General features: G+C 38.4%; 41 protein-coding genes (2 of these 41 only partly in view). 25 read left to right on the top strand and 16 right to left on the bottom strand.

Annotated features, from left to right (window positions below; genetic code table 11):
• Positions 1–19: the start of a DUF3667 domain-containing protein gene (locus CLV62_RS01990; RefSeq protein ID WP_110309099.1), read on the bottom strand. The gene continues 926 nt to the left of window position 1, outside the view; the window shows 19 of its 945 coding nt (coding positions 1–19); it begins with the start codon at positions 17–19; the stop codon falls past the left edge of the window.
• A 258-nt stretch (positions 20–277) separates the two neighbouring features.
• On the opposite strand from CLV62_RS01990, the gene CLV62_RS01985 reads away from it, so the two are divergent.
• The 3 genes from CLV62_RS01985 to CLV62_RS01975 all read left to right on the top strand — a co-directional run bounded on the left by CLV62_RS01985 (position 278) and on the right by CLV62_RS01975 (position 3,883).
• Positions 278–1,726 carry an amino acid permease gene (locus CLV62_RS01985; RefSeq protein WP_110309098.1) on the top strand — a complete coding sequence of 483 codons (1,449 nt, stop codon included), beginning with the start codon at positions 278–280 and terminating at the stop codon, positions 1,724–1,726.
• Between the two features lie 68 nt (positions 1,727–1,794).
• Entirely contained in the window at positions 1,795–2,934 is a 1,140-nt protein-coding gene (locus CLV62_RS01980; protein ID WP_245903960.1) for a DUF418 domain-containing protein, read from the top strand.
• A gap of 175 nt (positions 2,935–3,109) precedes the next feature.
• Entirely contained in the window at positions 3,110–3,883 is a 774-nt protein-coding gene (locus tag CLV62_RS01975) for a Bor family protein (RefSeq protein WP_110309097.1), read from the top strand.
• Between the two features lie 67 nt (positions 3,884–3,950).
• Here the strand turns inward: CLV62_RS01975 and CLV62_RS01970 are convergent, their stop codons facing one another.
• The 4 genes from CLV62_RS01970 to CLV62_RS01955 form a co-directional block, all read right to left on the bottom strand.
• Entirely contained in the window at positions 3,951–4,472 is a 522-nt protein-coding gene (locus CLV62_RS01970; RefSeq protein WP_110309096.1) for a hypothetical protein, read from the bottom strand.
• 127 nt (positions 4,473–4,599) lie between these two features.
• Entirely contained in the window at positions 4,600–5,967 is a 1,368-nt protein-coding gene (gene hemN / locus CLV62_RS01965; protein WP_110309095.1) for an oxygen-independent coproporphyrinogen III oxidase, read from the bottom strand.
• Positions 5,945–7,186: an MFS transporter gene (locus CLV62_RS01960; RefSeq protein WP_110309094.1), complete on the bottom strand. Its 1,242-nt coding sequence runs from the start codon at positions 7,184–7,186 to the stop codon at positions 5,945–5,947. Before CLV62_RS01960 ends, hemN begins: the two co-directional genes overlap by 23 nt.
• A gap of 338 nt (positions 7,187–7,524) precedes the next feature.
• A complete protein-coding gene (locus CLV62_RS01955) occupies positions 7,525–9,630 on the bottom strand; it encodes a TonB-dependent receptor (protein WP_110309093.1) in 2,106 nt (701 codons plus the stop codon).
• Positions 9,631–9,952: 322 nt separating this feature from the next.
• Here CLV62_RS01955 and CLV62_RS01950 point away from each other — a divergent pair, with 322 nt between their 5' ends.
• Positions 9,953–10,369 (top strand): BACON domain-containing protein, encoded by a 417-nt coding sequence (locus CLV62_RS01950; protein ID WP_110309092.1) that lies wholly within the window; start codon positions 9,953–9,955, stop codon positions 10,367–10,369.
• Positions 10,370–10,376: 7 nt separating this feature from the next.
• Here CLV62_RS01950 and CLV62_RS01945 read toward each other — a convergent pair whose 3' ends face one another.
• Positions 10,377–11,654: a hemolysin family protein gene (locus tag CLV62_RS01945; protein WP_110309091.1), complete on the bottom strand. Its 1,278-nt coding sequence runs from the start codon at positions 11,652–11,654 to the stop codon at positions 10,377–10,379.
• 742 nt (positions 11,655–12,396) lie between these two features.
• On the opposite strand from CLV62_RS01945, the gene CLV62_RS01940 reads away from it, so the two are divergent.
• From CLV62_RS01940 to CLV62_RS01885, 11 genes are all read left to right on the top strand, one after another.
• Positions 12,397–13,263 carry a hypothetical protein gene (locus tag CLV62_RS01940; RefSeq protein ID WP_146212677.1) on the top strand — a complete coding sequence of 289 codons (867 nt, stop codon included), beginning with the start codon at positions 12,397–12,399 and terminating at the stop codon, positions 13,261–13,263.
• Between the two features lie 546 nt (positions 13,264–13,809).
• Positions 13,810–14,673, top strand: coding sequence for a hypothetical protein (locus CLV62_RS01935; protein WP_110309089.1), 864 nt, complete (start codon positions 13,810–13,812; stop codon positions 14,671–14,673).
• Between the two features lie 711 nt (positions 14,674–15,384).
• Entirely contained in the window at positions 15,385–16,557 is a 1,173-nt protein-coding gene (locus CLV62_RS01930; RefSeq protein ID WP_110309088.1) for a hypothetical protein, read from the top strand.
• Positions 16,558–17,157: 600 nt separating this feature from the next.
• Complete coding sequence (locus tag CLV62_RS01925; protein WP_110309087.1) at positions 17,158–17,853, top strand: hypothetical protein; 696 nt, start codon at positions 17,158–17,160, stop codon at positions 17,851–17,853.
• Positions 17,854–17,950: 97 nt separating this feature from the next.
• The gene (locus tag CLV62_RS01920) at positions 17,951–18,670 is read left to right on the top strand and encodes a hypothetical protein (RefSeq protein ID WP_110309086.1); all 720 of its coding nucleotides are present in this window, start codon (positions 17,951–17,953) and stop codon (positions 18,668–18,670) included.
• A gap of 20 nt (positions 18,671–18,690) precedes the next feature.
• Positions 18,691–19,377, top strand: a complete 687-nt coding sequence (locus tag CLV62_RS01915; protein WP_146212676.1) for a hypothetical protein — start codon at positions 18,691–18,693, stop codon at positions 19,375–19,377.
• A 117-nt stretch (positions 19,378–19,494) separates the two neighbouring features.
• Entirely contained in the window at positions 19,495–20,190 is a 696-nt protein-coding gene (locus tag CLV62_RS01910; RefSeq protein WP_110309084.1) for a hypothetical protein, read from the top strand.
• A 591-nt stretch (positions 20,191–20,781) separates the two neighbouring features.
• Complete coding sequence (locus tag CLV62_RS01900) at positions 20,782–23,841, top strand: SusC/RagA family TonB-linked outer membrane protein (RefSeq protein WP_110309082.1); 3,060 nt, start codon at positions 20,782–20,784, stop codon at positions 23,839–23,841.
• A gap of 23 nt (positions 23,842–23,864) precedes the next feature.
• Positions 23,865–25,460: a RagB/SusD family nutrient uptake outer membrane protein gene (locus tag CLV62_RS01895; RefSeq protein ID WP_110309081.1), complete on the top strand. Its 1,596-nt coding sequence runs from the start codon at positions 23,865–23,867 to the stop codon at positions 25,458–25,460.
• A gap of 488 nt (positions 25,461–25,948) precedes the next feature.
• The gene (locus tag CLV62_RS01890; protein WP_110309080.1) at positions 25,949–29,113 is read left to right on the top strand and encodes a SusC/RagA family TonB-linked outer membrane protein; all 3,165 of its coding nucleotides are present in this window, start codon (positions 25,949–25,951) and stop codon (positions 29,111–29,113) included.
• A gap of 5 nt (positions 29,114–29,118) precedes the next feature.
• Positions 29,119–30,900, top strand: a complete 1,782-nt coding sequence (locus CLV62_RS01885) for a RagB/SusD family nutrient uptake outer membrane protein (RefSeq protein WP_110309079.1) — start codon at positions 29,119–29,121, stop codon at positions 30,898–30,900.
• Positions 30,901–30,965: 65 nt separating this feature from the next.
• Here CLV62_RS01885 and CLV62_RS01880 read toward each other — a convergent pair whose 3' ends face one another.
• Entirely contained in the window at positions 30,966–31,274 is a 309-nt protein-coding gene (locus tag CLV62_RS01880) for a hypothetical protein (protein ID WP_110309078.1), read from the bottom strand.
• A gap of 415 nt (positions 31,275–31,689) precedes the next feature.
• On the opposite strand from CLV62_RS01880, the gene CLV62_RS01875 reads away from it, so the two are divergent.
• The 9 genes from CLV62_RS01875 to CLV62_RS01835 all read left to right on the top strand — a co-directional run bounded on the left by CLV62_RS01875 (position 31,690) and on the right by CLV62_RS01835 (position 47,846).
• Complete coding sequence (locus tag CLV62_RS01875; RefSeq protein WP_110309260.1) at positions 31,690–33,078, top strand: alpha-L-fucosidase; 1,389 nt, start codon at positions 31,690–31,692, stop codon at positions 33,076–33,078.
• A gap of 449 nt (positions 33,079–33,527) precedes the next feature.
• On the top strand, positions 33,528–34,718 hold the full coding sequence (gene kbl, locus CLV62_RS01870) for a glycine C-acetyltransferase (RefSeq protein ID WP_110309077.1): 1,191 nt from the start codon (positions 33,528–33,530) through the stop codon (positions 34,716–34,718).
• 119 nt (positions 34,719–34,837) lie between these two features.
• Entirely contained in the window at positions 34,838–35,782 is a 945-nt protein-coding gene (locus CLV62_RS01865) for an NAD-dependent epimerase/dehydratase family protein (RefSeq protein ID WP_110309076.1), read from the top strand.
• A 279-nt stretch (positions 35,783–36,061) separates the two neighbouring features.
• Entirely contained in the window at positions 36,062–37,168 is a 1,107-nt protein-coding gene (locus CLV62_RS01860; RefSeq protein WP_110309075.1) for a fibrobacter succinogenes major paralogous domain-containing protein, read from the top strand.
• Positions 37,169–37,243: 75 nt separating this feature from the next.
• The gene (locus CLV62_RS01855) at positions 37,244–41,350 is read left to right on the top strand and encodes a hybrid sensor histidine kinase/response regulator transcription factor (RefSeq protein ID WP_110309074.1); all 4,107 of its coding nucleotides are present in this window, start codon (positions 37,244–37,246) and stop codon (positions 41,348–41,350) included.
• Between the two features lie 170 nt (positions 41,351–41,520).
• Positions 41,521–42,678 (top strand): glycoside hydrolase family 88/105 protein, encoded by a 1,158-nt coding sequence (locus CLV62_RS01850; RefSeq protein ID WP_185144239.1) that lies wholly within the window; start codon positions 41,521–41,523, stop codon positions 42,676–42,678.
• A 60-nt stretch (positions 42,679–42,738) separates the two neighbouring features.
• On the top strand, positions 42,739–44,856 hold the full coding sequence (locus tag CLV62_RS01845; RefSeq protein ID WP_110309072.1) for a glycoside hydrolase family 2 protein: 2,118 nt from the start codon (positions 42,739–42,741) through the stop codon (positions 44,854–44,856).
• 114 nt (positions 44,857–44,970) lie between these two features.
• Positions 44,971–46,413 carry an alpha-L-fucosidase gene (locus tag CLV62_RS01840; RefSeq protein WP_110309071.1) on the top strand — a complete coding sequence of 481 codons (1,443 nt, stop codon included), beginning with the start codon at positions 44,971–44,973 and terminating at the stop codon, positions 46,411–46,413.
• Between the two features lie 53 nt (positions 46,414–46,466).
• The gene (locus CLV62_RS01835; protein WP_110309070.1) at positions 46,467–47,846 is read left to right on the top strand and encodes a Gfo/Idh/MocA family protein; all 1,380 of its coding nucleotides are present in this window, start codon (positions 46,467–46,469) and stop codon (positions 47,844–47,846) included.
• 92 nt (positions 47,847–47,938) lie between these two features.
• On the opposite strand, the gene CLV62_RS01830 is transcribed toward CLV62_RS01835, so the two are convergent.
• From CLV62_RS01830 to CLV62_RS01820, 3 genes are all read right to left on the bottom strand, one after another.
• Entirely contained in the window at positions 47,939–48,907 is a 969-nt protein-coding gene (locus CLV62_RS01830) for an Ig-like domain-containing protein (RefSeq protein WP_110309069.1), read from the bottom strand.
• A 109-nt stretch (positions 48,908–49,016) separates the two neighbouring features.
• On the bottom strand, positions 49,017–49,715 hold the full coding sequence (locus CLV62_RS01825) for a hypothetical protein (protein ID WP_110309068.1): 699 nt from the start codon (positions 49,713–49,715) through the stop codon (positions 49,017–49,019).
• A gap of 266 nt (positions 49,716–49,981) precedes the next feature.
• Positions 49,982–50,566 (bottom strand): C40 family peptidase, encoded by a 585-nt coding sequence (locus CLV62_RS01820; RefSeq protein WP_110309067.1) that lies wholly within the window; start codon positions 50,564–50,566, stop codon positions 49,982–49,984.
• 295 nt (positions 50,567–50,861) lie between these two features.
• Between CLV62_RS01820 and CLV62_RS01815 the strand changes: the two genes are divergently transcribed.
• Complete coding sequence (locus tag CLV62_RS01815; RefSeq protein ID WP_170119994.1) at positions 50,862–52,511, top strand: TPM domain-containing protein; 1,650 nt, start codon at positions 50,862–50,864, stop codon at positions 52,509–52,511.
• A gap of 24 nt (positions 52,512–52,535) precedes the next feature.
• On the opposite strand, the gene CLV62_RS01810 is transcribed toward CLV62_RS01815, so the two are convergent.
• The 6 genes from CLV62_RS01810 to CLV62_RS01780 all read right to left on the bottom strand — a co-directional run.
• Positions 52,536–53,114 carry an NAD(P)H-dependent oxidoreductase gene (locus CLV62_RS01810; RefSeq protein ID WP_110309065.1) on the bottom strand — a complete coding sequence of 193 codons (579 nt, stop codon included), beginning with the start codon at positions 53,112–53,114 and terminating at the stop codon, positions 52,536–52,538.
• Positions 53,111–54,136, bottom strand: coding sequence for a saccharopine dehydrogenase family protein (locus CLV62_RS01805; RefSeq protein WP_110309064.1), 1,026 nt, complete (start codon positions 54,134–54,136; stop codon positions 53,111–53,113). The genes CLV62_RS01810 and CLV62_RS01805 overlap by 4 nt, the downstream gene beginning before the upstream one ends.
• Positions 54,137–54,192: 56 nt before the next feature.
• Positions 54,193–54,753, bottom strand: coding sequence for a Crp/Fnr family transcriptional regulator (locus CLV62_RS01800; protein ID WP_110309063.1), 561 nt, complete (start codon positions 54,751–54,753; stop codon positions 54,193–54,195).
• Positions 54,754–54,832: 79 nt separating this feature from the next.
• On the bottom strand, positions 54,833–56,002 hold the full coding sequence (locus CLV62_RS21975) for a hypothetical protein (protein ID WP_245903958.1): 1,170 nt from the start codon (positions 56,000–56,002) through the stop codon (positions 54,833–54,835).
• Positions 56,003–56,021: 19 nt separating this feature from the next.
• Positions 56,022–56,816 (bottom strand): hypothetical protein, encoded by a 795-nt coding sequence (locus tag CLV62_RS01785; RefSeq protein WP_110309062.1) that lies wholly within the window; start codon positions 56,814–56,816, stop codon positions 56,022–56,024.
• A gap of 128 nt (positions 56,817–56,944) precedes the next feature.
• On the bottom strand, positions 56,945–57,671 hold the 3' portion of the coding sequence (locus CLV62_RS01780) for a DUF2262 domain-containing protein (RefSeq protein ID WP_170119993.1). It continues 173 nt past the right edge of the window; only the last 727 of its 900 coding nucleotides appear in the window; the start codon falls outside the window, past its right edge; its stop codon occupies positions 56,945–56,947.

Raw genomic sequence — 57,671 nt, 5'->3', positions numbered from 1 at the left:
TTATTTTATGTTTACTCATTGGGTCTTGGAGTAGTTAAAGGTATTTAGTGAATATAAAATAGATTCTATATTATATTCGAGATCAAAGATATATAAATGAGATGAATTTAATTCAAAAAAGACCGTTCTACGATCAGAAAGGTTTTATAGGGATGTATTCTTGATATAATAGTATAAAAAGGCTCTGTTATGTTCTTAAGCTTTAATAAAAGGCTATTAACCTCACCTTATTTTCTTACTTTTGCCGATTATCTATTTTTAAATACCACGAGAGCGCATGTTTGAACGTTTATTGAAGAAAAAAGACATTAATGCAATTCTGCGGGAGGCAGAAGGTAAAAACGATGGATTGAGGCGAAATCTATCAGCAGCAAATCTTGTAACATTAGGTATCGGAGCCATTGTTGGTACAGGTATATTTGTTATAACCGGAACGGCTGCCGCCAATTATGCAGGACCTGCTTTAACAATATCTTTCCTTATATCGGCACTTTGTTGTGTGTTGGCAGGCTTGTGCTATGCCGAGTTTGCTGCGATGATACCCGTTGCAGGAAGCGTTTATTCGTATAGTTATAGTACAATGGGCGAATTTTTAGCATGGTTCATCGGTTGGATTCTTATTCTTGAATATTTGTTTGCCTGTTCGAGTGTTGCCGTTGGGTGGTCGGGTTATATGATGAGCCTCTGCGAAGGGTGGGGTATACATGTGCCGTGGCATCTGGCATATGCGACTTTTGATCATACTTCCGAAGGATGGATAATGACGGGCAGCCTTTTTAATTTTCCTGCGGTATTTATAGTTGCCATCATAACCTCTTTGCTGCTTGGTGGAATCAAGCAATCGGCTCTTATTAATAATGTAATTGTAGTAATCAAAGTAGGTGTAATCCTCTTATTCATCGGCTTTGGTCTATCTCATATCGATCTTGGTAACTGGAGTCCTTATATTCCTGAGAATACCGGCGAATTCGGGAGCTTCGGATGGAGTGGTATTCTTCGTGGAGCAGGAGTGGTTTTTTATGCTTATCTCGGCTTTGATGCCTTGTCTACCGCTGCTCAGGAAGCAAAGAATCCTCAAAAAGATATGCCCAAAGGAATACTTATTTCGCTGCTCGTATGTGCAGTTCTGTATATCGGGGTAACGGCTGTTTTAACAGGTATTGTTAATTATAAAGAATTAGACGTTGCGGCTCCTATTGCTTTGGCTATCGACCGTACGGGTGAAAGCTTGGCGTGGTTGAGTCCTTTTGTAAAACTGGGCGCTATTGCGGGATTAAGTTCTGTTATTCTCGTTATGATGTTGGGGCAGTCTCGTATTTATTATGCTATTTCGAAAGACGGGTTATTGCCTAAGTTCTTTTCGAAAGTTAACCTTAAACATGGCACACCTCAAAATGCAACTATATTTGCAAGTATCGTTACGGGATTGTTTGCAGGATTGTTTCCATTAAATGTACTGAGCGAATTGGTATCAATAGGTACTCTTATGGCATTTATGGTGGTGTGTATTTCTATTGTTGTACTGAGAAAAACCCAACCCGATTTGAAACGACCTTTCAGAACACCCTTTGTTCCCTTTGTACCCCTTTTGGGTGCTGCTATTTGTTTGATGCAAATGGTTGCTCTGCCTTTCAGTACATGGGTTAGATTAATAATATGGACTTTGGTAGGTTTTGTAATCTACTTCGGTTACGGAATTAAACATAGCAAGCTGAACAAAAAATAATTTTCATAAACTAAACAATTTTATCTACACTTATTATGAGTTAAAGTATATCGGGTCGTGTTGACGTGGTGGATTCACTGCGTGGCTTTGCCATCTTTGGTATTTTATTGGTGCATTGCCTGGAGCATTATAATTTCTTTGTTTTTCCATCAGTTGATAATAACCTGCTAAAGTTGTCGGATATTCTTTTAGCGAGTTCGGTATCTTTTATTTATTCGGGCAAAGCATACGCCATATTTGCCTTACTATTTGGTTTCAGCTTCTTTATACAAGACGATAATCAGACGAAGAGAGGGAATGATTTTCGCCCCCGCTTCTTATGGCGTTTAGTATTACTTGCCATGTGGGGTTTTATCAACTGCATGTTTTATACGGGCGATGTATTGGTGCTGTTTTCTATCGTCGGCTTATTGCTGGCTGCTACTGCCCGCCTTTCTAATAAAGTAGTATTTTGCATAGCGGTAGTTTTGCTATTGCAACCGATGGAATGGATTGGTATTATTTGTGCGAATATAAATCCAGACTTTACGTTGAGTAAGAAAATGTTCGATATATATTATGAGCAAACTGTACCTGTACTTACCGATGGAAACTTATTGGAAACAATGGTTATGGGTATAAAATCGGGATTCTTATTTAGTTTCCTGTGGTGGTTCGAAGAAGGACGTATTTTTCAGGTCGGAGCCTTATTCCTGTTCGGAATGCTTATCGGACGTTGTCGCTTGTTCTTAAATGAACCGCAAAATATCAAGTTCTGGCGATATGCACTTATCATAGGCATTGTGTGTTATTTTCCTTTGAAGGGCTTATCTGAAATATTACCCGACTTTATAGAGAGTAAAGCTATCGTTCATCTGGTGGGTGTGATTTTAAGTTGTTATACAAACTTCGCTTTCTTATGTTTTCTGGTTGGTCTGTTTGTTTTATCCTATTATAAAACGAGTGTACACAAGTTGCAGGCTAAATTTGCTCCTTACGGACGGATGAGCCTTTCTATGTATATCAGCCAATCTATATTGGGAGGCTTTGTCTTTTACAGTTGGGGCTTGGGAGCTTCGCATCTTCTATCGCCAACCGCTTCTATCGGTGTCGGGTTAGTTATTTTTGCCATTCAATATACATTTGCTTGTTGGTGGTTGAAATCGCATAAACAAGGGCCTTTGGAGTATGTTTGGGGTAAACTAATGTGGATCGGATCGAAACGTTAAAATGAGCATGAAAATATACTTTAAATGTCTCTAGGTACTTTTTTTGTCTCGATTTAATGAAAAAAGAGCGAAAAGAGGTTAAAAAAACATTATGGAATGTAAATAAAAAAGTATCTTTGGTGACTAAAATAATGACAACTAACATTTTTAACAAAAGCAATAAATCATATTTAGAATGGTAAGTAAATTGAAAATTTTCTTTATCGGCATTCTTATTGCCGCTTCTTTCTCTTCGTGCTATACTACTAAGGTTACTGTAGGCGATCTTTCTCCACGACAACCAATGGTTAAAATCAATTCAGAGTGGAATCACCATATATTGTGGGGACTTGTTCCGCTGGGAAATGCCAGTATGAGAGCCGATGATTATGTGGGTGATAGAACAAGGTATATGATTAAAACAAATCAATCTTTTGTGAATGGGCTTGTAAGTTCATTAACTTTTGGTATTTATACTCCGACAACTACTGCTTATTATATACCGATTGATGAATCGGGTTATGATTCTCGTGATCAAAGACCTTCGCAAAGCCGAGGTTCTTACGAACGAGCAAGAACAAACGAACTGGTAAGAGGCAATAATCAGGATCGTTATTTAGTGGAAGAACCTGCACCTGCACCTGTTTCTGCACCTGCACCAAGAGTATCCAAACAGCAAGAGCCTCAGGCTACTCAATATGCTCCTGTTGCACAACCTGTAAGTGCTCCACGTGAATATCCTGCGGAGGCAAAAGTTGCTCAACAGTCTGCTGCTCCTGCTCAGGTTAGAGAAGTGAGCCAGTCTCAATCGGGCAGTTACAAAGCAACTGTTTATTTTAAGAATGGTGCAAGAATGGATGGAACGGTAACTCATCCTGCGGGCGATGATAATAAAATAGAGCTTAAATTACCTAGCGGATTGGTAATTGAAAGCAAAGTTAGTGAAATAGAGAAAATAGTGAAAAAATAAGATTTCACTTTATGAATAAAAGAAGAGCCCGAATATTTTGTATTCGGGCTCTTCTTTTTATTATATTTTATTCCTCTTCCTTATTTTTTGAAGCCAAAAGATGGGTCATCTTTTGGTAGTTGGTAATCAGAAAACATCCCAAACAGAGTTCGATAATGTTTGTATATAATCTGGTATTATCAGATTCTTCGAAAGTGGGGAAAATCGACTGTCCTTCTGCTACCGAAGCATAAATTTTTTGACCGATCTCCACAAGAAGCGGAGCAAGGCTGTTAAGAATAAACATACCTCCGATAACAAGTACAGCAATGCTAATTAATTTCTCTGACTTTAATTGATCTAGCTTTATCTGGTCATCATCAAAACCCTTATCTAGTTTGAAAAATTTAATAATACTATCCGGATAAAAAATCAGCCAGACCGAAAACGCAATGGTAAGGATAAGAACTAATGCCATATAAAGAATCATATTCCATCCTTCCGCTCTGCTGTAGAAGGCAAATTGACCGATAAAAAGAGGTAAAGAATTGAGCAATACTAAAATTCCCATTAATTTAATAAGCAGTCTGATAAAGTCTTTTTTAGTCATAGTAGTTCGTTTTGAATGTTATAGATTATAAGTAACATTAAATATTTAATGCGATGTTTTATCAGTATAACTATCTTTGGCTGTTATGCCCAGCCAAAGCAACAAAAAGGTCTCGGACCTTATAATATTATCCGACCTTCGAAAAACGCTTGTCGGTGTTCATCATTAATTTATCGAGTGACGCTGCAATATTACGAACAAAAGGTGTAGCATCGGGTAGAATTTTAATATAATTTGCATTAAATTCGATGATACCATCTTCTGCAAATGCTTTCAGATTGTTTTCGTTATAATTGAGAGCATTCTTTATTTCTTCAACAGATACATTTAAAAGTGAAGCCAAGTCTGTCCAAACTATTTCGTAATTACACATCAATGAGGTGATTACTTCTCTGGTTATTTGTTCATCATTATTAAGCCTGTAGCCTTTCAGTACGGGAAGTTCTCCTTTGTTTACCTGCTCTATATATGTTTTCAAGTCTTTGGTATTCTGACTATATGCCGCAGTAAGCTGGCTGATACCTGTAACACCGAAGGCATATACCTGTCCTGTGGTGCGGCGTGTGCAATATCCTTGAAAGTTACGATGAAGTGCTTTCGTCTTTTGAGCGATATAGAGTTCGTCATCAGGCTGTACGAAGTGGTCGAGTCCTACTGTCTTGTATCCCGATTCGTTTAATAAGTGTTTGGCTGTCTCGTATATCTTGTTCTTATCCTGAGGGGTAGGTAATCCGATCTTTTCGAGATTCATCATTGCAGGATTTACCCAAGGCACATGAGCATACGAAAAGGTAACCAATCTGTCGGGATGTATTTCTATTGCCTGACGAATGGTGTCTGCAAAAGATTCGGCAGTCTGTAAAGGCAATCCATAGATAAAGTCCATATTTACAGCTACACCTTTCGATTTTAGCAGGCTCACAATCTCCGAAACTGGCATGCGTGAAGGCTTGCGATTCGAAGCTTTCAATACATCTTCATTGAAATCTTGTATACCTAAGCTGATACGGTTGAATCCCGCATCAATTAAATCGTTCCAATACGCCTCATCTAAATAGCCGGGATGGCATTCTATAGCTATTTCGGGACGGTCTATCGTTTCGAATCCTTCGAGTAGCATCTTGTTTATTTCCTTCAACATGGCTACGGGCTGAGACGTTGGACTGCCTCCTCCGTAATGTATCTGCGATATTTTTCGGCTGTGATCAAGTAGAGGCAATACCATTTCGATTTCGCGTTTCAAGGCATCCATATAAGAGGCCACTACGGTTTTGTTTTCCAAAAGCATGGCATTGCATCCGCAATAGTGACACATTTTATAGCAAAACGGTATATGTATATAAAACGATATATGTTGGGGTTGCTGCGTATTAGATTCCTCTATTGCTGTTCTGTAATCGTTTACAGCAAAACTGTCGGTAAAGAAATTTGCAGGCGGATAGCTTGTATATCGGGGAACAGCAATGCTGTATTTATCTAATAATTCTTGTTTCATCTTTTTTTTCTTTTTTGAATGTCGCCAAAATGTATAACAATGAGGTTACGGCAATGCAGCTTTCGAATAAAAACAGGTTTGCATAACCATACATGCCTGCAATTTTACCGGCTCCTGCCGCCATAAGCATACCGCTCAGGTGGGTAATGACGGTTTGCAGGGTGAAGTCTGTACCTTCATATCCTTCACGTACACAGTACATCGATGTGGTATAAACTACAATAGTTGCCATACCGTAACTTCCCCATAGCATGGTGATGCCGAGATGCAGGGTTGCCGTATTCACTGTGAGCTGTGTAACCAGAAGGTAGAAATATATAGTGGTTGCCAATATGCATATGGCGAATACGATACGTGGTATGAAGCATCCGATTTTGCGGACGATGAAGCCTCCTGTGAGTGAACCGACACAACCGATGGATGTTCCGATAACGCCCGACATTACGCCTATTTCTTTCATGCTGTAACCATAATCAACCAGAAGGGGTTTCAGCATGGCTAATGTTCCGATAAGCCCTGCATAATACAGGAAAAGAAAGAGTACTTGTTTCCAGATGCCCCTTTGTTTGAAAAATCCGAGCAGATCATCAGGATGAGGTGCTGCATATTTTTTTCTCTCCTGAGGTTCTTCTACTTGTGTCTTTTTGAAAAATAAGAGAGGAATGAGTGCCACTACTACAAATATTGCCAGATAGGGGAGTAGTTTATTCCATCCCAATTGGTGATAAAGCAGAAGCAGTACGCCTCCACCAATCATTGCTCCGGCAAAACTACCTACCGATTGCATACTGTTTACCATGCTCTTGTCTTTTTTACTGAATGATAGTACGGCAAGTGCATCAGTTGCAATATCCTGAGTGGCAGATGCGGTAAAGGCAAAAATAATCAGAACAATAATGGTATATATATTAGTTTCGAGATCGAGGAAGGAAATCGCCAGAATGATGACTGCATAAATGAGTTCGGACGAAAATATCCAGCGCTTATAATCGGTCAGAGTATGACAACTTCTGTCAATGGCAGGCGACCACAGAAACTTTAAAACCCAAGGCAGTTTAAGAAACTGAAGCATCCCGATGGTTTCGAGCGAATAATCCTGCTGTCGCATCAATACCGGCAGAATGGTGGAGAAAAAGCTCATCGGTATCGTTTGAGCAATGTATAAGCTCAGGAACGTGAACAGTTTACCTCCGTTTTGCAGGTTCTTATTTATATTCATTTCAAAAGGTCAATTCTAGTGATCATTTCTTAGATTTACAAAAATACAAAATACAATCGGGCTTGCCAATCACTAGATGTGGTGAATTGGAGTATTATATGAATTTCGGAAGACTAATTTAGAATTGTTAGAAGAAAAGTGGAGAATTGTTAGTTTAATAATGGCTAAGGAATAGATGTTCAATACTTCCAATATTCAAAAGGTTTGAGACCTTTATTGCACATATCTATAACAAAAGCTGGGATTCCCAATCGTTAATTTAAGGAATTGAATTGCTATAAAAAAAGAAAACAGTAACATTCTTGTTACTGTCTTCTTAATAAAAAGGTTTGAAGCCCTTAGAATTTCAGTCGAAAATCAACACCGCAGGTAAATGGTTTTCCTGCCTGTGCAAATGAGTCTTTGGCAAGTGAATTATAGAAGTAATAAGAAACATACTCTTTACCTCCAATATTTTTAGACCATAGGTCGAAAGATACTTTGTCTTTCACAAACGATGCTCGTGCATTGAATATTCCATAAAAGGGCTGAGAAGCCTTATTGTCTTCGTTCCAGTAGATTTTACCCAAAGCTGTATATTGTCCGTTGAGGATTACTTTATCTAACAGATCGCTTTTTAATCTGATAGTGTAGTTGGCAGCCGTAGAAAAAGTATGTCGGGGAACCATGGGCAGAAAGTTACCCGAATAGTCGATATTTTCTTTTGTATTATACATATATTCCTTGAATGAGGCATGTGTATATCCGTAGGTTATCTGAAAGTTAAGATTTTCGAGAGGGTTGATCTGGGTACTAACCTCTAGTCCTTTGCTTGCCGATTTTCCTGCATTGCGTAAAATATAACCGGTTCCGGTGGCTTGATTTTGGGAAACTTGCTGATCTCTCCAATCGATATAAAAAAGGCTGATTTCTGCGTCAAGGAAGTTGTCAAAGTAGCTGCCCTTTGTACCTACTTCGTAATTCCAGCTAGTTTCCGATTTATATGTACGATCTGCTTCGCTTACTGCTGTTGTATTGAATCCTCCTGTTTTGAAACCTTTTGATGCAGAAAAATATACTATTTGATTATTGCGAAAGCTATATTGCAATGCGGCTTTGGGTGTCCATTGCGAATAGCTGTCCTTATCTCTTTTGTTGGTTGTTTCTACGACCGTATTATCGGGTTTGCGACTTCTTGCAATAGTCTGCATTCTGGTTTCTTCCCAGTCGTATCGGAGTCCTAATGTAAGCGAAAGCCCCTCTGTAAGCAAATTGTTAATGATCGATTGGTGATAGAGAGCTGCGCCTTTGGTGGGATTACTTGCATTTTGAAGGGTATGCGTATTTGTCGATCTGTTATCTACATCATTGTCTGTATTGTAGCTTTGATGAAAGCCGAATGTTCCGAATTGCCATTGGTAATTACTTTTCGTAGCCGATTTGATATTGATTTCTTGCGAATACATACGCTGTCTTTGATAGAAGTCTACAAAATACAAGTCTTTCTCTGTAAAGTCTTGGTCTATGCGTTGTTTTCCATCATAAAATTGAAATGAAGACATCGACCCTAATTTGAATTTATCGGTAGCATACTCTACATTCAACCCGTTGGTAGACATATTACGCAGGTACGACGATGGTTCGTTGTAATTAACCTGTCCTACTGTATTGTTTTCGGCATTGTAGATACCGTATGGATATCCTCCCTGATCGGAGTATTCGTAAGCTGAAACCAAGTGCATCGATAATTTAGGAGCAAGCTTCCAACTGAGTCGCATACGACCGTTTGCTGCATCCATCGGATCGGCTTTATCTCCCGTATATTTATTCGTGAAAAATCCTCCCGTATGAAATACATTTCCGGATAGTGAGTATCCGAAGGTGTTGCTAATATTGCCATAGTGAGAAGCACCCAATTCGTATCTGTTGTAGTTCCCTGCTCCCAGATGAACGTTTGTTTCTTTGTACTTATAGGGCGATTTGGTATAAACGTTTATAATACCCCCCATTGTATTACGCCCGTAGATAGTTCCTTGCGGTCCGCGTAGAACTTCTACACGTTCAATATCAGTCATGTCGATATCGAATGTCGATCGGTCGAAGTAGGGCACTCCATCTACATATAGCCCTACCGAAGGTGCATTAATACGCGATCCTATACCCCTTATGTATGCGGGCGAAGTCATCTTCGATCCATAGTCGGGTATAAATAGATTGGGTACAAAGGCGTTGATCTCTTTTATATTGGTGATATTTCGTTCTTTGATAATCTGATCCGACAGCAGGGTTGCCGATATGGGCAGTTGCGAGAGATTGGTGTTACTTTTGAAGGCTTCAATTATAACTTCTTCGCCCGTATAGGACATTACTATAGAATCTTTGGGTATTACAATTTCTTCGGCGCTTAGATTACTGGTATAACATAAATGGATTAGCAGCAACATAAGAATGCTGTATTTTTTCATCAATTATAATATTTTGAGTTAAAAGAACTGTTTTTTTAGTTGTATGCAAAAGTATTAAAGACTTTTAGGTTAACCAATCACTAGATGTAGTGAAAATGTGTTTTAAGGTCGCCAACCTGTTTACTGCTTTGTGAAGCAGAAGAATTGTGCGAAGTTATATCAATTATTTATAGTAATAAATAGTGACACATGGCTTAAATAGCCAAGTTGTGAAAAAAGTACAAAAAAAGTTGTCTATTTATGCAACTTTCTATGTTTTTTACATCTACTATACAAGGAGGAAGGAAATGTGCATTTCCGGAGACATAATATTTATAGACCAATGAGGACACAATACTATTTTCTAGGATTACTTTTAGCGGCTTTTGTGGTGAGTATTTCTTCTTGTTTGCAAGAAGAACGTTCTATCGGTGGTTGGAATGATTCTATTAAGTTATCTACACGTAAAGCCGATTTTTCGGCGGCAAAGGATTCTGTTATCATCACCACAAAAGGTACCTGGTGGTGGGTGAATGATATTTCTGTAAACGGAAACTATTTAATATTCAACCCGATTGAGACCGAAAAAGAAAATTTTGCAATCCATGGCGATTGGTTTTCTATCGAAAGATGTGATAATCAAAAATTGATTGTGAGAGTTTCTGAAAACAGATCGAGCGAAGACCGGAATATAAAAATTACATTAGAAGCGGGCGATTACTTTGATTATATTGATGTGAATCAGTTGGGTAAACATTAAAGCGTTTTTAAAATTCTTCTGTTGAATTAAGAGATACCAATACTTTATCTATACGAGCGCCATCCATATCTACTATTTCGAAAGTAAAATCGTTCCATTCTATTTTTTCTCCCTTTCGTGGAATGCGTTGAAGTAAGTCGAGTATAAGTCCGCTTATCGTATTATAATCGTTCTGAGTATATAGAAACTCCTTTTCGAAAAAGGTTAGGAAATTATAGAACGGACATTGCCCGTCTACTAACCAGCCACCGTCTTTTTGTTCTGCAATATCGGGTTCCTCGTGTATATCAGGAATGTTGCCTACCAGAGCTTCGAGAATATCGGTCAATGTAACAATGCCTTGTATGCTGCCAAACTCATCACAAATCAAGGCATATTGTACGTGGTTGGTTTTCATCTGTTCCAAGGCAGTATATACGCCCATGTTTTCGGGAAAGTAATGGCAAGGTCTGATTACGCTTTCTATAGTAAAGCCTTCTTTCTCTATATTTCCGAAAAGGTCTTTTAGGTATACAACACCTGTTATATTATCTAGATTTTTATGAGCGACGGGATATAAATCGAAAGGGTTTTCTTGTAAAAACTCATATATCTCGGCAATAGACATTCTGGTATCTATCCATACTATATCGCTATAGTGGGTCATAATAGATTCGAGATCGCGATCTCCTAACGAAAAAACACGTTCCAGAATGTCCTGTTCCACTTGCTCTACTACACCGTGCGTGGTTCCTTCTTGTATGATAGCCTTGATCTCCTCTTCAGTAATTTTATTTTCCTCCACACTTATATTTATTATCCTCATTACAAGAGCGGTACTTTTGGATAGTCCCCATACAAACGGGCTTGCCATAATGGATAATATTTGCATGGGACGAGCTGCGATCTGAGAAACCTTTAGCGATATGCTCAGACCTATTCTTTTGGGTACCAGTTCGCCGAAAACAAGGGTGAAATAGGTAACCGATAGTATGATGAAAATTTGCGAGAAAGTTTGTATATGTGCTCCCGAAATGCCCCATCGATCCAGTATTAAAGCCAAATCTCCAGCTAATACATCTCCCGAATAAATACCTATAATTATTCCTATGAGAGTCATCCCGATTTGTGTTATTGAAAGAAGCTTGTCAGGCTCATTTGCAAGTTTTAAAGCACTGGCTGCTCTGGTATTACCTAGTTTTTCTTCGGTTTTAAGTTTTGATTTTCGTACAGAAATAATAGCTATTTCGGACATCGAAAATAATCCGTTTATAAGTATCAGAACAATAATTATCAGAATATCCATTTTGTCTCCTAATTATATAGTGTATCACATCTCTCTTTTGGGTATAACGTTTCAGAAGAGATAGTGTTGTGAAAAATAATCTTTTATCTTAATTTACTGAGGTGTGGTTTACCTTAATTTATCTGTACTCTATAATTGGTGATTATTATAGTTTATCTGTATGTGATTATATTTATGTTAATTAATTAGGGGAAATTAGAACTCACATGTAAATAATACCTCGATTCTTGAATGAAAAAAAGTATCCTAGCGCATTTATAATCAAAATAAATATCTATATTTGTTCCTGTAAAATAACTCTTTATAAGAAAAATGACAACAGAATTAACAAACATGAAGCCTTATAATAATCTAAAATTTAACTATTTAGGTTTGGGTATGTGCGTTGAAATGTTAGAGAGAGAGAGAGAGAGAGAGAGAGAGAGAGAGAGAGAGAGAGAGTAACTAGCCTACCTGCCAGTTATAAAATTTTCAAAGGTAAACTTTTCGGCTTTTTTTTATTTATGCGTTTTATTTACGCATGTTGTTTGTCATTCCTTTTTTATCCCAATTCAAATAAATTATATTGTGTCCATAAGATCTATGGAGAGGATATCTTGTGTAATTGTTGTCGTTCAAAGTCTGCACTGATACACCATTCCCTTATGGCACAATTATGTCCGGCAGTAGCGTGTAGTGATTACATCCTACTGCCTTTTTATCGTTTCACAAGCTATAAACACATTAAAAAATAATTATGAAAATGAAAAAATGTATTTTGTTAATTTTTAGTTTATTATTTGCCGGGTTATGTACTTCTCAGGTGGGGATAAATACAGAAAATCCAAAAGGAGTGTTTCATATTGATTCCAAAGGAGATTCAGGTGTATCGGGGACAAATTCGGTGGATGATGTAATTGTTGATTCACAAGGAAGTATGGGAATCGGTACCCTTACGCCTCAGGCTAAATTGGATATAAATGGCAATCTTCGTATAGCTGATGCTCCTGTAGTGGCTAATGCATCGGTTTTGGTACGTGATGGTGTTACCGGGATTGTAGGTACAGCAGTAGCTATTCCTACTAAAGTTGCATTTATACAATCTGTTGAAGCTCAAAGATTAACAACTGCGGCAGAAAAAGCTAGCTTTAATGCAGGTGTAGCTGTTCGGGTAATCTGGAGTTTGTCAGATATTGTATCTAATAACGTTGTTGATTTTGACGATGCATCCGATGTGTTTATTGTTAAGGAGACAGGTCTGTATGAATTATCGGGTTTCCTGAACTATGCTGCCTATTCTACTATTCCTACTACTTATCCTACTAGTGTGGATGCGGGGCGTGCCGGTGTGAATGTTTCTATTCAGGTAAACCGAAACGATGGTAAAGGATGGGTCGATTTTACAGCATCGCGCATTGTCTTTACAGGTACTGCCGTGCATAGTACGGCACAAACTATAATAGTTCCACCGGGGGTATTGATATTTGATGCAGGGACAAAGATACGTATGGTGTTTCTACGTCCTAGCGCCGATTTTGGGTTACCTCATGGTACTTCTGGTGGTGATAATGGTGTCACTTTGCCTACAGGTGTTCTTTTTTCAAAAGGAATGAAGATTCTTGCCCTGTAAATAAGATACTTGGTCTGGTTAGCTGAAATAATATCAAAGAATTATTAGAGAAAATGTAGGGATCGTATTGCATACACGATCCCTACATTTTAATTTATTCACGATTTAAATAAAATAAATATCTGATTTCTCTATAATTTAAAATAAATATCTATCTTTGTGGTTGAGAGAACAAATGTTTATGTTAAAAATAACGACGACAACGACAATATTAACAAACTTATTTATTTTAATAGTCCTGATTTTATAATTTGGGGCTTATCATGTGCATTCAAATTCTGAAAAAAAGAAAGCAAAAAACCTCTTTACATTTAGAAAATTCTTCTTCCTGAATTTTTAGATGTAAAAAATTTTTCTCTTTTTCGCATTGTGTCAATTGCACATAATGAGGAAGGCTTTTAGAATGTTCTTTTAGTAAGTATATGAATAGTTGGCTAAGTGCAGTTTAGTATGATTTATTTGTTTGACGCTTGTATGTAGTGACTTTAGTACTACTACTCATTAGGATTAAATAATTTATGATCAAGTCAAAGAAAAATTGTGGTAATGAAAAAAAGTATTCTGTTAATTATTAGTTTGTTATTGGCTGAACTATCTATTTCTCAGGTAGGGATAAATACAGAAGACCCCAAGGGTGTATTTCATATTGATGCCAAAGGTGATACAGGTGCTCAAGGGGTGAAATTTTCGGATGATATAGTTGTTAATACAGAAGGTAAGATGGGGATCGGCACTCTTACACCTCAGGCTAGGCTGGATATAAACGGTAACCTTCGCATAGCCGATGCTCCTGTAATAGCTAATGCCGCGGTTTTGGTGCGTGATGGTACTACCGGTATGGTTGGTACGGCAGTTTCTGTTCCAACTAAAGTCGCATTTATACAATCTATTGAAGCTCAGTTGTTAACGACTCAGGCTGAGAAAGACTTGTTCAATACAGCGGTACCGGTTCAGGTAACCTGGAGTTCGGCAGACATTGTTTCGAATAATGTAGTCGATTTTAACGATACATCTGATATATTTACTATTTCTCAAACTGGTCTATATGAATTATCGGGTTTTATGAATTATGCTACTTATTCTACTATTCCTACTACTTATCCTACTACGGTAGATGCAGGTCGGGCAGGTGTTAATGTTTCTATTCAGGTAGACAAAAACGATGGTAAGGGGTGGACTGATTTTACAGCGGCTCGTATTGTCTTTACAGGCACTGCTGTTCATAATACATCACAAACAATTATAGTTCCTCCCGGAGTTTTGATCTTTGATAAGGGAACAAAGATACGTATGGTCTTTCTGCGTCCTGCCACTAATTTTGGTTTGGCACACGGTACATCAGGCAATAATGGTATTGCTTTACCTGCAGGTATTCTTTTCTCGAAAGGAATGAAGATTCTTGCCTTATAAATAAGATACTTAATTTAGCTGACAGGCAATTACTCAATAGGGTAGTATAATATTTAAATATATATCTGAATTTTATTGTACAGGTTTATACTGTATGAATAAAGTTCAGATTTTTTTATGCAAAATAATTGAGCGGGAATTAAATCTGCTTACCGATAATATCTTTGTTTTTTTAACGAAAAAAGTGTTTCAGTATATTATAATCAAAATAAATATCTATATTTGCCGCTGCTAAATAACTCTTTACAAGAAGAATGATACTAAAATTAACAAACATATTTGTTTCTAAGGATCTAAATTTTAACTATTTAGGTTTGGATATGTGCGTCGAAATATTAGAGAGAGAGAGAGAGAGAGAGAGAGAGAGAGAGAGAGCATAACTAATGCCTCTTCGCATTTAAAAAACCACTTATTTCTCAAATTTTCAGGCAGAACTACCTGTCTTTACTCCCTATTGTGTCCTAGAGGCATCTCTCAGGGTTTGATACATTATTTTCCCCATAAACATACTTATAGTTGTCACGGTAAGCATTTTCGTGTAACAGATTTGTTTTGTTGTTGTCGTTCAAAGTCGGCACGATTCAACCGTTTACCTATGGCACAACTATGCTTGGCAGCGGCGTGTAGTGATTACATGCTGCTGCCTTTTTTATTTATTACAGGCTTATACATTAACTAATTAGCATATTTATAAATTAAAGGAATTGAAGAATGGAAAGAATTAAAGTGAGTCTTGTATTAATATTTTTGTGGTTGTCACTCATTTCGTCTTTTGGACAGGTGGGAATAAACACAGAGAATCCCCAATCGACATTGGATGTATCGGGTGATAATTCAAGTGCAGCAGCAGGAATTATCGCCCCCCGTCAGACCCGTCAGCAATTGATAACTAAAGCAGCGAGTTATACAGTAAACCAGCGGGGAGCTATTGTTTATGTAACAGACGTAACCGGTGGCACCAATGCTGCAACTGCCAATGTAACGCAAGCAGGCTACTATTATTACGACGGGAGTTTGTGGCAGCCTTTCAACAATTCGTCGAGCAGCAATGTCAACAACTGGTCTATTGCCGGAAATGCAGGTCTTTCGGCAACACATGGTACTAACTATCTGGGTACGACCGATGCTGTGGATTTAGTGTTTAAGACAGCCGCCACAGAGCGTATGACTATTAACTCGAAAGGAAATGTAGGTATCGGTACAGTAGCTCCTACCAATAAATTGCATGTTAAAGATACTACTAATCCCCTTAAAGTTGAAGGGCTTGCTGCAAGTGCCTCTGCGAGCGATCTCCCGATGGTTGTTGGCTCCGATGGAATAGTAAAGACAGGTACATTTCCGGTTGTAAATATTGTGCCCGATGATGTGGGAACAGTTATAGCTATTGATGGCAAGCTTCTTATTGCACAAGAGATAACGGTGTTGATGACTGCCGATTTTGTGTCTAAGGGGCAACCAACCCCTCTTATACCTGATCGTATTGGTAATTTGACCAATAAGATTATCGATAACAAAAACACCTTTTCGTCTACTGCTACTACCAATTCGTTTAAAGTTATGGCAGATGGCGTGTATTCAATTATGATAAATGTTCAGTTGGAAACTACAGCAGCTCAAAATCCTGTTGTGGGTATATGGTGCGATACTCCCGAAGCAGGCTTTCCTAACGGTAAATGGGTAGCTAGGGTAAATGATGCATTTATGGCTAGTGGAGCGACTGTTAACGGTCAAACATATACCTTGATTACCGCCATTGATATGTATGTCAGCAAGACTTATTCATTCAGGGTGGTAGGTAATGCGGATACAACGGTTAAAGCATTCAGTAGAGGATCGACGGGTGAAGGACCTATATCTTTCTATTCTCTGAAAAGATTGAAATAAGAGTTAGATAATAGGTGGTTGGGTTCGATATTATATCGGACTCAATCATTTTAATATTTGGAATCTACTTTCCAATGTATCCATCCTTCAATGAAAAAAATACACTTTGGTTTACTATAATCAAAATAAATATTTATATTTGCTGCTGTAGAATAACTCTTTACAAGAATAATGACACTGAAATTAACAAACATGTCTATCTTTAAAAATCTAAATTTTAACTGTTTAGGTTTGGCTATGTGTGTTGAAATATTAGAGAGAGAGAGAGAGAGAGAGAGAGAGAGAGAGAGAGAGAGAGAGAACTAATACCTCCTCACATTTAAAAAGCTTCTTATTCCTCAAATTTTCAGGCAGAACTATCTGTCTTTTTTTGTTATTGCGTCTTTTTAACGCTAGAGTATTCTCTTTGCAATATTTCCCCAATAAATATATTGATAGTTGTCAGGGTAAACATTTTCGTGTAACAGATTTGTTTTGTTGTTGTCGTTCAGAATCGGCACGAATGATTCGTTTGCGTATGGCACAACTATATTTGGCAGTGGTGTGTAGTGATTACAAACCGCTGCCTTTTTTACTAACTAATAATTAAAATTTGAAATAATGAGAAAAAAAAATCTTTTACTGATGGGAATATTTTCTTTGGGCTTACTTAATGCTCAAGTCGGGATAAATACAAAGAATCCATTAGGTGTTTTACATATCGATCCCAAAGGAGATACGAATGCCTCCGGTACAACTGGTGCAAGTGACGACATTGTAATAAAATCAAACGGGCAGGTTGGTATTGGTACAATCTCCCCTGCTAAAACTCTTGATCTGAGGGGGAGGTTTAAGCTGGTGGATGGTACACAGGCTGACGGTTATTTTCTCACCAGCGATGCTAACGGAAATGCTTCGTGGAAAAAAACGATGCAAATGAAAGGCTTTGTAGAAGGCGTCAGAAATTTTCCGAACCTTACCACTGTATCACCTGTATACACAGGTACGTATATTTCGTTGCCTGCCGGTACTTGGATGATTGCCTTTACGTGTACGTATAGAGATGCCAGCGTAGCCAATTATATTATCTGGCGTCTTTCTACCAGCTCCGGCTCATTAGTTCCTTATCAGAATGCGCAGAAAAGTACAGCCTATTCAGGTTCGGCAATTGTTGGTTATCATACATCGATTTCGTGTTATTTTCTGGTAACCAATGCTGCAACTCAGGGTTATTACTTATGGGCAGGTTTAGCAGCGGCTTCCAGTAATATTACCTATACTGGCGAGGGGCGGCTTTATGCAATTCCCTTATCTTAAGTAGTATTATTTATTGGTAAGGTGAGAGATGTATGTTCACTCCTGCAACAAAGTCGTAAAATAAATAACAGGTTTAAAACCTTAAATAGATAAAGAAATGAGATTGTATTATTTAATTATACTGTTTTTTCTTGTAAATATATTTGCATTAAAATCGCAGGTCGGTATCAATACCCAATCACCCCAGGGAGTGTTGCATATCGATCCTAAAGGAGATACTGTGGGCGCAACGAACAGCTCGGACGATTTTATTATCACTTCGGCAGGACGTGTAGGAATAGGTACAGTTAGTCCTGCAGCCAGCCTAGATATTGTGGGTGACCTGCGTATAGCTGATGGAACCGAATACGATCGTTATGTGATGACCAGTGATGCTAGTGGTGTGGGAGCATGGAAGAGACAAACGTATACTTCGCGTGTTGTAGGGATCGTGCCGGCTACTTTGACTAGTTTGAAATCAAGTAATAATATAATGGATCCATCGTTTTGGGTTTATACAGGAGCAAATATTACACTTCCTGCCGGAAGTTGGATGATCTATTATTACTGTGTGTATAATAATCCCAGCGCTTTAAATTATACTGTATGGTGGGATCTGGGTACGACTACCAATTGGGCTACGGCAGTCAGGGTTGGTCGTGTTCTGAGTTATTTTGCGCCCACAACAGGTTTATCGCCTACTTATGCTTCTTATGGTGTATCTCCTACTGTAACCACAACTTATTATATGCTTGGAACTGTAACAAACCCTGCTGTTGCAGGTTATACATTTACTTATAATAGCGGAGCCCGTATATGGGCAATACCTGTTTTTTAATTTTACTTATACGTTTTAAAATGAAAATATATATAACCTTTATATGTGCTATTTGTGCCACTTTATTTTTTAATGAAACTCACGCACAGATTGGTATACAGACCGAAAATCCGTTATCGGTACTTCATATCGACCCGAAACGGGATACTAATGCAACAGGTTCCGGTAATATAAGCGATGATGTTGTAATCACTTCCGCAGGCAATGTAGGTATAGGGGTTGTGGCTCCTACCGAAAAACTGGATATCAGGGGTACTTTCAGACTGAGAGATGGCAATCAGGCAGCAAATAAAGTATTGGTATCGGATGCTTCGGGTAATGCTCAATGGAGCGACCGTCCTAAACTGGAGGTGTTGGAGGTGAATAATATTAATACGCTGCTTTCGGGCAAAACTTTTACTACTACACCAATCTACAGCGGTGTGTCGATTACTCTTTCCAAGGGGGCATGGCAGGTAATGTTTCAGGTAACGTGTACCGGGAGTAATAACGTATATTGGGATTTTTGTACCTCCAGTACGGTCTATTCGTTGATGGATGTGCCTAACCGCCGTGCCATGAGTTCTGGACGTACCCCTGTTTCGGTTACAGCTATTTACTTTGTTAATAATACAGTAGCAACTACTTATTATATCTGGGCAAGTACCCGATCGGGAACGGCGACTTATCTTGCAGGAGGTACTTTGTGGGCATTACCGATAGACTGATTTATCTGCTGAAAAAAAAACGGGGCGAGAAATATATCAGCAGGCTTAAATAGTGCCATATCTCTGAATTTTATCTATACAGTATAACAAACAAGTACGGATAAAATTCAGATTTTTATGATTACACTTTCTTTTGACGACAAGCAGATCAGTATTCCCCAATCGTGGAGCGACATTCGTTTAGGTGATTACGAGCGTTGGTTTCAGATAGAACCCAAAGACCGATTGGAACAAATACAATTGATTGCCAATGTATGCAGTATAGATGTAGAGTTGCTGTTGAAGAACCCTACTCAGATATTTGATACAATTGTAGATATTGTAAAATTTGTTTTTGAAGAGTATCGTGGCGAGGCCTTAAATCGTATTGAGGTGGATGGAATTACTTATACGGTATCATTTACGGAAGAGCTTACTCTTGCCGAATGGGTGGATATGGAATCGGTTTTTGAGTCGGATTCAGAATCCCGGTTATCGGATATACTTTCCATACTTTGTCGCCCCATAGGCGAAAGCTACGACAGTAAGATATCGGAAGGCCGTAAAGAATTGTTTTCTAATTTATCCATGAATAATGCTTTACCGTTGCTGGCTTTTTTTTTGCGACAAAAAGAGAGATTTCAGAACGTTTCGAACCTTTATTCAGAGGTAAAGGAACAGGCAGACCGATATCTCCTTCTTACTCGCAATTTTGTAGAAAATGGGGATGGTACAAAATCGTTGCCGATCTGGCAGAGGATAAGATTTTACTTTTTGATGAAATCCTTAAAAAAACAGTTGTCGAAGTGTTCGGATTTCTCCTATATCGTGTAGACAAAGGACAAGCTGAAGACGATCAGGAAAAATTTCAGGCACAAATAAGAAGGTGAAGAAGTTGAGCGTTAGTTGTTTACTTATTCTTGGGGAGTTAAATATAAATGCACAGAATTTCTACAATTCTGTGCATTTATATTTATTGTACTTAATTGGACAAAATAAAAAGCAAAAAGAGCAAACCCAAACTAAGGGTTCGCTAGTATGTTTGTGATTAATTAAGTTAATCTTTATTAAGTATAACAGTTATGAACAAAGCAGAAAATATTGCTTTAATTGTATCTCAAATTTGTCTCTTCAGATTTGGTGGTTATATTTATTTTGCTAACACACACACACACACACACACACACACACACACACACACACACACACACACACACACCTTCGCGTGTTAAGATACTAAAAAGATACCATTTATACAAGAAATTACATAAGAAAGTAACAGACGTTTTTGTGCTCAAAAAACATCTGTTTTATATTGTTTTTTCTCTCTTTCATCGGAGAGGACGAGCCTTTTTTTGTCTTCCAAAATATGAAATGCCCAATCTGAATATTCAATAAAAACAACACTTTAAATCTATAAGAAAAATGAAACATTCCTCACAAAACAAGTATTTGAGAAAAGTATTCTCTTTGAAGATACTCTTCCTGCTGTTATCAGGCTTTGTTTCTGTAGCTTCTGCCCAAGCACAGATAACAATAACCGGAACGGTAATAGACGCACAGAACGAACCCATGATAGGTATCAGTGTTATTCTGAAGAACACAAGCAAAGGCACCGTTACCGATCTGGATGGAAAGTATACAATATCAGTTCCCGACAATAAATCGGTATTGGTATATTCCTTTATCAGTTATAAAACACAAGAAATTGTGGTGGGTACGCAACGCATAATTAATGTAAAGCTCGAAGATGCAGCTGCTGCACTCGACGAGGTAGTGGTTGTAGGTTATGGTACTCAAAAGAAAAGCGACCTTACAGGGGGGATCAGTACCATATCATCCGATAAAATTAATAAAATACCGGCTGTCAGTTTAGGGCAACGTTTGCAAGGGCAAATTGCAGGCTTGAATGTAACCAGTATTAATAACAGGCCGGGAGAGGATGCCACTTTTACCGTACGGGGTGAGAAATCGCTTTCGGGAGGAAACAATCCGCTTATTATTCTCGATGGAATTCCTTTCAATGGAAATATTACCGAAGTAGACCAAAATAGTGTGGATAATATTTCGGTGTTGAGAGATGCTTCATCGGCAGCAATTTACGGATCGCGTGCAGCCAACGGAGTTATACTTATTACAACTAAAAAAGGAAAAGTGGGTAAGCCAACCGTTCGATACAATGCCTATGTAGGATTTCAACAAGCAGAATGGTTACCCGATCTTAGAAACGGAACAGAATATATTCAGATGTTGAAGGATTTCAGAAGAGATACGAACGACCCTAAATGGGATGATCCAAAGGCATGGTTGCAATTGTCGTTGGTCGATAACTTCGAAAATGGAAGAGAAACGGACTGGAAAGGCGAGTTGTTTAGAACAGCCCTTCAACAAGAACATCAATTGAGTTTATCGGGAGCAACCGATGCAACCAATTATTTTGTATCGCTTTCGTATTCCGATCAGGACGGTATCGTAAAATATACAGGATATAAAAAATATGCTGTCACCTCCAATATCAGTCAGAAAATAGGTAATTGGCTTAATATCGGTGCAAATATCCAATTATTGGAAAGAGACAGAGGCGGTAAATCTCCAAACTTCGGTTATGGTTTCAGAATGTCGCCTTATGGAGATGTGAGGGACGAAAATGGCAGGTACATACGTTACCCGATGAATCCCGAAACGATGTACTACAGTCCGTTTGCCGATCAGGATGCCATCGTGGACGATGTATCCAGAGCAGCATATACCAATGCTTTCTTAGATGTGAAGTTACCTGTAAAAGGGCTTACTTACCGTGCCAATTTCGGTTATTCGTACCGTCATAGAGACAGAGGCAGCTACTACGGATCTACTACGATGACGGGAGAACCTATCGGAGGGAGAGCAACCGTAAGAGATGATAGTGACGGTGACTGGACATGGGAAAACGTAGTTCGTTACGATAATAACTGGGGCAAGCATCATCTTGACCTGACCGGATTGTACAGTGCTCAAAAAACATATACCACTTATCACGAAACAGTTGCCGAGGGATTTTTATCGGATGCCAACGGGTATCATAATATAGAAACGGCACAAGGCAAGAAAACGATAGCCTCGACAAGAACCGAAACGGCTTTGTTGTCGTGGATGGGACGTGCCAATTATTCTTACGACCGACGTTACCTGCTTACTGTTACAGCTCGTAGAGACGGATATTCGGCTTTTGGCGATAACAACAAATGGGCTTTGTTCCCTTCGGTGGCAGGGGCTTGGGTGTTGAGCGAAGAATCGTTTTTTCAGGATTTGAATTGGAAGCAAGTCGAATTCCTAAAATTCAGATTGTCTTATGGGTCGAATGGAAATCAGGCGGTAAGTGCGTATCAAACAAAAACGAAACTGGCTCAGCGTGACTATATATATGGTAATGATGCTCTGTTTGCCGGAGGTTTGGTTGCAAACTTCACCAAAGGAAATCCCAATTTGAAATGGGAAACATCGTCTTCATTGAATGCCGGAATAGATTTCAACCTTTTCAATAATGTGCTTAGCGGCTCTTTTGACTATTACGATACACGAACAAAAGATTTGTTGATGAACAGAACCGTGCCTGTAATGAACGGGTATACGACTATGATGGATAATGTGGGTAAAACTAAAAACACAGGTTTCGATTTCACCCTGAATACTTTGAATATCAAAAACCAAAATTTCCAATGGAGTTCAACCTTTGTACTTTCGGGTAACTGGAGTAAAATATTGGAGTTGAAAGATTATGATCCGAAAACAGGAAAACCTCTCGATGATGTTACTAATAAATGGTTTATCGGTCAACCCATACGTGTTCATTATGACTATAAAGTGATAGGCATCTGGCAGGAAGACGAAAGGGAAGAAGCTGCCAAATACAAGGCAATACCGGGTGACGCCAAATTATATGATAAGGATAACAGCGGAACGATTACTGCCGACGACCGTGTGATTATAGGTTCTAAGTTGCCGGTCTGGACTGCTGGTCTTACCAATACATTCTCTTATAAGAACCTGTCGTTATCGGTATTCCTGAACGGAGTATTTGATGTGACGAAGGAAAACGAGACGGTTAAGTTCGAACGTCAGCTTTTTGCCAAGAATGTAAATTACATAAACGGTATAAATTACTGGACTCCTGAAAATCGATCTAATGAATATACCCGTCTGGGATATAATGAAACCAAGCATACGTTCTATACGAAAGCTTCTTTTGTGAGAATTCAGGATGTGAATCTTTCTTATCAGTTCCCCAAAGTAATAGCTAAAAAGATCGGATTGGAAGCATTGACCACTTATGTGAATGCACGTAATCTATATACGTTCTCGGGTGCGAAAAAATTCACGACCAATATCGAACAAGATAAATACAGTCTCGATTCTCCTGATATTGTTGTGAGAGTAGGAGATACTCCCAGATCGTCATATCCTAATCAGAGAGTATTTATTATAGGCGTAAATGTAACTTTTTAACGGTATTTAAACAGTAGTATATCATGAAAAAATATATATCAGGTATTTTATTAGCTCTTGTATTGTGCAGCTCTTGCAGCGAAAGCTTTCTGGATGAAAATCCTCAAAGTTTCGAAAGTGCCGAGCAAACCTACAAGACTACCAAAGGCTTCAATGCTGCACTCAATGGTTTGTTTGCTTACTCGAGGCTCGAGTTTGAAACGTGGAACGACAATATTGTTGCACAAGGGGCTTGTGCTTATGAAGTATTGCAGGGAGGTCTCGATATTTGTTACGTAAATAATGTGGACGGAACTTTGAAACCGTTCCAGTTATATACTTTCGATGCTACCAACAGTTATATCGCAAACAGATGGAAATGGGCATACGGTTTGATAACCAATGCCAATATGATGAATAATTATGCTGAAAAAACAGACGTGACATGGACTAAAGAAACAGATAAGATATTCTTTCAGGCTAATGCACGTTTTTTCAGAGCCTATGCTTATCGTTACCTCACCTATTTGTACGGTGATGTGCCTTGGGTAGATAAGGTAGAGGACAAATACAGACTCGATTTCGAAAGAACCCCGAAAGCCGAAGTCCTGAAAAAAATGATCGAAGATCTGGAGTTTGCAGCTAAAAATCTGCCCGAGAATCCCAATAGCGTAAAAGATGGTGAGTTGACCAAATGGGCGGCTCTGCATATGTTGAGTGAAATCTGCATTTTTGCAGGAGATTACAAGAAAGCCGAAACCGTAGCATTAGAGGTAATAAATTCATCGTATTACAAACTGATGGATACCCGCTTTGGTAAAGATGCCTCTAAACCGGGTGATGCGTTTGCAGATATGTTTCTCGAAAAAAATCAGAATCGTAAAGGTGGTAATCTGGAATCTATCTGGGTTGTTCAGGCAGAATATAATGTACAAGGTGGAAGCACTAATTATAATGACTGGACTCGCCGTGCATGGGTTCCCGGATATTACAATATTCCCGGATTTCAAATATCGCAAGCATATGGTGGAAGAGGTTTAGGACAAATACGCCCAATAGAATATGTATTTGACAGCTATGAGCCTCTGGATATGAGAAACTCGGCATATAATATCCGCAGGGAATTTTTCTATAATGACCCAAAGAATACTGGATTGTTTGGAAAGAAGCATACTATCACCGAGGATAATATGGATAGGGGACATGCTTTCCCCACAACAACTAAGTTTGATTATATGCCCGAAAATGCTCCGACTTACGAAGGCAACCAGAAGGATAAGATGAGATCGCGTCTGGCTGAAACATATCTTTTGTTAGCAGAAGCATATATTAAAGACAATCAGATCGATAAGGCTGCCGAGGCTATCAATAAAGTAAGAGCCAGAGCAGGAGCTACAGCAGTGAAGCAAGCGGATGTGAATATCGATTACCTTTTGGATGAAAGAGCGAGGGAGCTGCTGGGTGAAGAGATGAGGCGTTTCACCTTGGTGCGTACAGGTAAACTGGTGGAGAGAACCAAGAAGTACAACTCGAAATCGGCAGCAGCTATAAAAGATCATCATGTGTTGTGGCCTGTTCCACAAGGTGTGATTGATTCGAATTCGGGATTGAAATGGGAAAATAATCCCGGATACAATTGATTTGTAAGTAAAGATTGATGGGTTACCAATAGCAAATTTATTACTGCTAAATGCAGTTAAAGGAGCTGAGAGCACAGGATGTTAAATTCTGTGCCTTTCCTACATTGTACCTATTCGGACAAAATAAAAAGCAAAAAGAGCAAACCCAAAGCATGAGTTTGCTACTATGTTTGCACTTGATTTAGTTAACCTTTATTAAGTATAATCTATAATAATCATGAATGTAGTTGTAAATGTAACTTTCATTATACCTCAAATTTATCTCTTTAGATTTTGGAAGTTCTGTTTATTTGGCTCGCGCCTCGCATGTTAAATAGGATTCTGAAAAGATTCCATTTAAGCGGGTAACCGGATGAGGATACAGTAGTTTCTGGTACTTGGATGATCTCTGTTTTATACTGTTTTTTCCTTTTTTTATTGTCTTCCAACCTATGAAAAACCTGATCTGAATATTAAAATAAAAACAACCATTTTAAATCTATTATTAAATGAAACATTCCTTAAACAAAAACTATTTGAGAAAAGTATTCTCCGAAAGAATACTCTTTCTGCTGTTTTTAGGTTTTGTCTCTGTGGCTTCCATGCAGGCACAGATGACAATAACCGGAACGGTGACCGACTCTCAGAATGAGCCGATGACAGGTATTAGTGTTATTTTAAAAAATACAACCAAAGGTACCATTACCGATTTGGATGGAACATATTCAATTACCGTTCCCGATAACAAATCGGTATTAGTTTATTCATTTATCAGTTATAAAACAAAAGAAGTTGTGGTTGGCACACAACGGGTAATTAACATTAAACTAGAAGATGATGCTGCCGCATTGGATGAAGTAATCGTAGTAGGTTATGGAACTCAGAAGAAAGTAAACCTGACGGGTGCAGTAACGCAGGTCGATTCCAAAATATTTGAGACCCGACCCGTAACTTCTGTTGCAGGAGCATTGCAGGGAGCAATGGCAGGGGTAAATATTGCACCGAGCTCGGGTAACCCCAATGATGATATCAGTTTTAATGTTCGTGGAACTACTTCTATCAATGGCGGAGGCCCGCTTGTTTTGGTGGATGGAGTAGAGATGAACCTGAAGTTGATTAACCCTAATGATATAGAGAATGTTACTGTTCTGAAAGATGCCGCCGCCGCTTCTATATATGGGGTGAGAGCTGCTTTCGGAGTAATCTTGGTTACTACTAAAAAAGGTAAATCGGAGGGCTTGACAATAAATTACAATGGTAATTTTAGTCTTTCAAAAGCGACGATCCTTCCTGAGTTTGTAGATAACAGTTACGATCACGCTACCTTTGTAAACGGGTCGCTTCAACGGGAGAATATTTCTCCGATGTATAATGACGAGCAGATGACTGCTATTAAAGCCTATCGCGACAACCCGGGTTCGCCCAATTATTTTATCAACAAAGATGGAGCTTATGTAGCCAACGGCTATGTCGATTGGATGGATATGCTTATCAGAGATACAAATCCTAAACAACGTCACAATTTAAGTGTATCGGGAGGTAGCGGTAAAACTCGCTTCTTTGCTTCGGGCGGATATATAAGAGAAGAGGGTGTGTTAAGTATTAATCCTGATATTTTTCAACGTGTAAATACCCGATTGTCGGTAGAAAATCAAACATATGATTGGATGAAACTTGGTTTTAAAGTATTATTCAATGCATCGAATATGAATGAGCCTCATAAATACAAGGATGATATATGGCAACAAATAGTTTTCTCAAGTCCTATACGTCCTGTGATCTGGAATGGCGACCCTGCTTATCCTCAATATGATAAATTTACGGGTATGTATTTTGACGATCAGAATGCTATTCCTTTGCTCGAACTGGGAGGACGTAACAAATTGAAAGAAGAGGAAACAGTACTTTCTCCGAGTATTGACCTGAATCCGATCAAAGGGTGGAATATCCATGTCGATTTCAGTTACAGTAAATCGGGAAGTAATAAAACCTACCACCGCAAAAGGGTGGATATGATAACATCCAAATTTATCCCGACTACAGGAAATACAAATAATGATTCGTATCAGGTATTTAATTCGGATAAAGAATATTATTCATTCAATGCTTTTACCGATTATGAGAAAACATTTGCAAAGAAGCATTATTTCAAAGGAATGGTAGGTTATAATCAGGAACTGACATCGTATACAAGCACTACATCTACCCGTAAAAATCTGCTGTCTCAAGACCTGCCATCGTTAAGTCTGGGTACAGGCGAGCAAACTGTTGAGGAAACAGGTTATCAGTGGGCACTGAGAGGTGGTTTTGCACGTGTAAACTATAGCTACGACAATCGCTACCTTTTGGAACTGAACGGACGATACGACGGAACATCGCGTTTCCCTAAAGACGACAGATTTGTATTCCTACCCTCGTTCTCGGCTGCATGGAGATTGTCGGAAGAAAAATTCATGGATTTTTCGAAATCAATATTCGACAATATAAAAATAAGAGGTTCTTATGGTAAATTGGGTAATCAGTTACTTACATCGAGCTCTTGGGTTGGTAATACCAAATATTATCCGTACATACCTTTCTTATCGAATGGTTTAACAAATAACTATTTATTTGGGTCTGCTGTAGATATTCTGATGAATCCTGCCGGAATAACAACAAGGGATCTGACTTGGGAAGAAAGCAAAACTATAAATGGAGGTCTCGATTTAACGCTGTTTTCGTCTCGCTTGGATATGTCATTCGATGTCTATCGCCGTACTACTTCCCGAATGCTTATTTCGCAGGAATTCCCCGAAGTATTGGGTGCTTCTGCTCCTGTAGCCAACAGGGGAGAATTACAAACCAACGGTTGGGAATTGTCTGTAAAATGGAGAGATCGTATCGGAAAAGATTTTTCTTATGATTTAGGCATAATCCTGTTCGACTCTCAGGCGAAGATTACGCGTTATGATGGTCCGAAGGGTACTGTTGATAGTTATTATGTAGGAAAAAAGATAGGCGAGATATGGGGTTTCGAAACCGAAGGAATTTTTCAATCGGACGAAGAGGCTAAAGCACACCCTGTACCTAACTGGGGTAGCAACTGGACTGCGGGAGATATTAAATATAAGGATTTGAATGGAGACGAAAAAATAACTAAAGGAGCCAATACACTGGATGACTATGGCGACCTGAAAGTTATTGGTAACGAAACAGCCCGATACAATTACGGTCTAACTGCCGGTGCCTCGTACAAGGGAATATTCTTAAATATGTTTTTCCAAGGAGTAGGAAAACGCGATTTCTGGCCTTCAGCTCAAGCTTTCTGGCCGGTGTCAACCCAATACTTTAATACACAGAAATGGTTCTTCGAAGATTCATGGAGCGAAGATAATAGAGACGCTTATTTTGCCATTCCACGCGCTCGTAATACAAAAAATGAGCAAAAGCAGACACGCTATTTGCAGGATGGTTCGTACATACGTCTTAAGAACTTTACAGTAGGGTATGACTTACCTGCGTCTTGGATAAATAAAGTAAAACTGAGCAAAGCTCAAATCTACTTCAGTGGCGAAAATATGTGGGAGCATTCAAAAGTAAAAGGTCCTTATGATCCCGAATCAGCAGCCAAGAACGGCACTATGGCCTATCCTTTTCAAAGAACATATTCAATAGGAATCGATTTAACATTTTAAAGACTATGAAAAAGATATTTAAAAATTCAATATACGCTATAGGCTGTTTATTACTCTTCACAAATTGCAATGATGGTTTTTTGGAGAGAGAACCTACCCATGATTTGAATGATGTAAATTATTGGAGAACAGCCAATGACCTTAAAGTATACAACAATGGGGTTTACGATGCAGCAGGAGACAACGGGGTAAATGTATTTTACTTGGGTAATTCTAATAATGGGTACAATTCATCCATTTATAGTGCGATGTCGGTAGAATCGCAGAGCGATAATTTTGCCTCACTTGTGTCGGGACATACCGAGTATGTAAGGATAGCCGCCGGACAAGCAACTGTACCCGATAATGCAGGTCGTGGAGGATGGAAATGGGATTTCCTGCGCAGATGCAATGTGTTTCTTCAAAATTATCAGAGAGCAAACATAGATGCCGGTGTGAGAAGAAATTATGCAGGAGAGGTTTACTTCTTCAGGTCGTGGTTCTATCTCGATAAAGTCCAAATGTATGGAAACGTACCCTTAATTATGAGACCTTTGGATGAGTCGTCTCCCGAATTGTACGAAAAGCAAACCGATCGGAAGATAGTAATGGATACCGTATTGGCGGATATAAATAAAGCAATTGATTATTTGCCTGAAACGTGGGCTGCCGATCATCCCGATAGAGTAACAAAATTAACGGCTTTAGCTCTCAAATCGAGAATCTGCCTGTATGAAGGTACATTCAGAAAGTATCATAATATACCTGATGCCGATAAATTTCTTAAAGAAGCTGTGGATGCCGCCGACCGTTTGATTAAAACAGGAAAGTACAGGATATACAACACCGGAAATCCGGCTTCGGATTACCATACGCTATTTACGAGCGAAGACCTCAAAACCAATCCCGAATGTATAATGCCTCGCGTATATGCTACTCCGGGTATGGGGCATCGCATAAGTGGCTATATTGTAACACAGGCGGCAGGTGCGACCAAAGATCTGGTAGATGATTTTCTGTGTATCGAACCCGATGGTACTGCCAAGCCGATTGCTTTAAGTTCGGTTTTTAAAAATGATGCTATTGAAGATATCTTTAAGAATAGAGATCCACGTTTGGCTCAGACGATATTGAACCCTTTGGATGCAGAAAGGATTTTTCATAAAAAAGGAGAATATCCAAATCTCATTGGAATGGGAGGTTCGTGGGAGTCTACAACCGGTTATCATTTTATTAAAAACTATGACTATACCGATGATTTAAGAGGTCAGAATAATGAGATAAATGATTTTCCTATCATTCGTTATGCCGAAGTATTATTGAATTATGCCGAAGCAAAAGCCGAATTGGGTACAATTACCCTAGCCGATCTGAATATAAGTATCAATCAATTGAGAGATAGGGCAGGAGTTCCCCATTTAGATTTGAATCCTCCGATGGATCCAAAATATTCGGGAGAAGGCATATCGGCTCTTTTGGTTGAAATAAGGAGAGAAAGACGTGTCGAGTTATCGTTCGAAAACTTCCGATATCAGGATTTGATGAGATGGAAAAAAGGCAGCTATCTCGCTAAACCCGTTCTTGGTATGAGACTCGAAGATAAAGATCGGGAAGAGGGCGGACGTTATGCGAAAACAAAGGCGAAGACGGTAACCGTCAATGGGCAAAAATTTATTGATGCTTATGCGGGAACCTCTTATGCCAGCGACAAAAGAGTATTTAAAGAAGCTCAACATTATTGGCATCCGCTTCCTATCAATGTAATAGCAAAGAATCCGAATCTGGATCAAAATCCGGGTTGGAAATGAGTAAACTCTAAGAATATGGAAAGCTGCAAGAAGAGGCAGCTTTCTGTATTTTTTACAATCTGTAATCACTTAGTACTATTTATGCGAATCAATAGTTGGATTATATAAAACGCTCTTTTTTTCTGACGCACCCTATCGGGTTTGTCTTTCATTTTGCCTTGATGCAAAACGAAACAAAAGATCAAGACTGTGCCTTTTGCCCGACCCGATTCGTGATCTGAAAGCGGAAACAAAAAAATACGTTTGACACTGATTTCTTTTTGTTTTTTACGCTTTCCTCCCACATCGGGTGCCCCGTGCAACCGCCAAGGTCGGAGAGCCTGACGGGCGTAAGCAAAGCCGACGTTTACTTCGGGGGTGAGGTATCCGTTCAACGAAGCAGTCGAAAAGAATAAAATACAAAGAGTCCGACAGGACGGCTTATTTTATTCCGACAGCAAGTTGCTAACGGATCACACCCGTAAGTGGTCGGCAAAAGACTTTTTGGTTCCTTTTGCGGCTTTGGGCAAAAGGAACACAAGCAATCTTTGATTGCGCGTAGTATAAATAACTTAAATGAGCGTTTATTACAGCCTATTCAAATACAGATTGGCATTATTTAATAAACTGTTCTGTGACCATAAAAAGCGAAAGAAGCAAAAAAAAAGATAGAAAGGGCAAAACCCAAAGAACAAACAATCCGTAGGTTTGCAGTGGAGATAAGTACAGGCGACCTTTCTCTATACTATGTGAGCTGAAAGAGGTGATTCTCGGGTCAGACCTATTCCAAATAAAATGATGAATCTGATTATGAAAAAAACACGATATCTTATTTTAATGCTCATATATCTATTAGCTTCGTTTTGTTCTGCTTATTCGCAGGAAAAGCGCGCTGAAATCGAATGGTTCTCTGATGCCAAACTGGGCTTATTTATCCATTGGGGATTATATTCTCAGGCAGCAGGAGAATGGAAGGGGAAACCTACAAAAGGAGGAGAGCATTTTATGTTGTATGAACGTATTCCGATCAAAGAATACGAATTGATAGCCAATGATTTTAATCCTGTCGGTTTTGATGCTGCCCAATGGGTAAAAACAGCGAAAGACGCAGGCATGAAATATGTTATAATAACAGCCAAACATCACGACGGCTTTGCGATGTACGATTCGCAGAGCAGCGACTATACTATTATCAAAAGGACAGCTTTTAAGCGTGATCCGATTAAAGAATTGGCAGATGTGTGTAAAAAGGAAGGTCTCAGGTTTGGTTTCTATTACTCTTTAGGGAGAGACTGGCACGACCCCGATGTACCTACCAACTGGCCTCAAAAAGCAGGGCGCAGTAATACATGGGATTATCCTGATGAAGATGCAAAAAATCTTCCTGCCTATATCGAATGTAAGGTAAAACCTCAATTGAGGGAGTTGTTGACAAATTATGGTACCATAGCAATGGTTTGGTTTGATACACCCGAATTGGTGACCAAACAGCAAAGTACCGAAATCAGAGAACTGATACTTTCCTTACAACCCGATTGTCTTATAAATAGCCGTATCGGAAACGGTTTAGGCGATTACAGCATTATAGAGCAAACATTGATGGCTGAAATAAAACGCACACCTTGGGAAGCTTGTCTGACAATGGGGCGTAATTGGTCTTATAATAAATTTGATACCCTATATAAAAGTCCCGAAGCAACTATACGCAATTTTGTAGATATAGTAAGCAAAGGAGGTAATTTGCTCCTTAATGTAGGACCTACAGGAGAGGGTATATTTCCGCCAAGAAGTACGGAAACTTTTAACGGCTTGCACGATTGGCTGAAGGTAAACGGCGAAGCTATTTACGGTACCCGTCCGTGGAAAGTGTATGGAGAAAATCTGATAGAAGGTACAACAGAAGATGCCTCACAATTATCTTTTCACGATGCAGAATTTGACGGAACACCAAAAGTTAATGTTCCTGATCTGCGTTTTACTTCCAAAGGCAATGTCGTGTACGTTTTTGCAAGAAGTATTATTGATAACAAATTTGTGATAAACTCGATTTCGAAAGAGGATAAAATAAATAAAATCACATTATTAGGCAGTAAGAAGAATGTCAAATGGAAATATTTTGAAAGCGGATTACAGATAGATATGCCATTATTGGATACAAATCAGATACCTGTTTATGTACTAAAAGTAGAATTAAAATAAAACAGAGGTTTTTTAGATGGAGATCAGCAAAAGTTGAGAACTGTCTTGTCAACTTTAAAAAGAAGCTTACAAGATATACAAAGTATGTAAGAGCAGTAGAAGTAAATAAGCAAAAACAGCTTTTTGATAGATTTTTTTGTGTTGCTTAGTTCTCTTTTCAGCTTTTTTTATTTAAGTAGCTTCTTTCGATCAAAAAAAATGTGATTATGACAGAAAAAGAGCTGTCAACATAATTCATATTCCAATATTATTTGATAACTATGCATAACGAATTTATGTAGCAAAATATTTATGGTTATATGAATTTGTGAAACAAGCTTTAGTTATTACAAGTAAGAATTAGATTAGATCGCTGATCTTAAAAATAGAGAAAATAAGGAGATATTTCGCATTTGAATATTCTCCTTATTTTTATCAAACCTTAAATATTCACTATAAGCAATAAAGTCATGTACGGAAAATTTCAAGCATTTTTACAAAACGAATTGACGTCGATCGAGGAACAAGGATTATTTAAAAATGAAAGAATTATTACATCTGCTCAGAGTGCCCGTATAAAGGTGCAATCGGGGCAAGAGGTTCTTAATTTTTGTGCGAACAACTATCTGGGCTTATCCGATAATCAGGAGCTGATTGATGCAGCCAAAGAGGCATTGGATAAACGAGGATTCGGGATGTCGTCGGTACGTTTTATCTGTGGTACTCAGGATATTCATAAAGAACTGGAGCAGAAAATAGCCAACTTTTTCGGAACAGAAGATTCAATTCTGTATGCGGCCTGTTTCGATGCCAACGGTGGTGTGTTTGAACCCCTGCTTGGCGAAGAAGATGCCATCATCTCCGATGCTCTCAATCATGCATCCATTATCGACGGTGTACGTCTTTGTAAAGCAAAGAGATACCGATATGCCAATGCAAATATGGCAGAGCTGGAAGAATGCCTTAAACAATCGCAGGCACAACGTTTCCGTATAATAGTTACCGATGGTGTTTTTTCGATGGATGGTAACGTAGCTCCAATGGATAAAATTATGGAGCTTGCCAACAAATACGAAGCTTTGGTAATGATAGACGAAAGCCATTCGGCAGGAGTAGTCGGCAAAACAGGTCGTGGAGTAACCGAACTGTATAACTGTAAAGGACAAGCCGATATTATAACCGGTACATTAGGTAAAGCATTTGGTGGAGCTATCGGTGGTTTTACAACGGGTAAGAAAGAAATAATCAGCATGTTGCGTCAACGCTCACGCCCCTATTTATTTTCGAACTCTATCCCTCCGATGATTGCAGGTGCAGGTATCCGTATGTTCGAAATGATGGACGAAAGTAACGACCGTCAGGACAAGCTTCATGCCAATGTCGACTATTTTGTTTCTGAAATGAAAGCTGCAGGCTTCGATATAAAACCGACTCAGTCTGCTATTTGTGCAGTAATGTTATACGATGCCAAACTTTCGCAACAGGTAGCCGCCAAACTTTTGGATGAAGGTATCTATGTTACAGGATTTTATTATCCCGTTGTGCCTAAGGGAGAAGCACGTATACGGGTTCAACTATCGGCAGCACACGAAAGAGAGCATCTCGAAAAGTGTATTGCCGCATTTACTAAAGTAGGTAAAGAACTTGGAGTGATTGGTTAATGGTCAACAGTCAACAGGTTGCGAATATACAAATCTTATAAGCCAGTAACTCGTAACTGAAAACTATTTACTGCTGACTGATAACTGTTTACTGATAACTGATATTACTTTAATTAACTATGAAAAAAATACTTTTTACGGGTTGCGGAGGACAAATCGGTTCTGAACTAACTCTTGCATTTCGCAAAATATATGGTAACGACAATGTTATTGCTTCTGACTTGTCTACTAAAGTGTGTCCCGATTTATTGAATAGCGGACCCTTTGTTCAGTTGGATGTATTAGATACTCGATTATTAGCCGAAACAATCGATAAATACGAAATTGACGGTATTGTACACTTGGCAGCAATACTATCGGCAGTGGGCGAAAAAAATCCACAACTGGCTTGGAATGTCAATATCAACGGAACAGTAAATGTGTTTGAAGTTGCAAGAGCAAAAAAGATAAAACAAGTACTTGTTCCCAGTTCTATTGCTGCCTTCGGACCCGATACACCCCGTGTGATGACTCCTCAGAGCACGATCCTTCACCCTACTACCATGTATGGGGTTACTAAAGTGGCTCTTGAGTTGCTTGGAGATTATTATAACCTTAAATACGACATGGATATCAGAGGGTTGAGGTATCCCGGAGTAATAAGTCACAAAACACAACCCGGAGGAGGTACTACCGATTATGCAGTAGCTATTTATTTCGATGCAGTGAAGAAGGGGGCGTATGAGTGCTTCTTGAGAGAGGACACCATGTTGCCTATGATTTATATGCCCGATTGCCTGAAGGCAACTATCGAATTGTTTCAAGCAGATAAATCACGCTTGCAAAATGCAACGGGATACAATTTGGCGGCATTCAGCGTAACACCTAAAGAGATGGTTGAGTCGATACAAAAAGTGATTCCCGATTTTAAGATATCTTATGCACCCGATTATCGTCAGGAAATAGCCGATTCGTGGCCTGATAGTATTGATGATAAAGAGGCACGGGCTGAATGGGATTGGAAACCCGATTATGACTTGGATGCCATGACTTTGGATATTATAAAAGAAATCCGACTAAAGTAAGGTTTAAAATATGGATAAAAAAGAAGAGTATACCTAAATAATAGGGTGTACTTTTCTTTTTTTTATACTAACCCTTTTATAACAGAATCTGTTAGTATATCTTTGTCGGTATTCGATCTGTCTTAATTTAAAATTAATAAAAGAATGGAAGTTATTTATTTCTTCTCTATTTTTTTATTTTAAATAAGGATAAACATCAAATGAATTGTTATATACTTATAAGAGGTCGAATTATACTTGTTAATATATAAAAGAGGTTTGAGACTTAATTAAAAACAGATGAATCAGATTGCTATAAAATCAATAATCTTCTCAGTTTTATTCCTGTTGGGGAATAATCTGTTATTTGCTCAGGTAACTATAGGCTCGGATAAGTTGGCTGCCCCGGGATCTCTGTTGCAACTAAAAGAGTTTGAGACAGATGATGAACGATCGGATGGAAAAACCACCTCTACCAGAGGCGTGGCAATGCCGCGTGTTCTACTCAGATCAGTTGATGGAGACTTAGCTCAGAGTCTTGGATTCGATAAAGGAATATTGGATAAAAAAGCTCATATCGGGCTAACGGTATATAATGCAAGTGATCTTTGTGCTTCTATTGTTGCAGGAATCTATGTGTGGGATGGCGATGTGTGGGAATATTTGGGAGGAACTACAGAGAGAGTAGATCGGTCATCGTTTAATACGGTGACAGGGATTCTTTCCGATTTTGAAGGAAATAAATATACTACGCAAGTGTTTGGTACAAAGCGTTGGATGACTCAAAATTTACGTGCCATTCGCAAAGCTGATGGTAGCTGTATAGACCCTGTGGACGGCGTGCGTTTCAATCCGGCAAAGAACGGTACTGTAATGCCTCTAGCTCAGGTCAGAGTATTTGGGGTAATGCCTTCGGGAAATGTAACTTATACAGAGAATAGTATAGTGAAAACTATGACCAATGAGGCTTTTGTTTCCATATTCGGTTTGTTCTATACCTGGAATCAGGCAATGGTAGCTTGCCCTAAAGGGTGGCACTTAGCCTCAGTACAAGATTGGACGGATTTGACAACAACATTGGGTATAACAGACCTTGGTGCCAAATTACGGGGAAATGTAGGAGCTACTTATAAAACGACCGATAGTGGAGTTGCTTATAAATGGGGGCAGAATGATCCGGTTGTTACGATTTCGGGTTTTAATATTCTTCCTGCTGGATGGGTACGTGAGGATGGGCTCAATGCAGTTGCTTTTTCTACTTCTGCTTATTTGTGGACGTCTGCCCCTGCTGGTGCATATCGGTATTTAAGTTTTAGTGGATCTACTTTTTCGACCTTTGGTAGCGGTAATTTAAATTTCCGTTTTTCGGTACGTTGTGTACAAGACCAATATACTGTTTCTCCATGATAAATACCTGGAAGCCTTAGTTTGAAATCCGGTTTCTTAGAGTTAGCCTAATCTTATTTTTTATTATCTAAGCACATGAGAAAGTATCTTTTATTTCAGATATTCTTCTTACATATATTACTAATGATATGCCCCTTTTCGGTAAGTGGCAAAAATGATTATCGATTCAGGACATTCTCTCCCGAAGGCGGTTTTTATTATGACGGCATAAAATCAATACAACAGGATAGAAATGGTTTTATATGGATACTGATGGACAACGATTTGTATCGTTTCGATGGCTATCAATATAAACGTTACTATACCTATTTCAAAGATCTGGATATATCGAGTCGCTGGCTTTTTAATGTTATGGCTACCGATGCTTCGGGGCGATTGCTGGTTGCTACCAATAACGGGTTGTACCGGTATAACAACACATCCGATTCTTTTACCTTATTACTCGATGAGAATATTTTGAAGGTGAACGTAGATGTTCATGACAATATCTGGGTAAACAGAGAAGGTCTGGTGCTGATGTTTGATGCCCGGACGAAAAAATGGGAGACAATAAACTACAACGGTAAACCTTTATTACGGATTAATTCTTATGATGGGGATCGATCGTCTTGGTTCTTATCATCTGTTGTGGGTGAAATATACGAGTATAACTACTCATCAAAAGAAGTAAAACATGTATTTTCTTTTCCGTCTGCTGCATATATACAAATGATTCGCAGAGAAGGAGATAAATTGTGGATACTGATTTCCGATCAGGGACTCTATCAGATTGATATTCGTACATGGCATGTAGAAAAGCACTTCGATTTTTTTTATCAGCAGGATAATGAACATATTCTGGCAAAGATGTTCCTCATAGATAAAAACGGACAGATATGGATCGGTACCCAGAGAGGTCTGTATATTCTCGATCCCGAAACTAAAAAACATTCACTCTATCAACATTCCAAGTCGGAGCCTTTCAGTTTACCCGATAATTCGATCTGGACAATTACCGAAGATAGCCAGCGAAATCTATGGATCGGTACTTACTCGGGAGGGTTGTCTTATGTCAATCTGGATGAAAAAGTAAACTTTAAAAGCTATGCCGCCGTTCCCGGACAATTAAACCATAATTTAGTAAGCGGTTTTGCCGAAGATGCTAAGTATCTGTGGATTGCAACGGAAGGAGGGGGAGTGAACCGTATGGATAAACAGACCGAGCAATTTACTTATTATAGAAAAGGTTCAGCAGCAAATAACCTTTCGTATGATAATGTAAAATCGCTGGTGATGGCACCCGATCATAATCTATGGATTTCTATGTTCAGGGGAGGATTGGACTGTTATGATGTACAAGCCAACCGTTTTACTCATTTCAAGAAAGAAAAGGATAACAATAACAGCCTTTTGTCAAACGATTTTCGTAAAATAGTGCTTGAAGCCGATTCGGGTCTATGGGTTGCCTATCAGATGAATAAACTTGTAGTCTCTTTCTTCTCGTTTAAGGAGAAAGCGTTTACCCATTATTATTTTGACGAGGCGGACAGTAATTACTACATATACGATATATGTAAAGATTCACAGGGCAATCTGTGGATTATTACACATAAAAAAGTATATCGGATGGATGTAGATACTCATGCGATCACCGAAGTTACTTTAAAGGAATCTTTTTATCCCAATGCTCAGACAGTCTGTGCCGACAACCACAATAATATATGGATAGGTACAATCGGGAACGGACTTATAAAATACGACACGAAGACCTTGTCATTTAATATTTATGATGATATTTTGAAATTTAATGCTTCCTCCATTTACAGTATCTGTGCCGATGACGAAAACAACATGTGGATGGGTACCGACAATGGATTGTTCAGGTATAATCCTGCGGATGGCAGGTTTCTACGGTTCGATAAGAAAGATGGTGTACAGGGGCAGGTTTATTATCCGTTATCGTCGTTCAAAAGCAAAGACGGCAGTTTGTATTTCGGAGGGTCAAATGGATTTAGCCGGATCAACCCCCAAGAAATATCGTCCAATACATTCAAGCCGAGAGTGATTATTTCTGATTTTCTGGTGAATAATATCTCAGTAAAGCCCAATTTGGATGAAGGTTCGGATCAGGACACAACAGATGCGTTTCCCGATGAAATAGTACTTGATTATACTCAGGTCAATTTCGGATTTAAGTTTTCGTCCGATAACTACCTGATACCCGAGAAAAATCGTTTCAGATTCCGCCTCAAAGGCTATGACGATCGGTGGATTGAAGTAGATGCTTCGAGCCGCACCGCCTTTTATTCTAAAGTTCCTGCCGGCGAATATACGTTTGAAGTAATGACTGCCAATAACGATGGACTTTGGAATGAAACACCCACTATAATTAAAATAAAACGACTGCCTGCACCTTGGCTCAGCTGGTGGGCATACGTCCTTTATTTTATACTGTTGTCTGGTATAACATGTGTAGTATTACGTTATTATAATCAGCAGAAGAAGCTTAAACTGCAAATTTACCTCGATGAGGTAGATAAAAATAATAAAGAAGAGATTCATCAATCGCAACTCCGTTTCTTTACCAATATATCGCACGATTTCAGGACACCTTTGTCTCTGATATTAGCCGCTTTGGAAAAATTGAGAATGGAGGGTTTGAAAGAATATTACTATCATTTACTGAACAATAATGCCCAACGGTTATTGAATCTGGTAAATGAGTTAATGGATTTCAGAACCGTAGAAAACGGAAAGATGAAACTGCATATTCAATCGGTTGGCCTTACTACATTTATTAAAGAGCTGGCTTTTGATTTTGAGGATTATGCCCGACAACGCCATATTAAATTTGATGTACTCATCGATCCCCGGATTGTTCCGACCGTATATGGAGACCGGCAGGTGATGGAAAAAATAATAATGAATTTGTTGAATAATGCTTTTAAGTATACAAAAGATGGCGGCTGTGTACGCCTCGAAGTATACTCGTCTCCAAGCAATTTCAAATCGGTATATCCGGATAGCTTTACGATAAGTAGTAACGGAGAATTCAGGAATTCATACGCTATTGTTGTTCGCGATTCGGGTATCGGCATTTCTAAAGACTCCATCGAAAGTGTTTTCGAACGCTTCTATAAAGTGAAAACTGTCAATTTCGATGCACATCTGGGTACAGGTATAGGTCTGGCTTTGGTGAAGAGTCTGGTCTTGCTGCATAAAGGTTCGATCAGTATCTACAGTGAAAGGGAAAAAGGAACGGATATGGTCGTTTGTTTTCCTTTCGATATTGACAGCTATGAGGGATGTGAATTTATAGAGCGTGAGTCAGAGGTTGATAATACGGCAACAGCACCCATTTACAAGGAAGGGGAGAGTTCGGAAACCCCCGATTACATTACAACTAATGAGGAGGATGTACTTCTACGTGACAAAAAGAGAATATTAATTGTAGAAGACAATGATGATCTGCGTAACCTTATTGCAGAATCGTTATTCCCTTATTATGAAGTAGTGCAGGCTGCTAACGGCTTAATAGCCTTTAATATGCTCGAAAATATGGAGATCGATCTGGTAGTCAGTGATATAATGATGCCGCAAATGGATGGGATAACCTTGTGCCGGAAAGTAAAGGAGGACATGAACATATCTCACATTCCCTTTGTCTTGCTGACAGCCAAAACCGGTTTGGAAAGCAAAATAGAAGGGGCAGACTCGGGAGCGGATACTTATTTCGAAAAACCCGTCGATTTTAATTTATTGAGGCTTACTATTCAGAATATACTGAAGCGTCAGCAGCAGCTCAAAGAATATTATGCCAAAAATTACTTTGTAGACAGTTCCGAGCTATCTACAAATCAGCAGGATAATAAATTCTTAAAGCGATTTGTCGAAATACTCGATCAGAAAATAGACCAACCCGAGATGGACGTCAATTATATAGCTTCGGAACTCTCGATGAGCCGCAGTAAGCTCTATACAAAGGTGAAGAGCATGACAGATAAATCGATTGTCGAATTTATATTAAGCTATCGTCTTCGCAAAGCAGCCCGCCTGATTGTGGAAGAAGATATTTCGATGCGTGATGTAATGGAACAGATCGGAATCGAAAGCCAGTCTTATTTTACACGTGCATTTAAAAAAGAATTTGGCGATACACCTACAGCTTTCGCCGCTAAGCATAAAAAAGGTAAAAGTGAGTAAATAAACACGTTTTTGGATGCTATAAATCAAATAAAGCAAAATAAAAACGAGATAGAGCAAGTCAAAGCAGACAGGAAGGAATACTTTTGCTATACATCTTTAGCAAATAATTTATCAAAAGATGGTTTGGTTAATAATTATCGGACCTCTTTTATTCCAGCATATCTACTATGAAAATAAACACTATCGTTTGCCTGATAATGGCATGCTCAATTATTAACCTTAGTTCTGAATGCAAGGCACAATCAATTACCGAAATGCCTGACAGGCAGACTTTACAAACTACACTTGATAAAGTTGCTGATTGGCAATTGAATCATTTTAATTACTCAAAGGCAGGTAGCGCAAGCTACCTGCATGATTTTGGGATAGATTCGTGGACCAATGCTACCCTCTATCTCGGTATGGCGGAGTGGGCGGCAGTGTCGGATAATGGCACGAAATATTATCAATGGCTCACGAAGATTGGTGATGATAACAATTGGCAGATACCTTCTAATTTCAAGGATATACCCAGATATGGCTTGTATCATGCCGATGAACTGTGTATCGGGCAATTCTACCTGAATATGTATAGTGTATTCAAGAAAAAGGAGATGATGGAGTCTGCTTTGAATCGTGCAAACTGGATTATGGCAAACCCTCCGAGTTCGGATCTTGCAAATGGCACCAAGCCGGGGTGGACGTGGTGCGATGCCTTGTTTATGGCTCCGCCTGTATATGCACAATTGTCTCAATTGACAGGCAATAAAGATTATCCCGAATTTATGGATCAGCAATTTAAGCTTACCTATAATTATCTGTACGATAAAGAATACAAATTGTTTTTCAGAGACAATCGCTTTTTTGAGAAAAGAGAAGCCAATGGAAAAAAGGTATTCTGGGGAAGAGGTAACGGATGGGTTGTAGCCGGATTGGTTAATATCCTAAAGACCTTACCTGTAGATTCAAAGTTCAGGCCTTTTTATGAAAATCTTTTCTCCGAAATGGTTGGTGCATTGGTCGGTTTACAATCCGAAAGTGGATTCTGGCATGCAAGTTTGCTTGATCCGAACGAATACCCCTCGCCCGAAACCAGTGCTACAGCTCTTATAGCCTATGCTTTGGCATATGGTATCAATACAGATTTATTAAATAAAGACCAATACTTCCCCTCTTTAAATAAAGCATGGAAGGCTCTCAATTCGGCAATAGCTGAGGACGGTAAGTTAGGCTGGGTACAGCCTATAGGTGCTGATCCAAAACAAGTAACCGAAGACATGACTGCTGTTTACGGGGTAGGAGCTTTACTTCTGGCAGGAACGGAAATTTATAAATTAAATCTGTAAAAGTCAGAAAATGTAATACCTATGATGAAATAAAGTAGATAAACAAAAAAGATACATACTATGAAACGATTAACCGGTTTACTTCTAATCCTGTCCATTGTGATGGGAATAACGGCAAGGGATGTCAAGACTTTTAACGATAGTTGGTCATTCAAGAAAGGTCCTTTTCCCACAGATCCTATACTTTTTCAATCGGGCTTTGACCAAAGGTGGCAGGAGGTAACCATTCCCCATACATGGAATGCCACGGATATGCAGAATGACAAGGATAACTTTTATGCGGGTGAAGCCTTCTACAAGAAGACGTACAGACCCGATGCTTCATTGAGCGATAAACGTGTCTTTCTTAATTTCGAAGGCGTGTCTACCGTAATGGAGTTGTATGTAAACGGTGTCTTTGCAGGCAATCATAAAGGAGGCTATTCCGCATTTACGATTGAAATCACAAAACTACTGAAGTTTGGAGAGAATAACGAGTTATTGGTGAAGGTAGACAATACCCCTCGTCCCGATATTGTACCGGTTAACAATACCCTGTTTGCTGTATATGGAGGTATTTATCGCCCGGTGCATCTTATTGTAACCGAAAAAGTAAATATTACCGTAACCGATTATGCTTCGCCCGGTATTTATATCACACAAAAAAATGTGACAGGCAAATCGGCAGATGTAGATGTGGAAATCAAGGTGGAAAACAAGAATGTCGATGCCAGAAATATACTTCTGCAAACCACGATCTATGATATGGAAGGTAATTTGAAGTTAAAGAAGGAAGCAAACGTAAATGTATTGCCGCAAGGCAGGCAGTTCTTTACACAGAGCTTTACAATTGTAAAACCTCATTTATGGCAAGGTCTGGAAGACCCTTACCTGTATAAAGTGGTAACCCGTATTATTTTGGACGGATCGGTTATCGATGAAGTTATTCAGCCTTTAGGGTTGAGGCATTTCGAGTTGAAAGCTGCGGATGGGATGTATCTCAATGGTAAAAAAGTACCTATGTATGGCGTTTGTCGCCATCAGGACTGGTGGCAGTTGGGCAGTGCATTAACCAATGAACAGCACGATACAGACTTGGCTATGATAAAAGAAACAGGTGCAACAACCATTCGTTTGGCACACTATCAGCAATCGGAATATTTTTATTCGAAATGCGATAGTATAGGTTTTATGATTTGGGCCGAAATTCCTTTTGTAAACAGAGTCTCCACCAAAGAAGCCGATAATGCCAAACAACAAATGACAGAGCTTATCCGCCAGAATTACAATCATCCCTCCATTTATACTTGGGGAGTACACAACGAAGTATATACACCTATCAATTATACGGCTTCATTAACTGCCGAATTACACGATTTGGCAAAGTCGGAAGACCCTTACAGATATACCGTGTCGGTAAACGGTTATGGCGATCCGGGGCATGGTGTCAATATGAATGCTGATATACAGGGTATCAACCGTTATTTCGGGTGGTACGAGAAGACAATTCAGGATATGGAACCCTGGATTGAAGGAATGGAGAAAAATTATCCCGGATATAAAATAATGTTAGCAGAATATGGAACGGAAGCCAATATCTATCATCAGGATGAGGTGGTAGGCGATGTGGGCGATTGTTGCGGATTCGACAAACGTTACAACGAAACATTTGCAACACGCTTCCACGAGATTCAGTGGGGGTATATTGCCAAGCATCCTTATTTACTGGCTTCATACCTATGGAATACATTCGATTTTGCTACACCTGCCACTTCGCAAGGTGGTGTTGAAGCCCGTAACATGAAGGGGCTGGTAACTTTCGACCGTAAGCTGAAAAAAGACCCTTTCTATTGGTACAAGGCCAATTGGAGCAAAGAGCCTGTCTTGTATCTTACGCAAAGAAGAGCAACCGAAAGAGAGAATAAAATAACCCCTGTTACTGTTTATTCCAATATTGGTATACCCCAGTTATTTGTAAATGGGGTTGAAGTTAAAAAATACACGAAGGGTACAACGGATGTTCATTATATTTTCGAAAATGTAGAACTCAAAGAAGGCGTAAATAACATCGAAGTAAAAGCTTTAAGCAAGGGGACGATTTACGAGGATAAAATCCTTTGGAATTATGCAGGGGGCGAAAATAAAGGACTGAATAAAGATAAACCTAAGGTAAATAAAAACGAGCATATCGGATTATAAGATAGTCAACAGTTAACAATCAGCAGTCAACAATGTGCGAGTCGATTAATATCCGATAATTGTTAACTGATAATCGATAACAGTGAAAGTATTCCTTTTTTTAAGTTAGAATTTATGAAAAAAATAGTATTTTTGATTATTCTTGTATTAAATATTGTATTTGCACAAAGTTTTGCCCAAACTAAAAGATCATCAATACCGTTACAACACGGAGCTCATCGTTTAGGAAAGCGAACAGATGCCGAAATGCAAAAGTGGAGAGAGCATGGCTTAGGTCAGTTTATTCACTGGGGAGTTTATGCCATAGCAGGAGGTCATTGGCAAGGCAAGTATTATCCGGGGGCGGCCGAATGGATTCGTTCGTGGGAAGAAATGCCTAAAGATGCTTATGATAATCTCTATAAAGAGTTTAACCCGACCGACTTCGACGCAAAGCAATGGGCAAAACAAGCCAAATATATGGGTGCCAAGTACATGATCATTACGACAAAACATCATGATGGATTTTGTATCTGGCCAAGTAAATATACCGATTATACAATAAAAAATACGCCGTATAAGAAAGATCTCCTGAGAGAGATTGTAGATGCTTATGATAAAGAAGGTATTGATGTATATCTGTATTTTTCGATTATCGACTGGCACGAAAAAGGATATAGGAGTGCAATACCCGAAACGGCTGAGGAAAAAGTTGCTTATGAAGAATTTAAGCAGTTTACACGCAATCAGTTGATAGAGTTGCTGACTGATTATCCTACGGCAAAGGGACTCTGGTTTGATGGAACATGGGATAAAGCTTGGATAGAGCAGGTTCAATTTGCCGACGATCTTGAAAAAGAGATGAGGGCAATGCGTCCCGGACTAATAATAGGAAGCCGTTTCAGAGCGGATGAAAACGGAAAAAGACACTTCGATTCGAACGGTGATCTGATGGGAGATTATGAACAAGGGTGGGAACGTGATCTGCCCAATTCTATTGCCGATGTAAACGGTAACGATTGGGATTGTGTGATGACTATACCCGAAAACCAATGGGGATACCATTCGGAATGGAGAGGTTATGTGAAAACTTCGTTCGATTTGATTGACATGCTTGTACGATCCGTTTCGATGGATGGTAATTTTGTCTTGAATTTCGGACCCGACGGGAAAGGAAATATACGACCCGAGGAAACTAAGCTGGCGAAAGAAATAGGAGATTGGATGAAGATAAACAGCGAAGCCATTTATGGGTGTTCGTATGTCAATCTGAAAAAGCAAGGCTGGGGATATTTCACCCGAAAGGATAATAAAATATATCTGACTGTTTTTAATCGCCCTATTAATAATATGTTGAATCTGGAGATAGCGAAAGGCGGGGTAAAACCTGTTAAAGCGTATTTTCTATCCGATAAAAAAGGTGTTGATATTGTAAACGCAGGACGTAACAAACAAAACAGCAGCCTGTATAATCTAGTTATACCTGCCGATTTTATATCGGGGCAACCTTTTGTTATCGTATTGGAGATTTCGCAAAGTGATGACGATAAAGATACCTATCAACAGGCAATAACCTGATTTGATAATAAATAACCGAAAAACTTATTTAATTATTTAACTATTTATTGATTATGAAAAACAAATTTTTCGCATTATTGCTGATAACGAGTTTTTTATTGGGTTCGACTACTGTTTCGGCTCAAATGATAAAAACCCCTGCACCTCCTCGTCCAGCCGGACAGAAAGATGTGTTGAGTTTAGCAACTGCTCCGATTCCTACCGTTCGTGTTGCTTTTATCGGACTAGGCATGCGTGGTCCCGGAGCTGTGAATCGTATGACACATATTCCCGGAGTTGAAGTTGTAGCTCTATGTGATGTGTTGGAAAAGAATACAAAGTCAGCCAATGAAATTCTGACAAAACAAGGAAAGCCAAAAGCTCTTGAGTTTTATGGTGATACTTCGGTCTGGCGCAAAGTAACGGCTCTACCTAATGTAGATCTTATTTATATTGCAACAGACTGGTTGAGCCATGCCAAGATTGGTGTACAAGCGATGAAAGACGGTAAACACGTAGCTATTGAAGTACCTTCGGCTATGACTATGGACGAAATTTGGGCACTTATAAATACTTCGGAGCAAACCCGTAAACATTGTATGCAACTGGAGAACTGTGTGTATGACTTCTTTGAACTTACATCTCTAAATATGGCTCAACAAGGCTTGTTTGGTGAAGTAATTCATGGTGAAGGTGCTTATATTCACGGTCTTCAACCATATTGGGATCAATACTGGAATAACTGGCGTATGGATTTCAACGAGAAACATCGTGGAGATGTATATCCAACTCACGGAATCGGTCCGGTTTGTCAGGTGATGAACATTCACCGTGGTGATAAAATGAACTTCCTGGTATCAGTAGATACAAAAGCTATTGGTAACCCTGCATTTATAAAAGAAAAAACAGGTAGAGAAGTGAAAGATTTCCGCAATGGAGATCATACGATGACTATGATTCGTACCGAAAACGGAAAGTCAATTCAGATTCAACATAACGTAACATCGCCCCGCCCTTACAGCCGTATGTACCAATTGACCGGTACTAAAGGTTTCGCAAATAAATATCCGGTAGAAGGTTTTGCATTGGATAAGAGCGAAATAAGTGCGGAAGTTGCAGCTAATCACGAAAAATTAACGGCTCACAGCTTTGTTCCCGATGATGTAAGAAAAGCATTGATGGAAAAATACAAACATCCTATTGCTAAAGGAATCGAAGAGCAGGCAAAACAAGTAGGTGGACATGGTGGTATGGACTTTATCATGGATTACCGTTTGATCTATTGCCTTCAAAAAGGTCTTCCATTAGATATGGATGTATATGACTTGGCGGAATGGTGCTGTCTTATTCCTTTAACCGAAATATCTTTGGATAAAGGTTCTGTGTCTGTTGAGATTCCTGATTTCACTCGTGGTGGATGGAACAAAATCAAAGGTTTGAAATTTGCTGAATAAGGATAAAACAATCTGTTATTCTAACAATGATATAAAAAAGAGACGCTAAGTAATTAGCGTCTCTTTTTGTCTGTATTCATTTATAAAATGATCTATTTTATTTCGGTGTATTGTATTATCAACATAGGATAAGGAGTATTTCTGATTGATATTTCTCCGTTCTTGATCAGTATATTATAATCACCGTTCTTCCATGTTAGTCCATCTACATTCTTGGATAAACGAGCGTATCGGTCAGAATTGTTTTCTAATGTTACTGCCTGTGGAGGATTAAGTGAGTTGACTTCCTGTAAAAAATTTTCATAGTCGCGCGATAACATTTTATCGGTGCCGTAGCAATTCCATAATTCGGTAAGTTTATTATTCTTGAATACAAAAGCCCTAAGGGGATTCTCTCCACTGATATCAGCCCAATTGTAGGCAAAGTCATTCGAAATTTTAACAGTAGGATTAATTTGCTCTATTGTAGCTCCAAATTTGTATCTGAATAAAGTTTTGGGCACAGTTACCACACATTCGTCGCTTATACCATCTATTGTAACGGTAATAGTAGCCGTACCTACCGATAGGGCTTTAATGTTTCCGTCGTTTACTGTTGCTACTTTTTCGTTAGAAGATTTCCATATTACTTCAGTATTGGTGGTATTCTTCGGAGCAATCTCGTAGGTAAGAGTGTGGTGAGCGTCTATTATTATTTCTACCTCTTTTTTACTCATTGTAATAGATGTAGCTTTTATAGGCAACACTTTTATTTTTAGCTCCGAATTCAGTTGTAGATCGGCAGCTTTAACAGTAATTGTTGTCTCTCCTTCTTTTAATGCTGTTAGTTTCCCCTGATTGTTTACCTCTGCCACATTGGGGTCGGATGATTCCCATGTATAGGTGGGGGCAGTAAGTTCAATAGGTGCATGTGATACTGTTAATTGGTATTCATCTCCTATATAAATATTTTTATCGGGCTGTTCCAGCGTTATTATAGTGACTGAGTGGAGAGTGTCGTCGTCGCTGCTGCAACTAATTAAAATAAAAGGGAGAATTAGTAGATAAATCAGTTTTTTCATTGCTTGTTAGATTATAGTTATTGTTTTAAAAATTCTTCTCAATACTTTCTCTTAAGAGAAAATTTCTTTCTCTTAAGAGGTTGCTAAAAATGTAAAAGGGCTTACAATATTATTTATAATCCTCAGGGGATATATCTATCGAACAGAGATATTTATTATGCTTATCAAGATATATGTTTCGGATAGAAACGCCTTGCTCGGCAAAATGTTTCATATCGGGATTGTCTTTTAAAGATTGAACTGCTGCCGGTACAGCTGTTGTTTTAAAGTAAATACTGTCGAAACGTGCTACATCTTCATTCAGTAGTTTACAAGTATATTCGAGCGTTTTATTGTATGTACTGCAATCAACCATGCTTATACCACTTTCTTCGGTGAAAAGAGGCAGTTGCTTCTTTGTTTTCTTCACTATATCCTGCAATACTTTTTGTAGATTGTCGGATGTAATGGTTGTAGGGTCGAATATTCCGGGCTTTTTAGCAGGTTTAGAGTAATCGTGTGGGGTAATTGTAATCTTACCCAGTAAGTTCTTGTTTTCGTCAACACAATCGTATATAAATGTGGCGTGATTCTCTTTTAGAAGTGCCATCTGTGGATTGCATTGTATATTATAGAGGAGTATATCTCTCATTTGAGTTCTGAATTCTAGAGCATCTATTTTAGTAGCATCTATAAACAGGAACGTAAAATCGAATCGGAAGGTATTGTTTGGCAACGATTCGCAGCCATCAAGGCGGGTAGTCTGATCTATTTGAATCGGACAATGCTCATTTATATCATTTACAGTTTTTTCTAGCTCTTCTTGCATAATTTTTTTACATTCGACGGATAACTTATATTAAAGACCTAATTGTGATAATTGCCTTAAAATAGGTTTGTTATATCATTTAATTCTAACGAATTTGTTTCAAGAAAACAGTAAAAGTAATATTAAAGTCTCATACTTAATCCTGTATGACTGTTCTTGTGGTTTTTCTCTCCCTTTTATAATGCGAATATAGATTAAAGTTAGCAATAAATAAAAAAAAACACCCTGATTCCTCAGCGTGTTTTTAGTTTAACTTTTCCTATATATTATGTAGTTGGAATTTTTTGTATTGAGATTTTCTCCTGCTGTTTAACTCTTCCTCCTTTAATCCATGTGCGACGATAATAAGCTTCATCCAGACTGCTTATAATCACACCATTAGATGTGGATGAGTGGATAAAACGACGATCGCCTAAAAATATACCTACATGATTTACTCTTTTTCCTTTTCTGGATGATGTTCCGAAAAATACTAAATCTCCGGGTTTAAGGTCATCTTTGTTTACATCCTTTACATCTTGTGCCGATATATCTCTGCTGCTGCGTTGAAGTTTTATCCCGAATACATTTTTATAAATGGTAGTCGTTAATCCCGAACAGTCCATTCCTTTAGGACTTGTTCCTCCTCTGCGATAGGGAGTTTTTAGCCATGTAACAGCTTCGCTGTAAAGGGATAAGATTGTACTGTCGTTTGGAAGGGGAAGACCAATTTTCTTTTCTATTGTACTAACTTTAGGAGTTTGCTCTTGTTCTGTCTCGTTCTTTTTCTCCTTAGCGGATAGTGTAACGCAGATCAGCATAAAGCTTAATCCGGCGAGTATTGTTTTTATAGAGAAGTTTCTAAACTGCATTCGTAAATTGTTAAATTTTGGACTGAAACAAAAGTAAAGAATATGATCTTTTTGTGCAACCCCTAAATAGTTATTTTCTCTTAAATTGTGTCTTATTATATGTCGATCTCTTAATTATGAGCATTTTGATGTTAAACTAACATCATTGACTATCAATACTCTTAGCTAACCAAGATTGATGCTTTCTTTAAAATATAAGGGAGTGTATTTTATTTTAGTGTTTTTGTTTATAAATATCTATTTTTGTGCCTTATATGAGAAATATTCAAATATAAGGACTGAACATCTCCTGTCTTTGACTTTAACTAACGATTTACTGATAATGCGTAGATTGCGTATCTGTTTTATATTTATCCTTTTGTTGCTTCTTTGTTTAGATGGTTATGCAGCACCTAAAAAGCGAAGAGCCGCTCCGGCGAAACCCGTTTTTGAATGGGTAAGAGACAACTCGAAGCTATTTACAATTCAGCAGGCAGCAGACTTGAATAAAGCGATAGAGAATCTTAAAGATTCGGTCAAAATTTTACCCTCAATCTATGTAGTTACTCAAAATGACTATTCTGTAAAGTCTCCTTTTTTCAGAGCATTCAGATCGTCGGTGACTGATGATAAATGGTATATTTCCGAATCAAAAGATTATTCGGATGACTTTGTGATTTTAATACGTCCTCGCAATAAGGTGTTTGCAGCTCCCCAGTTGAATATTTTATGTAATAGAAATTCGACTGTTATCGCACCTTTTATTACTTCTCAGAAAATAGACCGTTTACAAAGTGAATATAATAAATACCTGAGTGATGCGCCTAATTCGGCACAGTCGGCTATTATCGAAAAGTTGCTGTATTCGCTTCGTTCTCGATTTTTTGATGGAAGTGTAAGAGATTACAGAAATGTACTCTCACCTCAAGATGAAGCGGAAATAAACCTTTTGATTCAGAGTTTTCAAGATAGTACAACTATTAAGGTAGCTATGATAACTACTCTGAACAGTGAGGGTGAAGATTCGGTATTCGGACGGGCTTTGCTACAACAAAAAGACAGCGATAAGGATAAGCAAATGGCGGTTGAATTTAAGAACTTGGATGCTGATCTCATCTTTGTCTTTTATCCGAAAGGTGTTTGGATATTTAGCAATATTGATAAAGAAAAATTGTCGGATAAAGCATTGGAGAATCTGATTAATAAGTATGCTTTGCCTCTAAACAAGGCAGGACAATATAAACGAGCGATGCAGGAATCGTTGCCAGCACTATCTGCTCATTTTAATGGTGATGCGCCTTTGGATGGAATGTCGATGTGGGAAAAAATAGGAGCCATGTTGTTAGGAGTGGGTATTCCGGCTGCTTTCGGTTGGTTTATTTTCAAAGATAGTTTGAAAAAGAAAAATAAGACGGCAAATCATAAACCTGTGGCGAATAAGCCTGTATCAGAAAAGAAACCGACACCTACTGCCCGACAAAATAAACCTGCTGTAACTCAGACAGCAGTTTCTAAACCTGAAAAGAAGGAGGAAAAGAAAGAAGAAAATAAGGTACATGCCAAACCTTCCGCTTCTCCAATAGCTGATGTTGTAATGAAGGTATTGCCTCGATTAGTATTAACTAAGCCAATAGAAAGTGCTGTAGATAGGGGATGGACGCTCGATAATACGGGAAGCCTACCTGTTACTATGACTCGGATAGATGAAGTCTTTAAACCTATTTCTCCCCGAAATGAGCATGAAAAAATGATGCTCGAAATGATTGATTATATGCGTTCCCTACGAGAATATACAAACGAAGAGATAGCCCATTCGCTGGGTAGCGAAGGAGTATCTCTTTATCTGGATGAATTATATGGGATTGTTGATCCTGCTGCGGTGCGTATTGTTTTTAATCGCGGACTCGATTTGCTGATAAAGAATTATTCAGAACGTGATCCGAGAGTAAGTAAATACATAAAGTAGAATCGGTAGGGTAGTAGCTCGGTTTTATTGTTGCTTCTGTCCCGATTTTTCTATTTTTGCAATCCATCTCTTACGTATCTCTTCATTCGAATTTTTGAGGACACCTATATAAGTAACCTTTACTTTACTTATTCCGCAGAATTGAAGCGTACATTTCTTAAGTTGATTTACACTTGGTGCATTATATACCAATCCGTAATACCATGCGGGCTGATCGAGTGTGGTGATTATATGCGCTGTTTTACCTTTCAATAGTTTCTCCCATTTCCAAGAATCGGGAATCGGACGAAAAGTAAATCCGGGAAGAAAAACCCTGTCAATAAATCCTTTTACGATAGCAGGCAAACCTCCCCACCAAACGGGATGCACCCATACCAAATGATCTGCCCACTTGATGGCTTCGAAGGCTTCTTGCAGATCGGGTTCAAGTTCCATTCGTTTCTGATAACCGTATTGTAGATTGGGTGAGAAATTGAGATCGGCTATCCTTATCTTTTTTACCTCTGCACCACTATTTTTTGCACCCAGTTCGTATGCATTTGCCAATGCAAAATTGAGGCTCTCATTGTTGGGATGACCGTCTATAATAAGTATCTTTTTCATCTTTTCTCTATTGTAATATCTTTGTTTACTTTCAATAATTCATAAAGTTCTCCAGCCTTATATATTTGATGTCCGAAATAGATACCACTGTCTTCAGAGAACAATTTTTCGCTATGTAAAGCTATAGAAAAGGCTGTTAATTCTGCTTGCCCTTTGGTACATAAAATGCTGATGGTTTGTTCTTTTTTACGTTTATTTGTAATGATTATGTCAAAGGCTGTTTTGTCGCCATTGCCGCTTGATTGAAATAGCTTCTTTCGGGATTCTAAAGATAGGAGCTTAAAGAAGTTCAAAGCCTGTGCTGTTCTTAATAGAAATGACACGAGTTTCGAATTGTATGTTATCTTGGCTGAAACGGAAGGAATCTTCTCTGTTTTATTAAGAATCAAGAGATCGGGTATATTGAAATTATATACCTTATATTTTCCTAGTTGAAAGGGGAATTGATAGCTTTCGCTATTCTCGAAATGCTTTACTGCCAAGGGCGAATTATTTTTGTAGACAGAGAATGTTTTACATACATCTTCTGCCATAAAATCGGCTGCACTTTTACCTGCTTTGTCGTTTAGTGAATAGTAAATCATTATTTGAACCTGTTCGATATTCCTGAAATCAGGTTCGAGAGCAGATATTAAGCCAGAAGCAATTCCTCCCATCCATCCCGAAGCAAAAACAATCCTGCTGTTGATTGACTTATTTTCGATACTCTTTAAGGTGTTTTGTATATCGGGTGTAGGTTTTGTTACATCCAGATAATCTATATGTTTATCTATACAGTATTGAAGCACATTGTTGTCCGCATCTATGGTCGATAATATAACCAGGTCTATCGAATTTGCCGATATATTACTGAGGCTACTTATATCTGTAACATCAATGTAAACAGGATGGGGTAGTTTATCACATTCTTTGTTCCTGCTACCAGTAAATAATTGGAAGGAAGGGTTTCTATCTTTTAATATACGGTTTACCAATGAGCCTATGTGTCCCGTTCCGCCTATGATTAGGATATTCTTTTGCATCTCTTTTTTTTATGCAAAAATAGGGTGTATATGACTTTCTTATTTAGGACAAATGTCTATAAAAGAGATTTTCGTATTCGGGTGAGGTGTCGGGTAGATATGCCCAGATAGGATGCAATATAGTGTAAAGGGATGTGTTTTACATATTCTGAATTGTTCTTCTCGAGTAGCATATAACGTTTTGTTGCATCGTCTTTTTGAAATGAAATAATACGTTCTTCAAGTTTCAAGTATTGCATTTCGGTAAGTATTCTTCCGAATTTCTGCCATTCGGCACTTGTCTGATAAAGATAGTCCAGATCAGTTTTTTGCAGCACTTCTATTTCTGTATCAAGAATAGCTTGGATGTTTTCATTAGTGGGAACTTGTGTTATAAAACTGGAGAATGCAGACATAAGTTCTCCTTCAAAAGTAATGCAGTTTATAAGCTCTTCACCATCTCCGTCTATAAAATAAGAGCGTAATACGCCCGATCTTATAAATGCTATTTCTTTGCAAATATTACCCGATTGAATAAGAAATTCTCCTTTCTTGATTTTTCTCTGAGAAAGAAAAGGGTCTATTCTATTTAATTCTTCGGGCGATAGTATATTGAGGGAGGCGAAATGTTTTTTCATTTTATATACAAACAGTTCAATCTGACTTTTTAGTTCATTAATATATTAAGTAAAAGTAGTGTATTTCTATGAAAGCTTTTTATTCTACCCATTTTGTAATAGTCAAAGAATTTAAAACAAGTGCTTCTGCCATTGGACTGATATTCATCTCTGTAAATTTTACTTTGTATTTAAATTCATTGTTATCTTCAATCTGTGATGTACCGAAATTGATTAATCTCTCCAGCTTCTTAGCGGTTTTATAATCTCCAGACAAGTTAGATGCTCCTAATGCAAATTCGTTTGCAGGAATACTGTATCCTAAGAATATAGGACCCGAATCTATATCTCCTATGCTTGTATCTCTGTTTTCGCTTCGTTCTCTAAAAAGTCTGAATACTAGAAAGTCATTACTGAAATTCTTTTTGTAATTATTGTATAATTCAATTGCAAATTGACTGTCGAATTGATATATAAATAAAATGCTCCAGCCAAGCATCGATCCTCTGGGCTCTTCTATTGCTTTACCGCTTTTTGAGTCAAGAGTAGAATATAAAACACCTGTTTCTTTTTCTATATAATGTTGCTTAAGATAGTTAACCCAATCTGTACAAGCTGAACTATAATTGCTTTTGGTATTAGTGCTATGTAGTTTAAGTGATGCTATTGCTACACTATTATCGGGTATCCATATAGAAGAAGGATAAGATTCTAAATTGAAAAACTTGGCTTCGTTATATCGTTTGAATAGAGATCCCGAAATTTTGTTATTCAGGTTATTGAATGTGCTATCTTTTGATAATAATCGATAACAACCCATCATCAGATTAAGATGCCCCAAATATAATACAGAATAATCGGGTATAGAATCCTTCAGTATAAAAGTACTGTCGACGCTGTATGTAGAAGTAATCTTAGAGTCGAGTACTTTAAGGATAGATTCTTTTATCAGAGGTACAACACGTTGTTTATATGTAGAATCCTTTATGGCCAGATTGGTGAAAGCGTACGTTGAATATGCGTATGTAAAAAGCGTAAATTCAGGATTTTCATAACCTAAGCGTGTGACTTCGGAGTTTCCGTTTAACGGTTGATTTATCACTCTTTCCAGATAGTTTATACGCTTATCAATATTTTCAACATCAGGGTATTTATATGTTTGAAATTGTAATATGCTTATCCATCCAAGAAAAAGGATTAGCAGGATTAAGAAAATCTTAGTTCTTAATTTCAGAGATTGAATATTATTTTTAATTCTACTGGATTTCATATAGAAGTAAAAGGATTTATTAGCAATCGAACTGATTGTTTGCTTCGTCTATTGCTCTAACTATTTCGTTATCTATTGCGGGAGATGAGAGGAATAGTACCACTCTTCTTTCTTCATAGTCACGGGAGGTGTCGAAAACGAAATCGGGTTTGCCGTCTTCATCCAGATCACCAATGAATAAAATCTGTACAAAGGTATCGTTAAAGGTAGGTATCGACAGTAGTAATTGCTCTCTTCCGTTGGTCGATAAATAGAGCTTGTAATTGATAACAGACTCAGTGCTATAACCTATTGAAAAACAGGGTGCTAAATAGACCTTGTTTTGCTGAGGAACAATACCCTCGCCTCTAAGAGTATACTTTTGATTATTGAATGTAAAGTCTATCTTCTCTCCAGGTTGAAGAGCATTTACTTCGGGCATGATAGCTTTGGGTTGCTTCTCTGTTTGGGGAAGCCCCTTAATCATTAATATATTATTGGCGGACGATACATAAGTAATAGAATCTTGTAAGCAGTCGTTGTAATCTTTACCAATTGAGATGTTAGATTTTGTAAGAGAGAAGTTATTTGCCTCTTCATCTTTAGAAAAATCATACCAATCTTCGGCGAGCATATGTTCGAAGTCCGAAGGTTCGTAGCCGTTGTATGCCCAATTGATGAATATACTTACGTCTTGGTTGTCGAATTCCTGAGGAAAGAGCGGATCAGGCTCTATATATACTGTGTCGTTTGTTGCGGGAGTTAGTGCGTAGCAAACTTTTGTATTTACTACACTTATCAACAGTGTTGCAAACAGTACTATTATATATTTCATCTCTTGTACAAGTAATGTTAGTTATTGCTTCTTGATGGTGTGAAAACACACAGTTATTTATTTGGCTAACCCTAAGATAAGACTAGCTTCTTCAAAAGTAATAATAAAGCACGAGAGTTTTAAGCTTGTCATTCAGCCAAAGCCGAATCTTTATAAACTCCCCTTGTGTCTGTACTGATTACGATATCATGATCCTCAAACATATCATCATTGCTACATATAATAGTTGTAGTCTTGTCTTGATTAAATGCTATCTCGGTGATGGTTATCCGTTCCTTAAACTCCTCTAAGGTTAAAGGCGTAGGTTCTGCATCGCTCTCATCCTCGGGTTCTTCCAACCAATAATCGTTTTTCAGTTCGAGCATCGAAGGGTACATACTTCTGATAGCCTTCTCGTAAAATTTCTCAGCCATCAGTTTTTCAGCATGATCTATAATTGGCGACAAACTTTCTCCTACTGTTACGTAGATCGTAATTCTGACGGGAGTATCATTGATTTTTATAACAGTGCCATATTCCTCCTCCTCAAGCTCCAATGTGCCGAATGCTTTGCTGTCGATTGATTCTATGGAAGGTATTACATATTGCTGACACGAAAGAGTGTTGAATGTTTCCTCTATTTCGTCTTCGGTAGCTATACCGGAGATCGGTTTCAGCTTCTTTTCGATTTCTGTTATAGTGGTTGTGATTGTTTTTTCGTCCGACAGAATGTCTAACGTTTGGTGGTCAAGTAACCTGATTTTGGGGTTTCGCAGATTGTTAGGTATGCAAAAACTATTCGTAGAGCCTCCTTTCGGGCTCAGTTGTACAATAGTAATGCCCCATTGTTGATCGTCGGAAGATTCATTGCTTCCG

The sequence above is a fragment of the Indolivaga alginatilytica genome, from assembly GCF_003201355.1.
In the GTDB taxonomy this organism is placed as follows: Bacteria; Bacteroidota; Bacteroidia; order Bacteroidales; family Dysgonomonadaceae; genus Dysgonomonas_A; species Dysgonomonas_A alginatilytica.
Note: the sequence above shows the minus strand (reverse complement) of the source record. Positions and strands in the feature narration are given on the sequence as shown.

Bases quoted from the DNA above. Each gene is read 5' to 3' on its own strand.
- CLV62_RS01985 (WP_110309098.1), top strand. From the start codon at position 278: ATGTTTGAACGTTTATTGAAGAAAAAAGACATTAATGCAATTCTGCGG.
- CLV62_RS01975 (WP_110309097.1), top strand. From the start codon at position 3,110: ATGGTAAGTAAATTGAAAATTTTCTTTATCGGCATTCTTATTGCCGCT.
- CLV62_RS01970 (WP_110309096.1), bottom strand. From the start codon at position 4,472: ATGACTAAAAAAGACTTTATCAGACTGCTTATTAAATTAATGGGAATT.
- hemN (WP_110309095.1), bottom strand. From the start codon at position 5,967: ATGAAACAAGAATTATTAGATAAATACAGCATTGCTGTTCCCCGATAT.
- CLV62_RS01960 (WP_110309094.1), bottom strand. From the start codon at position 7,186: ATGAATATAAATAAGAACCTGCAAAACGGAGGTAAACTGTTCACGTTC.
- CLV62_RS01955 (WP_110309093.1), bottom strand. From the start codon at position 9,630: ATGAAAAAATACAGCATTCTTATGTTGCTGCTAATCCATTTATGTTAT.
- CLV62_RS01950 (WP_110309092.1), top strand. From the start codon at position 9,953: ATGAGGACACAATACTATTTTCTAGGATTACTTTTAGCGGCTTTTGTG.
- CLV62_RS01945 (WP_110309091.1), bottom strand. From the start codon at position 11,654: ATGGATATTCTGATAATTATTGTTCTGATACTTATAAACGGATTATTT.
- CLV62_RS01940 (WP_146212677.1), top strand. From the start codon at position 12,397: ATGAAAAAATGTATTTTGTTAATTTTTAGTTTATTATTTGCCGGGTTA.
- CLV62_RS01935 (WP_110309089.1), top strand. From the start codon at position 13,810: ATGAAAAAAAGTATTCTGTTAATTATTAGTTTGTTATTGGCTGAACTA.
- CLV62_RS01930 (WP_110309088.1), top strand. From the start codon at position 15,385: ATGGAAAGAATTAAAGTGAGTCTTGTATTAATATTTTTGTGGTTGTCA.
- CLV62_RS01925 (WP_110309087.1), top strand. From the start codon at position 17,158: ATGAGAAAAAAAAATCTTTTACTGATGGGAATATTTTCTTTGGGCTTA.
- CLV62_RS01920 (WP_110309086.1), top strand. From the start codon at position 17,951: ATGAGATTGTATTATTTAATTATACTGTTTTTTCTTGTAAATATATTT.
- CLV62_RS01915 (WP_146212676.1), top strand. From the start codon at position 18,691: ATGAAAATATATATAACCTTTATATGTGCTATTTGTGCCACTTTATTT.
- CLV62_RS01910 (WP_110309084.1), top strand. From the start codon at position 19,495: ATGATTACACTTTCTTTTGACGACAAGCAGATCAGTATTCCCCAATCG.
- CLV62_RS01900 (WP_110309082.1), top strand. From the start codon at position 20,782: ATGAAACATTCCTCACAAAACAAGTATTTGAGAAAAGTATTCTCTTTG.
- CLV62_RS01895 (WP_110309081.1), top strand. From the start codon at position 23,865: ATGAAAAAATATATATCAGGTATTTTATTAGCTCTTGTATTGTGCAGC.
- CLV62_RS01890 (WP_110309080.1), top strand. From the start codon at position 25,949: ATGAAACATTCCTTAAACAAAAACTATTTGAGAAAAGTATTCTCCGAA.
- CLV62_RS01885 (WP_110309079.1), top strand. From the start codon at position 29,119: ATGAAAAAGATATTTAAAAATTCAATATACGCTATAGGCTGTTTATTA.
- CLV62_RS01875 (WP_110309260.1), top strand. From the start codon at position 31,690: ATGAAAAAAACACGATATCTTATTTTAATGCTCATATATCTATTAGCT.
- kbl (WP_110309077.1), top strand. From the start codon at position 33,528: ATGTACGGAAAATTTCAAGCATTTTTACAAAACGAATTGACGTCGATC.
- CLV62_RS01865 (WP_110309076.1), top strand. From the start codon at position 34,838: ATGAAAAAAATACTTTTTACGGGTTGCGGAGGACAAATCGGTTCTGAA.
- CLV62_RS01860 (WP_110309075.1), top strand. From the start codon at position 36,062: ATGAATCAGATTGCTATAAAATCAATAATCTTCTCAGTTTTATTCCTG.
- CLV62_RS01855 (WP_110309074.1), top strand. From the start codon at position 37,244: ATGAGAAAGTATCTTTTATTTCAGATATTCTTCTTACATATATTACTA.
- CLV62_RS01850 (WP_185144239.1), top strand. From the start codon at position 41,521: ATGAAAATAAACACTATCGTTTGCCTGATAATGGCATGCTCAATTATT.
- CLV62_RS01845 (WP_110309072.1), top strand. From the start codon at position 42,739: ATGAAACGATTAACCGGTTTACTTCTAATCCTGTCCATTGTGATGGGA.
- CLV62_RS01840 (WP_110309071.1), top strand. From the start codon at position 44,971: ATGAAAAAAATAGTATTTTTGATTATTCTTGTATTAAATATTGTATTT.
- CLV62_RS01835 (WP_110309070.1), top strand. From the start codon at position 46,467: ATGAAAAACAAATTTTTCGCATTATTGCTGATAACGAGTTTTTTATTG.
- CLV62_RS01830 (WP_110309069.1), bottom strand. From the start codon at position 48,907: ATGAAAAAACTGATTTATCTACTAATTCTCCCTTTTATTTTAATTAGT.
- CLV62_RS01825 (WP_110309068.1), bottom strand. From the start codon at position 49,715: ATGCAAGAAGAGCTAGAAAAAACTGTAAATGATATAAATGAGCATTGT.
- CLV62_RS01820 (WP_110309067.1), bottom strand. From the start codon at position 50,566: ATGCAGTTTAGAAACTTCTCTATAAAAACAATACTCGCCGGATTAAGC.
- CLV62_RS01810 (WP_110309065.1), bottom strand. From the start codon at position 53,114: ATGAAAAAGATACTTATTATAGACGGTCATCCCAACAATGAGAGCCTC.
- CLV62_RS01805 (WP_110309064.1), bottom strand. From the start codon at position 54,136: ATGCAAAAGAATATCCTAATCATAGGCGGAACGGGACACATAGGCTCA.
- CLV62_RS01800 (WP_110309063.1), bottom strand. From the start codon at position 54,753: ATGAAAAAACATTTCGCCTCCCTCAATATACTATCGCCCGAAGAATTA.
- CLV62_RS21975 (WP_245903958.1), bottom strand. From the start codon at position 56,002: ATGAAATCCAGTAGAATTAAAAATAATATTCAATCTCTGAAATTAAGA.
- CLV62_RS01785 (WP_110309062.1), bottom strand. From the start codon at position 56,816: ATGAAATATATAATAGTACTGTTTGCAACACTGTTGATAAGTGTAGTA.